Source organism: Corynebacterium sp. HMSC074A09, from assembly GCF_001811545.1.
Lineage (GTDB): Bacteria > Actinomycetota > Actinomycetes > Mycobacteriales > Mycobacteriaceae > Corynebacterium > Corynebacterium hiratae.
Window position 1 is genome coordinate 114,145 of sequence record NZ_KV805156.1, and the last position, 56,821, is coordinate 170,965.

Annotated in this window: 52 protein-coding genes, 1 pseudogene and 1 riboswitch (1 of these 54 cut by a window edge); of the genes and pseudogenes, 40 read left to right on the forward strand and 13 right to left on the reverse strand. The window is 62.5% G+C overall.

From position 1 onward, the window contains the following. The 17 genes and pseudogenes from HMPREF2807_RS10200 to ffh all read left to right on the forward strand — a co-directional run. On the forward strand, window positions 1-474 hold the 3' portion of the coding sequence (locus HMPREF2807_RS10200; protein WP_046648015.1) for a YceD family protein. The gene continues 66 nt to the left of window position 1, outside the view; 474 of the gene's 540 nt are visible here — the last part of the coding sequence; its start codon lies off the left edge, out of view; the stop codon is at window positions 472-474. Next, the gene (rnc, locus tag HMPREF2807_RS10205; protein ID WP_046648016.1) at window positions 471-1,241 is read left to right on the forward strand and encodes a ribonuclease III; all 771 of its coding nucleotides are present in this window, start codon (window positions 471-473) and stop codon (window positions 1,239-1,241) included. The genes HMPREF2807_RS10200 and rnc overlap by 4 nt, the downstream gene beginning before the upstream one ends. A 14-nt stretch (window positions 1,242-1,255) precedes the next feature. Next, entirely contained in the window at window positions 1,256-2,104 is an 849-nt protein-coding gene (mutM, locus tag HMPREF2807_RS10210) for a bifunctional DNA-formamidopyrimidine glycosylase/DNA-(apurinic or apyrimidinic site) lyase (protein ID WP_046648017.1), read from the forward strand. A 34-nt stretch (window positions 2,105-2,138) separates the two neighbouring features. Then, window positions 2,139-3,667: pseudogene (locus HMPREF2807_RS10215) on the forward strand (alanine/glycine:cation symporter family protein). Beyond that, a complete protein-coding gene (locus HMPREF2807_RS10220; protein ID WP_046648019.1) occupies window positions 3,668-3,973 on the forward strand; it encodes an acylphosphatase in 306 nt (101 codons plus the stop codon). 10 nt (window positions 3,974-3,983) lie between these two features. Next, entirely contained in the window at window positions 3,984-7,487 is a 3,504-nt protein-coding gene (gene smc / locus HMPREF2807_RS10225; protein WP_070512571.1) for a chromosome segregation protein SMC, read from the forward strand. 74 nt (window positions 7,488-7,561) lie between these two features. Continuing rightward, window positions 7,562-9,439 carry a signal recognition particle-docking protein FtsY gene (ftsY, locus tag HMPREF2807_RS10230; protein ID WP_070512574.1) on the forward strand — a complete coding sequence of 626 codons (1,878 nt, stop codon included), beginning with the start codon at window positions 7,562-7,564 and terminating at the stop codon, window positions 9,437-9,439. A gap of 188 nt (window positions 9,440-9,627) precedes the next feature. Next, complete coding sequence (locus tag HMPREF2807_RS10235) at window positions 9,628-12,609, forward strand: DUF4040 family protein (RefSeq protein WP_070512577.1); 2,982 nt, start codon at window positions 9,628-9,630, stop codon at window positions 12,607-12,609. Continuing rightward, window positions 12,606-13,043 carry a cation:proton antiporter subunit C gene (locus HMPREF2807_RS10240; RefSeq protein ID WP_010190439.1) on the forward strand — a complete coding sequence of 146 codons (438 nt, stop codon included), beginning with the start codon at window positions 12,606-12,608 and terminating at the stop codon, window positions 13,041-13,043. Before HMPREF2807_RS10235 ends, HMPREF2807_RS10240 begins: the two co-directional genes overlap by 4 nt. After that, complete coding sequence (locus tag HMPREF2807_RS10245; protein WP_070512580.1) at window positions 13,044-14,585, forward strand: monovalent cation/H+ antiporter subunit D family protein; 1,542 nt, start codon at window positions 13,044-13,046, stop codon at window positions 14,583-14,585. Further along, window positions 14,586-15,140, forward strand: a complete 555-nt coding sequence (locus tag HMPREF2807_RS10250) for a monovalent cation/H+ antiporter subunit E (RefSeq protein WP_070512583.1) — start codon at window positions 14,586-14,588, stop codon at window positions 15,138-15,140. Then, entirely contained in the window at window positions 15,137-15,427 is a 291-nt protein-coding gene (locus HMPREF2807_RS10255; RefSeq protein ID WP_046648024.1) for a cation:proton antiporter, read from the forward strand. The genes HMPREF2807_RS10250 and HMPREF2807_RS10255 overlap by 4 nt, the downstream gene beginning before the upstream one ends. Window positions 15,428-15,431: 4 nt before the next feature. After that, the gene (locus HMPREF2807_RS10260; RefSeq protein ID WP_070512585.1) at window positions 15,432-15,800 is read left to right on the forward strand and encodes a Na+/H+ antiporter subunit G; all 369 of its coding nucleotides are present in this window, start codon (window positions 15,432-15,434) and stop codon (window positions 15,798-15,800) included. Window positions 15,801-15,957: 157 nt separating this feature from the next. Further along, a complete protein-coding gene (locus tag HMPREF2807_RS10265; protein WP_070512588.1) occupies window positions 15,958-17,343 on the forward strand; it encodes an ammonium transporter in 1,386 nt (461 codons plus the stop codon). 3 nt (window positions 17,344-17,346) lie between these two features. After that, on the forward strand, window positions 17,347-17,685 hold the full coding sequence (locus HMPREF2807_RS10270) for a P-II family nitrogen regulator (protein WP_046648027.1): 339 nt from the start codon (window positions 17,347-17,349) through the stop codon (window positions 17,683-17,685). A 3-nt stretch (window positions 17,686-17,688) separates the two neighbouring features. After that, window positions 17,689-19,788 (forward strand): [protein-PII] uridylyltransferase, encoded by a 2,100-nt coding sequence (locus HMPREF2807_RS10275; RefSeq protein ID WP_070512591.1) that lies wholly within the window; start codon window positions 17,689-17,691, stop codon window positions 19,786-19,788. A gap of 49 nt (window positions 19,789-19,837) precedes the next feature. Next, window positions 19,838-21,433, forward strand: a complete 1,596-nt coding sequence (gene ffh / locus HMPREF2807_RS10280; RefSeq protein ID WP_049155367.1) for a signal recognition particle protein — start codon at window positions 19,838-19,840, stop codon at window positions 21,431-21,433. A gap of 67 nt (window positions 21,434-21,500) precedes the next feature. On the opposite strand, the gene HMPREF2807_RS10285 is transcribed toward ffh, so the two are convergent. After that, window positions 21,501-23,753 (reverse strand): acyltransferase family protein, encoded by a 2,253-nt coding sequence (locus HMPREF2807_RS10285; protein ID WP_070512595.1) that lies wholly within the window; start codon window positions 23,751-23,753, stop codon window positions 21,501-21,503. A gap of 294 nt (window positions 23,754-24,047) precedes the next feature. Here HMPREF2807_RS10285 and rpsP point away from each other — a divergent pair, with 294 nt between their 5' ends. Further along, window positions 24,048-24,572: a 30S ribosomal protein S16 gene (gene rpsP / locus HMPREF2807_RS10290; protein WP_046648030.1), complete on the forward strand. Its 525-nt coding sequence runs from the start codon at window positions 24,048-24,050 to the stop codon at window positions 24,570-24,572. 53 nt (window positions 24,573-24,625) lie between these two features. Here rpsP and HMPREF2807_RS10295 read toward each other — a convergent pair whose 3' ends face one another. Further along, window positions 24,626-25,294 (reverse strand): TetR/AcrR family transcriptional regulator, encoded by a 669-nt coding sequence (locus HMPREF2807_RS10295; RefSeq protein ID WP_070512598.1) that lies wholly within the window; start codon window positions 25,292-25,294, stop codon window positions 24,626-24,628. 23 nt (window positions 25,295-25,317) lie between these two features. Continuing rightward, on the reverse strand, window positions 25,318-25,716 hold the full coding sequence (locus HMPREF2807_RS10300) for a cupin domain-containing protein (protein ID WP_046648032.1): 399 nt from the start codon (window positions 25,714-25,716) through the stop codon (window positions 25,318-25,320). Between the two features lie 33 nt (window positions 25,717-25,749). On the opposite strand from HMPREF2807_RS10300, the gene rimM reads away from it, so the two are divergent. Genes rimM through HMPREF2807_RS10320 form a run of 4 tightly spaced genes read left to right on the forward strand, consistent with a single transcriptional unit; the run spans window position 25,750 to window position 29,803 of the window. After that, the gene (gene rimM, locus HMPREF2807_RS10305; RefSeq protein WP_070512602.1) at window positions 25,750-26,250 is read left to right on the forward strand and encodes a ribosome maturation factor RimM; all 501 of its coding nucleotides are present in this window, start codon (window positions 25,750-25,752) and stop codon (window positions 26,248-26,250) included. Next, the gene (gene trmD / locus HMPREF2807_RS10310; protein ID WP_046648034.1) at window positions 26,247-27,089 is read left to right on the forward strand and encodes a tRNA (guanosine(37)-N1)-methyltransferase TrmD; all 843 of its coding nucleotides are present in this window, start codon (window positions 26,247-26,249) and stop codon (window positions 27,087-27,089) included. The genes rimM and trmD overlap by 4 nt, the downstream gene beginning before the upstream one ends. A 31-nt stretch (window positions 27,090-27,120) precedes the next feature. Next, a complete protein-coding gene (locus tag HMPREF2807_RS10315; RefSeq protein WP_232751664.1) occupies window positions 27,121-27,459 on the forward strand; it encodes a hypothetical protein in 339 nt (112 codons plus the stop codon). Between the two features lie 40 nt (window positions 27,460-27,499). Continuing rightward, window positions 27,500-29,803, forward strand: coding sequence for a Tex family protein (locus HMPREF2807_RS10320; protein WP_046648036.1), 2,304 nt, complete (start codon window positions 27,500-27,502; stop codon window positions 29,801-29,803). Between the two features lie 218 nt (window positions 29,804-30,021). Here the strand turns inward: HMPREF2807_RS10320 and HMPREF2807_RS10325 are convergent, their stop codons facing one another. After that, window positions 30,022-31,131, reverse strand: a complete 1,110-nt coding sequence (locus tag HMPREF2807_RS10325) for an HNH endonuclease signature motif containing protein (protein WP_046648037.1) — start codon at window positions 31,129-31,131, stop codon at window positions 30,022-30,024. A gap of 320 nt (window positions 31,132-31,451) precedes the next feature. On the opposite strand from HMPREF2807_RS10325, the gene HMPREF2807_RS10330 reads away from it, so the two are divergent. Then, window positions 31,452-33,617, forward strand: a complete 2,166-nt coding sequence (locus tag HMPREF2807_RS10330; protein WP_070512609.1) for a YhgE/Pip domain-containing protein — start codon at window positions 31,452-31,454, stop codon at window positions 33,615-33,617. Here HMPREF2807_RS10330 and HMPREF2807_RS10335 read toward each other — a convergent pair. The 6 genes from HMPREF2807_RS10335 to thiC form a co-directional block, all read right to left on the reverse strand. Further along, complete coding sequence (locus HMPREF2807_RS10335; protein WP_046648039.1) at window positions 33,614-34,672, reverse strand: ThiF family adenylyltransferase; 1,059 nt, start codon at window positions 34,670-34,672, stop codon at window positions 33,614-33,616. The two genes, HMPREF2807_RS10330 and HMPREF2807_RS10335, sit on opposite strands and share 4 nt — an antisense overlap. A 25-nt stretch (window positions 34,673-34,697) precedes the next feature. Next, window positions 34,698-35,477: a thiazole synthase gene (locus HMPREF2807_RS10340; protein ID WP_046648040.1), complete on the reverse strand. Its 780-nt coding sequence runs from the start codon at window positions 35,475-35,477 to the stop codon at window positions 34,698-34,700. Between the two features lie 7 nt (window positions 35,478-35,484). Next, complete coding sequence (gene thiS, locus HMPREF2807_RS10345) at window positions 35,485-35,682, reverse strand: sulfur carrier protein ThiS (RefSeq protein WP_046648041.1); 198 nt, start codon at window positions 35,680-35,682, stop codon at window positions 35,485-35,487. Next, window positions 35,679-36,824 carry a glycine oxidase ThiO gene (gene thiO / locus HMPREF2807_RS10350; protein ID WP_070512612.1) on the reverse strand — a complete coding sequence of 382 codons (1,146 nt, stop codon included), beginning with the start codon at window positions 36,822-36,824 and terminating at the stop codon, window positions 35,679-35,681. The genes thiS and thiO overlap by 4 nt, the downstream gene beginning before the upstream one ends. After that, on the reverse strand, window positions 36,821-37,471 hold the full coding sequence (locus tag HMPREF2807_RS10355; RefSeq protein WP_070512615.1) for a thiamine phosphate synthase: 651 nt from the start codon (window positions 37,469-37,471) through the stop codon (window positions 36,821-36,823). Before HMPREF2807_RS10355 ends, thiO begins: the two co-directional genes overlap by 4 nt. Next, on the reverse strand, window positions 37,464-39,266 hold the full coding sequence (thiC, locus tag HMPREF2807_RS10360; protein WP_070512619.1) for a phosphomethylpyrimidine synthase ThiC: 1,803 nt from the start codon (window positions 39,264-39,266) through the stop codon (window positions 37,464-37,466). The genes HMPREF2807_RS10355 and thiC overlap by 8 nt, the downstream gene beginning before the upstream one ends. Then, window positions 39,262-39,376, reverse strand: a riboswitch (TPP riboswitch). Its footprint overlaps the gene before it by 5 nt. Before the next feature lie 173 nt (window positions 39,377-39,549). On the opposite strand from thiC, the gene rplS reads away from it, so the two are divergent. The 9 genes from rplS (at window position 39,550) to HMPREF2807_RS10405 (ending at window position 46,802) form a co-directional block, all read left to right on the forward strand. Then, on the forward strand, window positions 39,550-39,894 hold the full coding sequence (gene rplS / locus HMPREF2807_RS10365; RefSeq protein WP_046648044.1) for a 50S ribosomal protein L19: 345 nt from the start codon (window positions 39,550-39,552) through the stop codon (window positions 39,892-39,894). 236 nt (window positions 39,895-40,130) lie between these two features. After that, window positions 40,131-40,826, forward strand: a complete 696-nt coding sequence (lepB, locus tag HMPREF2807_RS10370) for a signal peptidase I (RefSeq protein WP_158396197.1) — start codon at window positions 40,131-40,133, stop codon at window positions 40,824-40,826. Then, the gene (gene lepB, locus HMPREF2807_RS10375; protein ID WP_046648046.1) at window positions 40,804-41,505 is read left to right on the forward strand and encodes a signal peptidase I; all 702 of its coding nucleotides are present in this window, start codon (window positions 40,804-40,806) and stop codon (window positions 41,503-41,505) included. Before lepB (HMPREF2807_RS10370) ends, lepB (HMPREF2807_RS10375) begins: the two co-directional genes overlap by 23 nt. A gap of 5 nt (window positions 41,506-41,510) precedes the next feature. Next, on the forward strand, window positions 41,511-42,152 hold the full coding sequence (locus tag HMPREF2807_RS10380; protein WP_046648047.1) for a ribonuclease HII: 642 nt from the start codon (window positions 41,511-41,513) through the stop codon (window positions 42,150-42,152). Window positions 42,153-42,239: 87 nt separating this feature from the next. Next, window positions 42,240-42,545 (forward strand): DUF2469 domain-containing protein, encoded by a 306-nt coding sequence (locus tag HMPREF2807_RS10385; RefSeq protein ID WP_005528899.1) that lies wholly within the window; start codon window positions 42,240-42,242, stop codon window positions 42,543-42,545. Window positions 42,546-42,752: 207 nt separating this feature from the next. Next, window positions 42,753-43,190, forward strand: coding sequence for a YraN family protein (locus HMPREF2807_RS10390; RefSeq protein WP_070512622.1), 438 nt, complete (start codon window positions 42,753-42,755; stop codon window positions 43,188-43,190). Continuing rightward, window positions 43,177-44,700 (forward strand): YifB family Mg chelatase-like AAA ATPase, encoded by a 1,524-nt coding sequence (locus HMPREF2807_RS10395; protein WP_070512625.1) that lies wholly within the window; start codon window positions 43,177-43,179, stop codon window positions 44,698-44,700. Before HMPREF2807_RS10390 ends, HMPREF2807_RS10395 begins: the two co-directional genes overlap by 14 nt. Next, the gene (dprA, locus tag HMPREF2807_RS10400; RefSeq protein WP_070512629.1) at window positions 44,697-45,875 is read left to right on the forward strand and encodes a DNA-processing protein DprA; all 1,179 of its coding nucleotides are present in this window, start codon (window positions 44,697-44,699) and stop codon (window positions 45,873-45,875) included. The genes HMPREF2807_RS10395 and dprA overlap by 4 nt, the downstream gene beginning before the upstream one ends. A gap of 15 nt (window positions 45,876-45,890) precedes the next feature. After that, complete coding sequence (locus HMPREF2807_RS10405) at window positions 45,891-46,802, forward strand: tyrosine recombinase XerC (RefSeq protein ID WP_070512632.1); 912 nt, start codon at window positions 45,891-45,893, stop codon at window positions 46,800-46,802. Here the strand turns inward: HMPREF2807_RS10405 and HMPREF2807_RS10410 are convergent. After that, on the reverse strand, window positions 46,765-47,271 hold the full coding sequence (locus HMPREF2807_RS10410) for a M23 family metallopeptidase (RefSeq protein WP_049155391.1): 507 nt from the start codon (window positions 47,269-47,271) through the stop codon (window positions 46,765-46,767). The genes HMPREF2807_RS10405 and HMPREF2807_RS10410 overlap by 38 nt on opposite strands. A gap of 394 nt (window positions 47,272-47,665) precedes the next feature. Here HMPREF2807_RS10410 and rpsB point away from each other — a divergent pair, with 394 nt between their 5' ends. From rpsB to HMPREF2807_RS10435, 5 genes are all read left to right on the forward strand, one after another. Continuing rightward, entirely contained in the window at window positions 47,666-48,493 is an 828-nt protein-coding gene (gene rpsB / locus HMPREF2807_RS10415) for a 30S ribosomal protein S2 (RefSeq protein ID WP_010190382.1), read from the forward strand. Between the two features lie 247 nt (window positions 48,494-48,740). After that, complete coding sequence (gene tsf / locus HMPREF2807_RS10420; RefSeq protein ID WP_046648053.1) at window positions 48,741-49,553, forward strand: translation elongation factor Ts; 813 nt, start codon at window positions 48,741-48,743, stop codon at window positions 49,551-49,553. A gap of 248 nt (window positions 49,554-49,801) precedes the next feature. Further along, window positions 49,802-50,539: a UMP kinase gene (gene pyrH, locus HMPREF2807_RS10425; protein WP_070512635.1), complete on the forward strand. Its 738-nt coding sequence runs from the start codon at window positions 49,802-49,804 to the stop codon at window positions 50,537-50,539. Window positions 50,540-50,609: 70 nt separating this feature from the next. Next, window positions 50,610-51,167 (forward strand): ribosome recycling factor, encoded by a 558-nt coding sequence (frr, locus tag HMPREF2807_RS10430; RefSeq protein ID WP_046648055.1) that lies wholly within the window; start codon window positions 50,610-50,612, stop codon window positions 51,165-51,167. 132 nt (window positions 51,168-51,299) lie between these two features. Then, window positions 51,300-52,154, forward strand: a complete 855-nt coding sequence (locus HMPREF2807_RS10435; RefSeq protein ID WP_175973262.1) for a phosphatidate cytidylyltransferase — start codon at window positions 51,300-51,302, stop codon at window positions 52,152-52,154. A gap of 3 nt (window positions 52,155-52,157) precedes the next feature. On the opposite strand, the gene HMPREF2807_RS10440 is transcribed toward HMPREF2807_RS10435, so the two are convergent. Beyond that, the gene (locus HMPREF2807_RS10440; protein WP_046648056.1) at window positions 52,158-52,562 is read right to left on the reverse strand and encodes a LapA family protein; all 405 of its coding nucleotides are present in this window, start codon (window positions 52,560-52,562) and stop codon (window positions 52,158-52,160) included. A gap of 93 nt (window positions 52,563-52,655) precedes the next feature. Between HMPREF2807_RS10440 and rlmN the strand changes: the two genes are divergently transcribed. The 3 genes from rlmN (at window position 52,656) to HMPREF2807_RS10455 (ending at window position 56,240) form a co-directional block, all read left to right on the forward strand. Beyond that, window positions 52,656-53,762, forward strand: a complete 1,107-nt coding sequence (gene rlmN / locus HMPREF2807_RS10445; RefSeq protein WP_070512717.1) for a dual-specificity RNA methyltransferase RlmN — start codon at window positions 52,656-52,658, stop codon at window positions 53,760-53,762. A 70-nt stretch (window positions 53,763-53,832) separates the two neighbouring features. Continuing rightward, window positions 53,833-54,654, forward strand: coding sequence for an ABC transporter ATP-binding protein (locus HMPREF2807_RS10450; protein WP_070512639.1), 822 nt, complete (start codon window positions 53,833-53,835; stop codon window positions 54,652-54,654). After that, a complete protein-coding gene (locus tag HMPREF2807_RS10455; RefSeq protein ID WP_070512643.1) occupies window positions 54,651-56,240 on the forward strand; it encodes an ABC transporter permease in 1,590 nt (529 codons plus the stop codon). Before HMPREF2807_RS10450 ends, HMPREF2807_RS10455 begins: the two co-directional genes overlap by 4 nt. Window positions 56,241-56,325: 85 nt before the next feature. On the opposite strand, the gene HMPREF2807_RS10460 is transcribed toward HMPREF2807_RS10455, so the two are convergent. Continuing rightward, window positions 56,326-56,775, reverse strand: coding sequence for a DUF2631 domain-containing protein (locus HMPREF2807_RS10460; RefSeq protein ID WP_046648059.1), 450 nt, complete (start codon window positions 56,773-56,775; stop codon window positions 56,326-56,328). Window positions 56,776-56,821: the final 46 nt, after the last annotated feature.

The following is a 56,821-nucleotide window of genomic DNA, read 5'->3' on the forward strand; positions in this document are numbered from 1 at the left end:
GAGCACCGCGTGCAGACCGGACCCGCGCCAGAGCGCATCGGCGTGGAAATGATCGGCGTCCCGGAAGGCGCTGAAGTCACGGTGGAAGCCACCTTGACCCCGTTGGGCTCCGGCGTGTTGGTGGACGCTGATGTCACCGGCACCCTCAGCGGCGAATGCGCACGCTGCTTGGCTGAGCTACACCCAGAGATGGATCTCCACGTGTCCCAGGTGTTTTCCGCAGACGAATCCTTCGTCGGCGGGGATGAGATCGAGGAAGAGGATCGCGGTTCGGGCGATGAGGTACCCGAGATTCAGGACGGGATTCTTGACCTCCTGCAGACCGTGATCGATGAGGCAGGGTTGTCCCTTCCGTTTGCCCCAACGTGCGAAGGCGGCTGCGAGGTGGACGTGCCCGAAGGTGTGACCACGGGGGTATCCGGGGAAGAAGAACGCGTTGATCCGCGGTGGTCCGGGCTGGAGAAATTCCTATGAGCAAGAAGAAGAAACTGACCGGTGAGCAGGCCCTTGCCGCAGCATTCGCGGAGGTAGACCACGCCCCGTTGCTGAAAGCACTCGGCGTGGAGCTCAGCGATGAGCTGCTGTGTTTGGCGCTGACACACCGCTCCTTTGCTAATGAGAACGGGCACCTTCCCAACAATGAGCGCTTGGAGTTCCTGGGGGACGCGGTCTTGGGCTTGTCCGTCGCGGCCAAGCTCTACGACAAGTACCCCTCGCGCCCCGAGTCGGATATTTCCAAGATGCGCGCGTCCATCGTGTCGCGCTACGGGTTGTCTGACGTGGCCCGTGAGATTGGCGTGGGCGACCACGTCTTGTTGGGCAAAGGCGAGCAAGCCACTGGAGGACGCGACAAGGATTCCATCTTGGCCGATACCACCGAGGCCATCCTGGGCGCTATTTACCGTCAACATGGCTTCGAGGTCGCCCGCGGGGTGGTGCTGAAGCTGTTCGCCGCCAAGATCGACAACGCCGTGGTGTCCGGTCGGCACATGGACTGGAAGACGACCTTGCAGGAGCTGTGCGCTGAGTTGAAGGCCGCGATGCCGGTCTATTCAGCCACGTCGACGGGTCCTGAGCACGATCAAACCTTCAACGCCGTGGCCACCGTGGCCGGTTTGACCGTCGGCCGGGGGACGGGCCACAACAAGAAGCTCGCTGAGCAGCAGGCGGCGGAGGAAGCGTGCCAAACCTTGCGTGAGACGCCGTTGCTGGTGCAGGGCACCGCCGGCAAAGAAAGCTAAAACACGAGGACTCGATGCCAGAACTTCCCGAAGTTGAGTCCGTCCGCCGCGGGCTCGAGCCTTATGTTGTGGGGCGCTCCTTCGCAGCAGTAGAGGTTCTCCACCCGCGCGCTAACCGGGGCCAGGAAGCGCCGCTGTCCGCGCTGCTGGTGGGCAGGAAGATTGCCGCGGTGGCGCGCCGCGGCAAGTTCATGTGGCTGGAGTTCGCCGACGAGGACCACACTGACCCGGCACGCGATGTGCTCTTCATCCACCTCGGTATGTCGGGGCAGGTGCGGATCGGTGAGGTAGATTCGCCGCATGTGCGTATCGCCGCCGTGCTTGACGACGCCACCCGCCTCAGCTTCGTGGACCAGCGCACCTTCGGCTATTGGCGTCTCGGGCCATGGCTGACCATGGCGCATATCGCTCCCGATCCTCTCGAAGCAGACTTTGACCTTACAGCGGCAGGGCGGCGCCTGCGCGCGAAGCGCACCGCGGTCAAGGTAGCTCTGCTCGACCAAACGGTGCTCAGCGGGGTGGGCAATATCTATGCCGATGAGGCGTTGTGGGCGGCCCAGATTTCTCCGCTCAAGAAGGCTAGCGCCCTGCGGCAGCGCGATGCCGTCGCGGTGATATCCGCGGCCGGTGATGTCATGCGCGCGGCGCTCGCCGTTGGCGGAACCAGCTTTGACGCGTTGTACGTCAACGTCAACGGTGAATCCGGATATTTTGACCGTTCCTTACATGCCTATGGCAGGGGTGGCCAGCCCTGCGATCGCTGCGGTGAGGAAATCGTGAAAACCGTGCTTGGCGGGCGTGGGACCCACTACTGCCCGTCCTGTCAGCGCCGCGGAGAGGGGAGGCTGCCCGCGGCCAACTAGGACGATTCTGGTGTGAGTTATTAATGTGTAACGCATGCAAGAAATCTTCAGCACCGTGATCGGTGTCATTAACGACAGTCTGTGGTCTTATGTCCTGCCATGGCTGCTCATTGCCGCGGGCCTCTTCTTCGGCATCCGCACCGTCTTGGTGCAGATCCGTGTATGGTGCCGGACATGTTCAAGGCGGTCGTCGAAAAGCCCAAGGGCGTCGGCGCCGATGAGGATGCCGACTATGGCGGAATCTCCGCCTTCAAGGCATTCACCATTTCGGCAGCCTCCCGCGTGGGCACCGGCAACGTCGCGGGCGTGGCCGTGGCCATCTCCGTGGGCGGACCCGGTGCGGTGTTCTGGATGTGGCTCATCGCCATCCTTGGTGGTGCGACTGCATTCGTCGAGTCCACTTTGGCGCAGCTATGGAAGGTGCGCGAAGGGGATACCTACCGTGGTGGCCCCGCCTACTACATGTCCCGCGGCTTGGGCTGGAAGCCTCTGGCGACCATCTTCTCCGTCGCCATCGCCATTACTTTTGGCTGGTTCTACAACGCTTTCCAGACCAACGCTATCTCCGATTCCTTGGCGGCCTCCTTCGGGCAGGATTCCAGTGCTTTCAAGGCAGGCGTGGGCATCGCCGTCGTCGCAGTGTCCGGTCTCATCATCATCGGTGGCGTGCAGCGCATCGCCTCGATGACTCAGTTCATCGTGCCTTTCATGGCCGGTGCTTACCTCATCATGGGCATCATCGTGGTGGTCCTGAACTTTGACAAGGTGCCGGACATGCTTGCCTCCATCATTGGCTCTGCGTTCGGCTTCCGCGAGGCCGCCGGTGCGACCGTGGGCATGGCGATGCTCAAGGGTATCCAGCGTGGTTTGTTCTCCAACGAAGCGGGTGAAGGTTCTGCTCCAAACGCAGCAGCTACCGCGACGGTGTCCCACCCAGTCAAGCAGGGCCTCGTGCAGACCCTCGGCGTGTACTTCGACACCCTGGTGGTGTGTACGATTACCGCCTTCATCATCCTGCTGGGTACTGATTTCGAGCGTTTCGGTTCCGATGCGATTGAGGGTGTAACCCTGACCCAGAATGCGCTCTCCGGTGTGGTGGGTGAGTGGGGCATCCACTTTGTCACCTTCATCCTCTTCTTCCTCGCCTTCTCCTCGATTCTGGGCAACTACTACCTTGCCGAGTCCAACGTGGAGTACCTCTCTGAGAAGAAGTCGGTGCTGTGGATCTTCCGTCTCATCGTGTTGGCCTTCGTCTTCTACGGTGCAGTGGCCCCGCTGGGCACCGTGTTCGACCTGGCCGATACCGGCGCTGCCATCATGGTTCTGCTCAACGTGTGCGCCATCGTGCCGCTGTCGGGCGTGGCCATCAAGCTGTTGAAGAACTACAACGAACAGCGCCGCAAGGGCCTGGATCCCGTCTTCCACCGTGATATGCTGCCGGAACTGCAGAACGTCGAGTGCTGGGATGGCACGGATCCGGTAACCCGCCGCAGCGCGGAGGACCGCCGCCGTCTCAAGCACGAGCATGACTTGGGTGACCGCACGAACTTGAGGGAGTACTAGATGACGCAGCAGGCAGCGGCCACAGGGAATGAGCGGCTCACGGCTTTCGTCCATGGCCACGTCCAAGGCGTGGGCTTTCGCTGGTGGACGCGTTCCCGGGCACTCGAACTAGGGCTGGCAGGACACGCGACGAACCTGCAGGATGGCCGCGTCCAGGTGGTTGCTGAAGGGCCGCGTGCTGATTGCGAGAAGCTGCTGGCCTTGCTGCGTGAAGAACCGTCGACCACCCACCGCCCAGGCGTAGTGAACGCCGTGGTGGAGCAGTGGGCCGCACCGCGCGGTGAGTCGGGCTTCATCGAGCGCTAAACTAAACCGAATGCACCTCAAATCGCTCACGCTCAAAGGATTCAAGTCCTTCGCGTCCGCGACGAACCTGAAATTCGAGCCCGGCATCTGCGCCGTGGTGGGCCCAAATGGCTCGGGTAAATCGAACGTCGTCGATGCGCTCGCGTGGGTCATGGGTGAAGGCAGCGCCAAGACGCTGCGCGGCGGCAAGATGCAGGACGTCATCTTTGCCGGCGCCGGGGACCGCAAGGCCCTCGGCCGCGCCGAGGTTACGCTGACGATTGACAATTCCGATGGCGCCTTGCCCATCGAGTATTCGGAGGTCTCCGTCACCCGCCGCATGTTCCGGGATGGCGCGAGCGAATATGAGATCAATGGGGCGAAGGCGCGCCTCATGGATATTCAAGAGCTGCTGTCTGATTCCGGCATTGGCCGCGAGATGCACATCATCGTGGGCCAGGGAAAGCTGGCGGAGATTCTGGAATCCCGCCCGGAGGATCGCCGCGCCTATATCGAAGAAGCCGCGGGCGTGCTGAAACACCGCCGCCGCAAGGAAAAAGCGCAGCGCAAGCTGACCGGCATGCAGGCCAACCTGGATCGCCTGCAGGACTTGACCGATGAGCTGGGCAAACAACTCAAGCCCTTGGCGCGCCAAGCGGAGGCCGCCCAGCGCGCAGCAACCGTGCAGGCGGATTTGCGGGATGCCCGCCTGCGTCTTGCCGGCGACCGCGTGGTGCGGTTGCGCGCGACATTCGACGACGCTGAAAAGCGCGCGGCGGTGCTCGCCGAGCAGGTCGAGGAAGTGACAGCCCAGCTGGAAGAGGCGACCGAAATCCAGCTCGAGGTAGAAGCCGAGTTGGGGGATGTCACTCCGCGCGCGGAGGCCGCGCAGAAGCTGTGGTTTGAGCTCTCGACGCTGTCGGAGCGTATCTCCGCTACGCAGCGCATCGCGGCCGAGCGCGCCAGCAACGTTGGCTCACAGGTCGCCTACGCGGGCCAGGATCCGGATGAGTTGGAGGCACGCGCCCAGCGGGCCGACGAGGAGCATGATGAGTTGCTGGCCGCGGCCGAGGAGGCGGCGGAGCGTCTGGAATCGATCCGGGAGGAAGTGGCTGAGCGCCGGGAAGCCTTCGAGGCCGCAGATAAGGAACACATGGCGCAGCTGCGCGCCATTGCGGATCGCCGCGAAGGCGTGGTTCGCCTCATCGCCGCTGAGGAGAACTTAGCTGGTCAAGTAAGTTCCGCGGAGTCCGAGTTGGCGCGGCAGGAAGAGACGCTGGCGAACACGAAGGCGCGCACTAGGGGAGCGCAATCGGAAGCCGATGAGGTGGCGGACAAGCTGGAGCACCTGGCTGCCGAGCGGGAGCCGCTGGAGGAAGCGCATGTGCGCGCGGCCAGCGAATCCGCAGCGGCCGATAAACGCTTGGAACAGCTGCGTGACGCACAGCGGCAACACGAGCGCAGCGTGTACAGTTTGCGCGCTCGGATCGATACCCTGGGCCAGACCGTTCCAGAAGCACTGGATCTCGGTGAGGGCTTTAAACCTCTCGCGGAGTTCATCTCCACGCGTTATGAGACGGCCGTTGCGGCAGCACTCGGCTCCTTTGCCGAAGCCCAAGCCGGCGCGGTGAGCGGGGACATCGTGCGCGATCTCGCTGCGGCGAGCCGCACGCCGCTGATCGACGTCGCCGCGGAGCCCACCGGTTCAGCCTGGCGCCTTGACGCGGACTTGCCTTCCGGTGCTCGCTGGCTGCTGGACCAGATGGTCTTGGTCCCAGAAGTCTCAGCGGCGGTGACGCGCTTGCTCTCCGACGTGGTCCTCGTCGACGACTATGCCGCAGCCCGTGAACTCATCGCGGAGGATCCGCGCCTGCGAGCTGTGACCCCTGAGGGCCTGCTCGTCGGCGAAGGTTGGGTAGAGGCCGGAACTGGAGCTGCCTCAACGGTGGAGGTGAGCGGCCAGATTGCGGAGGCCGAGCAACAGCTGGAGACCGCCACCCATGAGCTGGAAGAACTATCCGGCACGCTGGAAGGCGCGAAGCTGGCGGCGGACGATGCGCGCGTGGGTGCGGCGAGCGCTAAGGCCGCGCTACGGGAACACGATCACGAGTTAGAGGCGTGGAAGCGCGATCACCAGCGCTTGCTCAAGCAATACGAGGCGAACAAGGCTGAGCACGAAAAGGCCGCCGCCCGCGCCATGGATATCGAGGTGCAGTTGGCCCGCCTACGCGAAGAGTTGGCGGAGGCGCGTGACCGCTTGTCGCGCGTGGACGCTGAAGAGCAGGCTGATGAACCCTCCTCGGTGGAACGCGATGCTGCCTCGACGGCCCTGGAACAGGTCAAGGCCATGGAGGTAGAGGCCCAGCTGGCGGCCCGCAGCGCCGAAGAGAAGGTCGGCCAGGCAGCGGGTAGGGGAGAGGCCCTTCGGCGCCAAGCCCAGCACGAGCGCCAGGCCAAAGCCCGCCACGATCAGGCGATGGCCCGCCGGCAAGCGCAGGCGAGGTTGGCGGGGGCCGTCGACAAGCATGCCCAAGATTTGGCCGCCCGGACCGCGCAGGCACTCGAGCGGGCCGCCGAGGAACGCGATGAGCTGGTCACCCAGCGCGGCGTGCTGCAAGGCCGTGCACAATCGGCGAAGCAAGCGGTCTCCTCGACCCGCCAGCAGCTGGATCGCCTGACCGACTCCGCGCATAACTCCGAGATCGCCCGCAGCCAAGCGCAGGTGCGCGTGGATGAGGCCGAGGAAAAAATCGTGGAGCAGCTCGGCATTGCGATTCCCGACCTGCTCAAGGACTACACCCCGGGGGAGGATTTCGATCGTTCCGCCGAAACTAAGCGGTTGAAGCAAGCCGAGAAGGACCTCAATTCCTTGGGTAAGGTCAACCCGCTGGCCTTGGAGGAGTACAAGGCACTGGAGGAGCGCTATAGCTTCCTCTCCACGCAGCTGGATGATGTGATCCAGGCGCGCAAGGATCTGACTGGCGTTATCGAAGATGTGGACGCGCAGATCCTGCAGCTGTTCACGGATGCCTGGCACGACGTGGAAGCGGAGTTTCCCAAGGTCTTCCAGACGCTGTTCCCCGGAGGCGAGGGTCGCCTCATCCTCACGGAGCCGGATGACATGCTGGCCACCGGCATCGAGGTGGAGGCCCGCCCGCCGGGTAAGAAGGTGAAGCGCTTGTCGCTGTTGTCTGGTGGCGAGAAGTCCTTGACAGCCCTGGCTATGCTCGTGGCGATTTTCCGCGCGCGCCCCTCACCGTTCTACGTCATGGACGAGGTGGAAGCCGCGCTTGACGACGTCAACCTGCGCCGTCTCATCGCCCTTTTCGAGGAGCTGCGTAAGGATTCCCAGCTCATCGTCATCACCCACCAGAAGCCGACGATGGACGTGGCCAACGTGCTGTATGGCGTCACGATGCGCGGCGATGGCGTGACGCGCGTGATTTCGCAGCGCATGTCTCGCGCCGGTGAGGCGCCGGGCACAGCACAGGCGGCGGAGGATGCCACGCGTCTCGGCGTCGACGCCCCGCGCTAGGGCGGGGCTTGCGCCCAGCACTTTTCACCCTCCTTGTCGTGCCGTACGTGGACAACCCTGGCACTATGGAAGGCATGAATACTACTTTTATGTGGATTGCGATAGCAGTCATCGTCCTGATTCTGCTCGTGGTCTTGTTCGTTGTCCTAGGCAAGAAGCGCGGCGAATCAAAGAAGGTCTCCTTTGAGAAGCCCGTGGAGGAGCCGAAGGAGCTGACCCAGCAGCAGAAGTCCGGCAACTACCAAGCCAAGTCTGGTTTTAATTTTGCCCCGGCTGGCGGCGGTGCAGTTAAGGAGCCTGTCACCGCCTCGAAGCCCGAGCAGCCGGCGCCACAGCCGCCAGTTGCCGAGCAGCCCGCGCAGGCCCCGGCTGAGCCCAAGCCCAAGCCTGAGCCGCAGGCGGAGCAGCGTGATGCCACTGATCTGGCGAATGCTCAGCTCAAGGGTGAAGAGGAGACCCCGAAGGCAGCGAAACCTGCGGCGGAACCGAAGCCTCAGGCAGAGCCTAAGCCGGAACCCGTCGGAGACGCGAAGCCGGTGAGCGAGCCGGAACCGGCTGCGCAGAACGAACCGGCAAAGGAAGAAGAGGATAAGGATTCTTCCGCTGGTGTAGCCGCTGCAGGAGCTGCGGGCGCTGCCGCCGCTGGTGCTGCCGTATCCGGCGCCGCTGCTGTTGACAAGGATGACGAGGACACGGAAGAGGATGTCCCGGCCACCGAACAAGAGATTGCTGAACCGGAGCCGGTAGTTGAGACTCCGAAGGTAGAGGAGGAACCGGAGGTACCTGAGGCTCCGGCCGAGGAGGAGCCTTCCGCCCAGTCTGAGGCCGAAGAAGAGGTAGAAGCACTGCCTGAGCCAGAAGCACCGGCCGAGTCTGAGGAAGCCGAAGCAGAGGAGGCCGCCGCGGCAGCGGGGGCGCAGGCGGCGTCGGCAAGCGCGGCACTCGAGGCTGAGCCGGAGGAGCTCGAAGTATCCGACGACGCCGAGGTTGTCGAGGCCCCGGCAGCCCAGCCGCAGGAGGACATTGCGCCGGCTGCCGGCCGCTTGGGCAAGCTGCGCGGGCGTCTGTCGCGCTCGCAGAACGCCATTGGCCAAGGCCTCATGGGCATTCTTTCTGCTGGTGACCTTGATGATGATGCCTGGGAGGAAATCGAAGACACCCTCATCATGGCGGATCTGGGTACGAAGTCCACCATGCAAGTTACCGACTCCCTGCGTGACAAGATTGCAGAGCGCGGAGTCAGTTCTGAGGCCGAAGCGCGTGCGATGCTGCGCGAGGCCCTCATCGAGGTGGGCCACCCGGAGATGGACCGTTCTATCAAGGCCATGCCGAATGAAGGCAAGCCGGCCGTCATTATGGTCGTCGGCGTCAACGGCACCGGCAAGACCACCACGACCGGCAAGCTGGCCCGCGTGCTCGTGTCCATGGGGCACAACGTCTTGCTCGGCGCGGCGGATACTTTCCGTGCAGCGGCTGCGGACCAGCTGGAGACCTGGGGCCGCCGCGTGGGCGCTACCACCGTGCGTGGCAAGGAAGGCGCGGACCCGGCCTCCGTGGCCTTTGATGCCGTGACCGCTGGCGTTGACCAGGGCGTGGACGTTGTTCTCGTTGACACCGCTGGCCGTTTGCACACCTCCGTGGACCTCATGGACCAGCTGGGCAAGGTCAAGCGCGTGGTGGAGAAGAAGACCGAGGTTGATGAGGTCCTGCTTGTATTGGATGCGACGGTGGGGCAGAACGGCCTGACCCAGGCCCGTATCTTCCGTGATGTTGTTGATATCACCGGCGTTGTCCTCACGAAGCTGGATGGCACCGCCAAGGGCGGCATCGTCTTCCAGGTGCAGGAGGAACTGGGCGTGCCGGTCAAGCTCGTGGGCCTCGGCGAGGGTGCAGATGACCTCGCGCCGTTTGAGGTTGAAGGATTTGTTGATGCCTTGCTGGGGGAGAAGTAAGTCCTTATAGATCCCTGGGCTAGACCTAAGTTCTTTCGAGACGCAGCGCCTCCTTTGTGGGGCGCTTTCGTCGTCTTCATCCCATTAAAGATGTGCTTTGGGGGAGGTCACAATGATACTCTGGGAAAGTCCTGTCTATGTGAGGCTGATTAACCAGCCCTAACAACGGTTCGTGAGGCTACTCTTCCGTGACACTCCTGTATGTCGTCCTCCTCGCAGCTGTCGCAGTGGCGCTTGCACCAGTAGCCGTCAAGGTTGCTGATCGCGCAGCCGGCTACCCGCTAGCCGGCATTTTTATTGTCGCCGCGGCACTGTTGGCTAAAGAATTTCCGGCGCTTGCCCGTGGCGAAGAACTGACCTATTCCGTGACGTGGGTGCGCGATGTGATCGCGCCCGGTGTTGATGTCAACCTCGCCTTCCGCGGCGATGCACTCGGCATCTTCTTCGCCATGCTGGCTCTCGTCATCGGTGCGGTGGTGTTTACTTATTCTGCGGCTTACTTGCCTAAAGGAAAAGGAAACGTCAGTTTTTATGTCCTGATGACCGCGTTTACGCTGTCGATCCTCCTGCTCGTGCTCGCTAACGACGTCGTGGTGCTCTTCCTTGCCTGGGAGCTGGTATCGCTGGCGTCGTTCATGCTCATTGCGCGCAGCGGTAAGTCAGGTGAGGCGGGTTCGCAGCGCACGTTGATCCTTACCTTCGTTGGCGGCCTCACTCTGCTATCGGGCGTGGCGATTGCTGCAACCGCAGCGGGGACGACGAACCTTGAGGGCATCTTGGCCTCCGACGTGTGGGCGGAGCGCCCAGGCCTGACCGCCGGGGTTGCCGTGCTCATTGCGGTATCGGCATTTACCAAGTCTGCACAGTTCCCCTTCCACTTCTGGCTGCCGGAAGCCATGGCGGCCGCGACGCCGGTCTCGGCCTTCCTGCACGCGGCAGCAGTGGTCAAGGCCGGTGTCTACCTCTTGATTCGCTTCTCCACCATCTTCCACGACGTTGCCGTGTGGAACTGGCTGCTCATCGTCGCCGGTATGGGTACCGCCGTGATGTCGGCGGTCTTCGCGGTGCAGAAGACGGACCTGAAGAAGCTCACGGCTTATTCCACCGTGTCCCACCTGGGTTGGATCGTGGCCACGATTGGTGTTGGCACGCCTTTCGCCATCGCGGCGGCCCTCGTGCACACGCTGGCGCACGCGCTGTTTAAGTCCTCCATCTTCATGCTCATTGGTGTCATCGACCACGAGGCCGGTTCCCGCGATATCCGCCGCCTCGGCGTGCTGTGGAACAAGATGCCGTGGACCTTCGGCTCCATGCTTATCGGTGCTGCCTCGATGGCGGCGGTCCCGCCGCTGTTCGGATTCGTGTCGAAGGAAGGAATGCTCACCGCCTTCGAGGAGGCACCAATTGGTTCTACCGGCCAGGCGCTGCTGCTCATCGTCGCCGGCGTGGGTGCGTTCTTCACGTTTACTTACTCCGCCAAGATCATCTTCGGCGCCTTTTTCGATGGCCCGCGCAACATGTCGCATGTCCATGAGGCACCGGTGCGGTTGTGGCTGCCCGCGGCTCTGCCGGGTGTGATGTCGGTGCCGATCATTTTCGTCATGGGAGCGCTCGATAAGCCGCTCGATAACATCGTGGCGGCCATCGGTATGGAGGGCCATTCCCACCTCGCGCTGTGGCACGGGCTGAACGTCCCGCTGCTTATTTCTGTGGTGGTGCTGATCGCTGGCATCATCGCGTTGTTCTTCCGCGGGCCGCTGTGGACCGCGATGGAGGAGCGCCAGCTCCTGCCGCGCACCGGTAACCAGATTCTGAAGTGGATCCAGGATGTGTGCGCAGCCTTCGGCCGTTTCGTTGGCCGCATGTCCGATACCCACAACCCGTCGAAGCTGATCCTGCCGATCATCCTCCTAGTCATCATCCTTGCGGGCTCCACTCTGGTGTCCACGGGTGTCGACGGTGTGGCTCTCAACCCGCGCGTGGATGGCCTTGATAATCCGTGGGACCTGTTGCCGCTGGGCATCGTGGCGCTGTCCATGTTTGGTCTGGTGCGTACACGCAACCGCCTCACCGGTGCGGTCATGATTGGTACCGCGGGAACCGGCGTGACCTTGCAGATGTTCTTGCTCGGCGCACCCGACGTGGCCCTGACGCAGTTCACGGTGGAGGCGCTGTCCGTCATCGTCATGATGATGGTCCTGCGCTATCTGCCGGAGAAATTCCACCCAGTACAAAACAACAACCGCAAGGTGGGTTCCATCGTGGTGGCCGTGCTCGCTGGGCTCACCGCATTCCTGGGCGTGTGGGCGCTGATGGGGCGTCACGAGCGCTCGGACCTGGCCATGTGGTACCTCAACAACGCTCCGGATATTACTGGTGGCGACAACGTGGTGGCCACCATCATCGTGGAGTTCCGTGCACTCGATACCCTGGGTGAGCTGTCGGTGCTGGGCATGGCTGCCGTGGTTATCGCTGCGGTCACCTCGACGCTGCCGCGCTTCCCGTTCACCTCCGGTACGCGTCCGGCGCCGTTCGGCCAGTCGCAGCTCAACTCGGTGCCGCTGCGCAAGGGCATTGCCGTGGCCATCCCAATCCTGGTGGTCATGTCCTTCATTGTCTTCTACCGTGGCCACCAGGCTTCCGGCGGCGGCTTCCCGGCGGCGCTCATCATGGGTGCGGCCATCGGCCTGACCTACCTGTCCCGCGGTACCGATGAGATTGTCTTCGGGCGCATGACTCCGATTCACCTCACCGGCGTGGGCATCATCGTGGCACTGGTGGCAGGCTTCATCGGCTACATCCCGACGTCGCATAGCTCCGGTGGTTTCCTCACCGCCATCCATGGCCACGCCCTGGGGCAGCACTGGACGACGTCGCTCATCTTCGACCTCGGCATTTACCTCGCGGTGTTGGGCATGCTCACCATGGCCATCAACGCCTTGGGTGGCTACCTGCGCCCGGGCACCGAGCGGGACTACTTGCCGTGGGTTCATGACGATGATTCCGCGCTGCCGAATACCCCGCGCGTGGTCATGGAGGATGTCGACGACCCGTATCCCGAGTCCATCAACCCGTCTTCGGACCCAACGGCGTTGCTCAATGACTCCGAGGCACGCCACCGTGCGTCCTCGTCCCACCGAATCTCGGCTCAAGAGGAGAAGAACTCATGATCCTCGCACTGACCATTGCTTTGCTCATCGGTAGCGCCGTCTACCTCATCCAGCAGCGCGGCCTCGTGCACATCGTGCTGGGCATGATGGCCTTCGGCCATGGTGCCAACCTCATGCTCCTGGCCACCGGCGTGTACTCCTACCGTGGAGAGTCCTTTCCCTCGCAGGTGGGCATGGACCAGATGGCAGACCCGCTGCCGCAGGCCTTCGTCCTGACCGCCGTGGTGATTTCCATGGCTACCTCGACCATCCTGCTGACCATGGCGGCGATGGGCGCGAACGACGACACGGATGTTGTTGAGCCGGTGGATGACAACACCATTGACCACGCTTTCTCCACGCTGGGACGAGACACCCAGAACCGGGAGATTCTGGAGCGCTCGGCTAACAAGATGGATCGTTTGAAAGAACTCGAACAAGAGGAGGACAATTAGATGTATGACACCGTAAGCGCCCTCCTCCCGCTCTTCCCAGCGGTTCCCCTCGTATCGGCGGCGCTGGCGCTCCTCGCGCCATGGAGCCGCGTGCGCGATGCCATCATGCTCATCGTTCCGGGCGTGGGTATTTTCGCCTCCTTTGCGCTGTTGCTCTACACCATGAGCAACGGAGTGGTGGCGCACAGCGTGGGTAACTACCTGGGCAACGCGGGTATTGCCTTCGCCGCCGATACCTTCTCGGCACTCATGCTCATCACGACGATGATCGTGGCCTTCGGTGCCAACTGGTTTGCCATCGTGGGCGGTGAGACCAAGTCGCGCTACTACCCGTCGCTGACACTAATCCTTATCACTGGTGTGTGCGGCGCCCTGCTGACCGCTGACCTCTTTAACTTCTTCGTGTTCATCGAGGTCATGCTGCTGCCGTCCTATGGCCTCATCACGATGTCCGGTACCTGGTCGCGCTTGGCTGCCGGCCGCGCCTTCGTTTTGGTGAACTTGTTCGCCTCCACGCTTTTGGTGGTTGGCGTGGGCTATATCTACTCGGTGACCGGCGTGGTCAACCTGGCGGCGCTCACGGGCGCTGCCGCCGGCAACGGCCCGGTGACGGTGGCCTCCGGCATCATCGTTATCGCCATCGCCGCGAAGGCCGGTGTGTTCCCCGTGCAGTCGTGGCTGCCGCGCACCTACCCGGGTACGTCGGCTGCCGTCATGGGCTTGTTCTCCGGCCTGCACACCAAGGTGGCGGTGTACATGCTCTACCGCCTGTGGGTGCAGCTCTTTGATATGGACCAGCGGTGGGGGACACTCATCATCGTCATCATGATCATCTCCATGCTGGTTGGTGCTTTCGGCGGCTTGGCTGAAAACTCCATCCGCCGCGTGCTGGGATACCAGATGCTCAACGGTATGCCCTTCATCCTCGTGATGATGGCCTTCACTACCCACGATGCGCAGCGCGCGTTGGCTGCCGGCATTCTCTACACGATTCACCACATGCTCACGGTGGGCTCCCTCATCCTGGCCTCCGGTGCCATCGAGGAGACGTACGGTACGGGCAGGCTCAACAAGCTTTCTGGCTTGGCGCGCCGTGATCCGATTATCGCGTGGATCTTCGCCGCAGGCGCCTTCTCCGTCGTGGGCTTCCCTCCCTTCTCCGGTATGTGGGGCAAGGTCCTCATCGTCGCGGAAATTGCCCGTACCGGCGGGGGATGGGCCTGGACCGTGATCACGGTGATCATCATCGCCTCCTTCGCGGCGTTCCTTGCCATGTTGCGCGTGTGGCGTCGCGTCTTCTGGGGCAAGGACCTTCCCAAGGAGAAGGTGCCCGATGAGCTGGTGATCCGCAAGAAGCTGATGGCACCCTCGGCGGCGCTCATCTTGGGCTCGCTGACCATGTTCATTCTCTCCGGTCCGGTCATCAGCGTCACGATGGAAGCCTCAGCGGACTTGCTGGATACGGAGGCTTATGCAGACGCAGTGCTTGGCGACGACCCCGTAGCCCTACCCGACATCGACTCCCTTCAGGAGGGCCGTTAAATGAAGACTGCAGTGCATGCCGTTGTCTACGCGCTATGGCTGATCAAGGAAATCTTCGTTGCGGGTTTCTCGCTCGCCGGGGAATCCTTCAAGCCGCAGAATAACTACCGCCCGGTAGTGGTGCGGTACCCCCTGCGCGTGACCAGCGCGTGGGAGATCTTCTGGTTCACCTCGTCCATTACGGCAACCCCGGGGACTCTGTCCTTGGGTTTGCGCGAGCCGGTGGCAGAAGGCCTGCCGCGCATCGTGCTGGTTCAGGCGGTCATGGGGGATGACCCAGCCAGCATCATGGAGGATCTCGCGGACATGGAGGAACGCCTCGCCCCGCGAGTGAAGGGCATTGACTATGGCGTTCCTGGTCAGGGCCCCACCAAGGAGCTCGCCTCCACGTTCTACGAGTACCCGCTGGATACGCTGGGCCGCCATATGCGTGCACCCGACATTGCAAAGACCGACGATACCCCGCTGGCCGCGCACGATGTGGAGAAGTACTCCGTGTGGCCCTTGCGCCAGGTTGCACAGAACAAGGATGCCCGAAAGGATGATAAGAAATGATTGATTTTTCCTCGATGAGCGCCTTTCAATGGGTAGTTTTTGTCAGTATTTTCCTCATCGGCGCATCGGTGTGCGCGGCGTTGGTATTGGCGTTGCGCTCCCGTGATGAGCTCACCCGAACCGTGATGAGTGACATGGTCTTTTACGGCATGCTGTGCATGTATATTTCGTGGTCCATGACTAATCACGCGTCCATCGTCTATGACATCGCCATGCTCGCGGCTATTGCGGCCGGCGTGCTGCCGACGTTGTCGATGGCCCGCATCATCTCGAAGGGTAGGAGGTAAGACCATGACTATCGCGGAGACTATCGCCTCGATTCTGTTGGTCGTAGCCACGGTCTTGGTCATTGGGACCGCCATCGCCTTGTGGCGTGCGCCCGATGCCCTGACCCGCGTCAACCTGCTGGGGCCGACGGTCGGTTTGGCCGTTCCGCTGCTGCTTGTGGCGAAGTTGGTCGTGGATTTTGCTGAGAACGGGTTTTCCCTGTGGTCGCTGATCAAGGTCATGATCGCGTGTTTCGGCGTGTGGATCATCGCGTCGGTGGGCTCCTTCTACATGGGCCGTTCCATCTACGGCGTGACCGTCACCGACGTGAAGTATGCCAAGCGTATGCGCGAGCGTGAGCAAACGGTGAAGGCTTCCGAGGACGAGCTCTAGGGCGCGTGCTGGGACAAGCGGCGAGGAGAGTGCTTCCCTCGCCGCTTTTTCGATCTTAAGTGTGATCTGCAGCTCACTTTCCTTCCTAATTCTATAGTGCGATAGGTATATTAAGTCCCGTTACCTATCAAGCTATAGAAACGAGGTTAGTTGACGTATGACTCCTGAAGCATTTTCTTCCGGCGACGCAGCATGGATGCTCATCAGCGCATCCTTGGTGCTGCTCATGACCCCCGGATTGGCGTTGTTCTACGGCGGAATGGCGGGCAACCGTCACGTCCTCAACATGATGATGATGTCCTTCGGCGCACTAGCGCTCGTCCCCGTGCTCTACGTTCTGTGGGGGTGGTCCATGTCCTATGCGGAAAGCTCGCTGGCCGGTATCGTGGGCAACCCGTTTGAAGCCTGGGGGCTACGCGGCCAAATCACCGGGCCCTCCGCCGAGTACCTTGCCGGCAGTGCTGGTTACCCCAACATCATCGACATCGGTTTTCAAACAACCTTCGCCATTATTTCGACAGCCATCATCTCCGGAGCCCTCGCCGGCCGCGTGAAGTTCTCCGCGTGGCTCACCTTTGCGGGCGTGTGGATCACCTTCGCCTACTTTCCGCTCGCTCACATGGTGTGGGGCGGGGGAGTGCTCTCCCATGCCCCGCGTTCCCTCGCAGCGTGGCTCTTCGGTGTATCAAACGGTGAGGCTCTCATTGCTCCCATCGACTTCGCGGGCGGCACCGTCGTGCACATTTCCGCCGGCGCGGCTGCCCTGGTTCTGGCTATCGTCGTGGGCCCGCGCGCGGGCTTCCCGAAGCACATCGATAGGCCCCACAACCTTCCGATGGTGATGCTGGGCGCTGCGCTTCTGTGGTTCGGCTGGTTCGGCTTTAACGGCGGTTCCGCTTTCGCTGCGGACGGTCTTGCTGGCCTGGCATGGCTCAACACCACTGTTGCAGCGGCCGCAGCGATGCTCGGCTGGATGCTCGTGGAAAGAATCCGGGACCACGCCGCGACTTCTCTCGGCGCTGCATCCGGCGCGATTGCAGGTCTTGTCGCCATCACCCCGGCCGCAGGAGCACTCAGCCCGCTCGGTTCCATCGCCCTCGGGTTCCTCGGCGGCATTATCGCCTGCCTGTGTATCAGTCTGAAGTACCGCTGGGGCTTCGATGACTCCCTGGATGTCGTTGGCGTCCACTTGTGCGCTGGTCTGTGGGGAACCATCGGGTTGGCCTTCTTCGCCACGGATAACGGCATCCTTACCGGTCACCTCTCGGAAGGCTTCAAGCTGCTCGTCGTCCAGGCGGTCATCGCGCTCGTCGCCATGCTGTTCTCTGCTGCCGTTACGCTGGTTGTGGCGCTCCTCATCCGCGCCACCCTGGGGTGGAGGGCCGATGATGAAGACCACGATATCGACCTGAGCGAGCACCGCGAGTCCGCCTATGACTTCCGTGAGTCCGTGGCGTCTCACCGTCGCCACACCCACGACGCTAGGATTAACCCTGCACCAACCGTCCAGCCGCGGGTCGACACCGCCGGAGCTAAGGAGTAACAGATGAAGCTCATCACTGCCATCGTCAAACCGTTCACGCTGCCGGACATCCGTGAAGCCCTCGAACAGCACGACGTGCACGGCCTGACCGTGACCGAGACCCAGGGGTTTGGTCAGCAGCGCGGCCACAGCGAGGTCTACCGCGGCGCCGAGTACGCCACCGATTTCGTACCCAAGGTCAAGCTTGAGGTGGTGACGGCCGACGAGCAGGTGGAGGACATCCTCTCCGCCATCGTCGACGCCGCCTACACCGGCAAGATCGGTGACGGCAAGATTTGGATCACGCACGTCGAGGACGTCATCCGCGTACGCACCGGTGAACGCGGCGAGGCCGCTCTCTAAAAGGTGTCTACGGCCGCCCAACTGCGTGAGGACGCCTACGCTTCGGCGCTGCGCCTCACGCAGTCCTTGCAGCTTCCGCCCGGTTGTGCGCTTGCCGCCACGGGTTCTTTTGCCCGGCGGGCGATGACGCCTTTTTCGGATCTCGACTTGATTCTCCTCCACCCGGATGACACCGAGCTTCCCGAGGACGTCGTCTCCGAAATCTGGTACCCCATCTGGGACGCCAAATACCGGCTTGACTACGCCGTGCGCACCCCGCGCGAGTTCGGCGCCATCGCCGGATCTGATCCCGCCGCCGGCTTCGCGCAGCTGGATCTGGCTTTCGTCGCCGGCGACAAGCAGCTCGTGGACTCCACCCGCGCCCAGGTCTATGCCTCCTGGCGCCGCCTACTGCAGAGCAATTTCGATGCTTTCGTCGACCTAGCAATCACCCGCTGGCGCCGCTCCGGCACCCTGGCCACGATGACCCACCCAGATATCAAGAATGGGCGGGGAGGCCTGCGCGACATCCAATTTTTGCGAGCCCTCGCCCTGGGCAACCTCGCCGACGTCCCAGCGCTCGAGGAAGAGCAGGCCCTGCTTCTCGACGTCCGCACGCTCCTCCACGTCACCGCCCGCCGACACCGCGACGTCCTCGATCCCGAATTCGCTGAGGAGATAGCTCACGAGTTGGGCTTTGCTGACCGCTATGGCCTCTCCGCAGCCGTCGTGACTGCCGCCGCGGCAGTAGACAAGGCCGTGGAGCGGGCATTGGCAACGGCGCGGGGCGTGGTGGCCAGGCGCAGCCACAACCGCACACGTAAGCCCCTCGATATCGGGGTGGTTGATGTCGGGGGCGAGATCCGCCTCGCTCGCACCGCCGATCTCGACGAGCCGTGGCTGCTCCTGCGCGTGGCCGCCGCTGCGGCGCGCTCGGGCAGAACAGTGCCCTCCCACGTCTGGGAGCAATTGCGCGAGTTGCCGGAACTGCCCGAACGCTGGCCCGCCGCCGCGACGGATGCCTTCTTCAGCCTGTTGTCCTCGCCGCTCAACACTCCGCGCCTCATCCAGGAGATGGACGCTCACGGATTGTGGGAGCGGCTCGTCCCAGAGTGGGAGCACATCCGGGGGCTGTTGCCGCGCGAGCGCACGCACGCTCACACCGTGGACTACCACTCCATCCTTACCGCCGCGCGCTGTGCGGAAGCGCGCACCTCCGTGGCCCGGCCGGACCTGCTGCTCCTGGTGGGGCTCTATCACGACATCGGCAAAGGCTATGGGCGCCCGCACGAGATGGTGGGGGCGGAGATGGTGGCGCGAGCCGCAGCCAAGCTTGGTCTCGACCTGGCGGATCGCTCCCGCGTACAAACCGTGGTCGCTGAGCACACCACGCTGGCGCGCATCGTCTCCCGCACGGACCCTTCATCCGATGAAGCCCGTGACGAGCTCCTCGAAGCCGTGCGCTATGACTACCTCACCTTGGCTCTCCTCGTCGTGCTCGCCCGCGCCGATGCCGAATCCACCGGGCCCGGTGTGTGGAACCGCAGGCTAAATCAGGGCATTGAAGCGGTCAGCGGGCGTGCTTTTGCGCAGTTGGAGGCACTGCGCCCAGTTCGTCCTCTGGTTGCCGCCGACCGCGACATCGGTCTGCGCCACAACCCGGAGGATGACAGCTTTACCGTCCTGTGGCGTGGCAACTACCAAAGGGAGGCCGTGCGCCCCCTGGCCCTGATTGCCGCGTTGGGCTGGAACATTCTTTCCTCGCGCCTCGTGCGCACCGAGGAGGGCTATGCCGGCGAGTTCGACATCCGCGCTCTCCACGGTGCTATCGATCTCGCCACGGTGGAGGAGCGCCTCGTTCAGTCCTATAAATCCGGCACCTATACCGTGCTGCCCGATTTTGTGCCGGGGCCCGCGACCGCGATGTGGAGCAGTGGAGTCTTCGAGGTTCGGATCGATGACTACCCGGGTACCCTCGGCCACGTGCTGGCGCTGCTTCCCGAGTGCGAGTGGGTATCCACCGCCGCGCCGGGCGCCACGATGGTGCTCCACGCCGTGCCGCTTGGCGACGTCCCCCGCGCCGCCCTCGTCCGGAATGTGACCCAAGCACTGGTCAACGGCTAAGCTGGGGAAGTTATAAATTTATCCACGATAGTTGAGGGAGCACTGCACCGTGTTTGAGTCTTTGTCTGACCGCTTGCAATCAGCCCTGTCCGGTCTGCGCGGCAAGGGCAAGCTGACCGAGGCGGACATCAACGCCACAGCGCGCGAAATCCGCCTTGCGTTGTTGGAGGCGGACGTCTCTCTCAACGTCGTGCGCGGCTTTATCAAGCGCATCAAGGAGCGTGCGGCCGGTGCCGAGGTCTCCGAGGCCCTCAACCCGGCGCAGCAGGTAGTCAAAATCGTCAACGAGGAGCTCATCGAGATTCTCGGCGGCGAGACCCGCCGCCTCAACCTAGCCAAGAATCCGCCGACGGTCATCATGCTCGCCGGCCTCCAAGGTGCTGGTAAGACCACTTTGGCGGGCAAGCTTTCCAAGCACCTTGCCTCCAAGGGACATACCCCGATGCTGGTGGCCTGTGACCTCCAGCGCCCGGGCGCGGTGCAGCAGCTCCAAATCGTTGGCGAGCGCGCCGGGGTCGACGTCTACGCGCCGGATCCTGGCACCTCCCTGGACTCCCACGAGCATGAGATGGGTACCTCGCATGGGGATCCGGTGGACGTCGCCAAGCGCGGCATCGAAGAGGCTAAGCGTACGCAGCACGACATCGTCATCATCGATACCGCTGGTCGCCTCGGCATCGATGAGACCCTGATGACGCAGGCGCGCAACATCCGCGATGCCGTCAACCCGGACGAAGTGCTCTTCGTCATTGACTCCATGATCGGCCAAGACGCCGTGCAGACCGCTGAAGCTTTCCGCGATGGCGTGGACTTTACCGGTGTCGTCCTGACCAAGCTGGATGGTGATGCCCGCGGTGGTGCAGCCCTGTCCATCCGTGAGGTCACGGGTAAGCCCATCATGTTCGCCTCCACAGGTGAGAAGCTCGAGGACTTCGACGTCTTCCACCCGGAGCGCATGTCCTCGCGCATCTTGGGTATGGGTGACCTGCTGACACTTATCGAGCAGGCGGAGTCCAAGCTGGATCAGTCCAAGGCGGAGGAAGCCGCCAAGAAGATGGGCTCCGGCGAGATGACGCTCAACGACTTCTTGGACATGATGCTCATGGTGCGCAACCTGGGCCCGATGGGCAACCTGCTCAAGATGATGCCGGGCGGCAACAAGATGAACCAGATCGCCGACATGGTCGATGAGAAACAGCTCGACCGCATCCAGGCCATCATCCGCGGTATGACCCCGGAGGAGCGCGAGAACCCGAAGATTCTCAACGCTTCGCGCCGCAAGCGTATTGCCCTTGGTTCCGGTGTGAGCGTTTCTGACGTCAACCAGCTCATCGAGCGCTTCACCGAAGCCAAGAAGATGATGTCGCAGATGGCCGGTCGTTTTGGTATGCCGGGCATGGGCGGTGGGCGTTCCGCTACCAAGAAGAAGCCGAAGGGCCGCAAGGGCAAGAACGGCAAGCGCAAGCCGCCGAAGCGTCGTGGTGGCGGCGGTATGCCGGGTGGCATGCCGTCGATGCAGGAGCTGCAAAAGATGCAGGAGCAAATGGGCGGCGGCATGCCCGGACTAGGCGATATCAAGATGCCTAAGGGCATGGAAAATATCGACCTCAGCAACCTGGACTTTGGGCAGGGCAAGAAGAAATAACCGAAGAAGAACATAGCCTTCTTCGGTGAGACAAGGGCCGGCGCTGTGGCGCCGGCCCTTCTGCGTACTAGATGGCTTCTCCTGCGGGGTAGGCCGGATAGGGGATGGGCTCCGCGGGTGTGGCCGGAGGCGTCTCAGCGGACTGGGGGATCACGGGGCTATCGGCGGGAATCTGCGGGGGCTGCTGTTTGACCTGCTCGCCGTTGAGGATAGGCGCGATTGCTTCACGGATGAGCGGGATGGCGGAGTCGGCGAAGGCCTTGGTGAAGTGGTGCATATCGCGATAGACCATGATATTGCCGATGATGACCGGGCAATCGCCGTCGGCGTTGCAGAACCACTTCGAGGTGTCCACGGCGAGCATGTTGTCGTACTGCGAGAGGACTTCAGCGCCGGGATCATAGGGCGCGTAGACCTCCTCGAAACGCATGCCACACCCGAGGGAATCCTTGGTGGCCACGTAGCACTCATCAAACTGGCGGCCATTGCCGTGTTCATCGAAGCCCCACGGGTTGTCGCGGAAGCCTACGAAGGGTATATCGTGCTTGGCCAGCTCGTCCCAGAAGGCTATGTAGCCTGGTGGGACGGCGTCGGGGCCGTGGCCAAACGGCTGTCCTGGCCGCGTGGAATTGGACACGACCAACGCTGGGTCCGCGTCGATGATGCGCTTGACCACTTCCTTGCTCCATTCGGCGCAAGAGGGCTTCACACTCAGTTCATCGCCCAGCTCGATGGGGCATCCCACGCGGGTGAGCGGGACGAGCTTAAAGCCCATCTCGCGGCCCAAGTAATCCAGCGCCGAGGAGAACTGCTCCGCATGCGAACCACCCACCAAGTAGACCTCGACGTCGGAATCAACGTCACCAAAGATGCACGGCGTCACGCCGTCTTTCTGCGTCTCGATGAAGTAGTCCGTTGGTTCCTGCTCCGGAATGAAGCACCAATTATCAGCGACCGGTGGCTGGATGCCGCGCGCGAGAATCGGGTCAGGCTTGATCTCCACGTTCTCAGGCGGCGTGATGTTCTCGACGAAGGTCGTTGCTCCTGGGTAGAGCCTCGGATCTAGGATTTCGCGGTTGGCCTCCTGCAGGCTGCGCAGCCACAGCGGCTGAACGGCCACGAGCGCAATGGTGCAGGCGGCAACGACGACGCCACCGACCCCGCGGAGAGCGCCGGTGCGGGTGCGGAGGTCGGCAAGGCCGCGGTGGACGGGGAGGTCGTCGGCAAGCGGGCGTTTGCGATGCTGGCGCAGGGGCTTCTCGACGAAACGATGCGTCACATCCGCCAAGCCCAGCGACACCACGATGATGATGGCGCCGAGCCACCACGGAGGGGTTTCCAGGCCGAGGGCGGCGATGGAAATGATGAGCAGAGGCCAGTGCCACAGGTAGAGCGGATAGGCGATATCGCCGAGCCACCGTGACGGCCGGCTCGTCAGAACACGAGAGAAGGACCCGCCGGAACCGATAATGATGAGCACCGCGCCGCCGATCGGCAACAGGGACAGCGGCCCAGGGAATGCCAAGGTATCGGAGATAACCAGACCGGTGCAGGCGAGCGCGGCCAGACCGACGGCGGTGGCGAGGTTGGACAAGTGCTGCGGCATGCGCAGGTGCGAACCATAGATGACGAGCACCGCGCCCAAAGTCAGCTCCCACGCGCGCGACCACGTCGAGTAGTAGTTCTCGGGGGTGCCCAAGAGTCCATCGCGGGAGGCATACGCGAAAGAGGCGACGGTAACTACGAGGAGAATCGGTCCAGCGATGGAATTAATGGAAGAGAAGCGCTGTTCTCGCAGGCCCGTGTTCTTGGGGCGCAGGCGCATGAAAGCGGCCAGGCCGAGAGCGAAGAAGATGCCCAGCAGGTAGAACTGGCCCTGGACCGCCATGGACCACATGTGTTGCAGTGGTGATGTGCTTGCGGAGGCAGCGGCGTAGTCAGCGTTCTGCCGCGCTAATTCCCAGTTCTGGTAGTAGAAGACCGTCGCAGTGATCTGCTTGGTGAGCTCCGTGTTCATGAGCTTCGGAGCGAAAAGCCGGACGAGTAGATAGCTCACGCCGATGACGAGCACGAGGGAAGGAACAAGCCGGCGGAGCGTGCGCCAGATGGGCCACCACGGGTTCAGGGAGGCGTTGGGCCGCGCGGCATAGCGCAGCTGCGAGCCCAAGAAGAAGTACCCGGAAAGCAGGAGGAAGACATCGACGCCACCTGAGACACGACCAACGAAGACGTGGTACAGAACAACCAAGGCGATCGCGATGCCGCGGAGGCCGTCAAGGTCGTAACGGTAGCGGAATGTGGAGGGTGCTTGTTTATTCATAAAAGGAGGATTGTGTGGCGGCGAAATAACCGCATTACAGACTACCCCTTTCACGGGGTAAGGCCTAACTATGCAAGAGCTAAAGGGAATTTCCTATCTCGTGTGGGTTCCGCTAAAGTTGTTGAGGTTGTTCACGCACCGCGTGGAGGACACGTAAAACTTCATCTCTGCGTAACGCCGGTACCGCCTACGGACGGCCGGCACGTCACGCGCAGGATAAATCCAAGGGTTGAACCGGCGCGCCAGAAAGCGGCGCGTGTCTGAACTGCCCGGTGACTAGAAAAGGAGCCAATCATGGCCGTTAAGATCAAGCTGCAGCGTATGGGTAAGATCCGCAACGCTGAGTACCGCGTCATCGTCGCTGATGCACGCACCCGCCGCTCCGGCAAGGCTATCGAGAACATCGGTATCTACCAGCCGAAGCAGGAGCCGTCCCTGATCCAGATCGATTCCGAGCGCGCTCAGTACTGGCTGGGTGTCGGCGCACAGCCGACCGAGCCGGTTCTCGCACTGCTCAAGGTGACCGGTGACTGGCAGAAGTTCAAGGGTCTGCCGGGCGCAGAGGGCACCTTGAAGGTTGCTGAGCCGAAGCCGTCCAAGCTGGACCTCTTCAACGCTGCTCTGGCTGAGGCCAACAACGGCCCGACCATCGAGGCCATCACCGAGAAGAAGCGCAAGGCCAAGGAAGAGGCTGAGGCTAAGGCTGCCGCCGAGAAGGCTGCTGAGGAAGCCGCTGCCGCTGAGGCTGCTAAGGCTGAGGAAGAGGCCGCTAAGGCTGAAGAGGCCGACTCCGCTGAGGCTGAGGAGTCCGCAGAGTAATTTCTGCACTCCAAACGTAATATCCCCGCTGACCAGTAGGTCGCGGGGATTATCTAGTTTTTCGGCCGTGGGAGGCGGACCTCCAGAGGGTTTTCGAAGTCCAAGCCGCGGACAGCGGAGGCAATAACTGACTGCGCCATAGCTTCCACCTTTTCCTCCGGTAGCGACCCCAAATGACCGCTGAGGCACAAGACCGTGAAGCCGTGCACCGTTGACCAGCCGGCCAGGCAATTTTGCATCATGTGCTGCCTCTTGGGTTGCTGGCCGATGGATCGCGCGTACTGCTCCATGTAGCCGTAGAAATTGAACATGGCTTGCACACGTGGATCTTCGCCGGGCCCCTCAGCCGCGGCTACGAGCCCGGCCGGAAAATCAAAGCTGCTCGCGGCCATCATGCACATAAAGAAGTGCGGCTCTTCCAAGGCGTGGTGGAAGTAGGTGAAACCGGCCGCCATCATCTTGTCAATGATGGTGCCCTCAGTCGTTTCGAAGGTATCGCTGAGCTTGTTGATGAGTTCGTAGGTGGCGACGGCCCCGACGGCGTCGAGAAGCGCGGCTTGGTCCTTGAAGTGACGGTAGGCGGCGGTGGGGGAGACGCCCACCGCGCGCGTTGCGGCGCGAATCGTCACAGCCTCCGGTCCGCCCTCCCGGCCGAGCTTAATGGCCTCTCGGAGGATCTCTTCATGCAAATTTCCGTGATGATACGGCTTCGAACTACTCACGATATAAGAATAGTACTAAAAGTCTAGACATTCGCGCCAGTGTTCGGTGTCAACATGGTGAGCAGCATGAGTGCAGGTTCCTCGTTACATGTCACCGCATGCGGCACGTACGCCGGAAGGTGCACTATGCGTCCGGGAGCGAGCACCTCATCTTGTTCCCCGCAACTAAAAATCACCGATCCCTGGAGCACCTGGACGGTGATGGGGTGCGCGGCCTTGTGATCAGGTAGGTCTTGTCCAGGCAGGAAGGAGAAGAGGATGAGGTTCGCGCCGTCGGCACTGAGGACCCTCTTAACGGCTGGTCTGGGGCGTGCGGGGTGTGGCTCGGGGGCCTCATCGCGTAGATCCAGCGTTGTGAGGGCGGCACTGTTGTGGGAGGCGTCGCCAAAGGTGGTTGCATCATTGATGGGAAGCTCAGTCATGCCGCCCCAGCGTAGCCCGTTAAGCTAGCAGGCATGGAACTACTCATTGGTCGCGTGGTGAAATCCCACGGCATTAAAGGCGAGGTCTCCGTCGAGGTGACCACCGATTCCCCTGAGACCCGATTCGCCGTCGGCGAGGTTCTCCACGGCACACAAGGCAAGAAGGAACACGAACTCACCATCGCGGCGGTGCGCGCCCACAAGGGGCGCCTGCTCATCACCTTTAAGGAAATCCCGGACCGCACGGCCGCGGACTCGCTGCGTGGCACCCAGTTCTTCGCCGAGCCTCTCGAAGACCCAGAGGATGACGGCTTCTATGACCACGAGTTGGAAGGCTTGCGCGTCCTCCTCGATGGCATAGAGGTGGGCGAGGTGACCGGCGTGACGCACGGCCCCACGCAGTCCCTCCTGGAAGTCACGCTCACCGATGGCAAAGAAGCGCTCGTCCCCTTTGTGGAGGAGATCGTGCCGGAGGTCGATCTGGAGGAAGGAACCTGCACGATTACTCCACCGGAAGGGCTGCTCGACCTATGAGAATCGACGTTGTCACCATCTTTCCGGAGTATCTCGACCCGCTGCGCCACGCATTGCTGGGCAAGGCCATCGAGCAGGGGAAGCTCGCGGTGGGCGTGCATGACCTGCGCCAGTGGGCCACCGACGTGCATAAATCCGTCGATGATTCCCCCTATGGCGGTGGTCCCGGCATGGTGATGAAGCCTGAGGTGTGGGGGCCCGCGCTTGACGACGTCTCCTCCGGCACCGCCTCCACCCAGGACCTCCAGAGCGCTCTGCCGCACCTAAGCAAGCCGCGCCACGACGATATCCATGGCGTTGAGGCGCGCGCCTATGGCGAGAGCGAGAATTCGGATAAGCCGTTGCTTATCGTGCCGACTCCTGTGGGAGAGCCTTTTACGCAAGCCGATGCGCAAGCGTGGTCTGCGGAGGAGCACATTGTCTTTGCGTGCGGGCGCTACGAGGGCATCGACCAGCGCGTCGTCGACGATGCGCAGCACCGTTACCGCGTACGCGAGGTCTCCATCGGCGACTACGTGCTCATCGGCGGCGAGGTAGCTGTGCTCGTCATCGCCGAGGCCGTCGTGCGCCTTATCCCCGGCGTGTTGGGGAACCGACGCTCGCACGAAGAAGATTCCTTCTCCGATGGCCTGCTGGAGGGGCCCAGCTACACCAAGCCGCGCGAGTGGCGCGGCCTCAAGGTTCCGGACGTGCTGACCTCCGGTGACCACGCCCGTGTGGACCGGTGGCGCCGCGAGCAGTCGCTGGCGCGAACATGGCAGCGCCGCCCAGAGCTGCTCGATGCAGCGGAGTTAAGTGAGGCCGATCGCGCCTACCTGGAAACCTTAAAGGAGGATTGAGATGGACGTCAGCGCTGACTTGTCAATACTTATGACTGAGGCTGAATGGAACAAGGTCCTCAAGGCCATGCCGCAGCGCCTGCGCGAAGGAGGCGTCGAACCGCTCGACATCAACGCAGAGATCATCTCCTTTACCTGCGAGCCCGACAATATCTTGGTCAATGAGTACATGGATAAACACGGCCAGCCGCCGGTGAGTGAGCACGTGTGGAGGGTCATCGTCAACGGCACCTCTGACCTGCCGCTGACCAAGGTCACCGCCGCCGTCGCGGAGTGCTTGCCGCCGCACACGCTCTGGTACGGAACCTCAGAGATTGGTCACACCGAGTTTGGCCTGGGCACTTCCTGCGCGTGGCAGGGCGGGGTATAGGGTGAGAAGGTCTTAAGTCCCCGACCCATAAAGAGGTTTTGTGAATATCGCAGCCACCATCGCTGGAGAGCTGGGCGTCAAAGAGCAGTTTGTTGAAGCCGCCCTCAAGCTCATGGCGGAGGGTAACACCGTTCCGTTCATCGCCCGATACCGCAAGGAAGCCACCGGTGGGCTGGATGACTCGCAGCTGCGTATCATCGAGGAACGCTCGACCTACCTTCGGGAACTGGAGGAGCGCAAGGAAACGGTGCTCGCCGCGATTGAGGAGCAGGGCAAGCTGACCGATGAGCTGCGCGCGCTCATCCAGGGCTGCGAGACCAAGGCGCGCTTAGAGGATCTGTACCTGCCGTATAAGAAGCGTCGCAAAACCAAGGCGGATATCGCGCGTGAGGCAGGCTTGGAGCCGCTGACCGATAAGCTTATCGAGAACCCTTCGGCGGACCCGGCCGAGCTGGCCGGGGAGTACCTCACCGAAGGTTTCGAGGAAACGAAGAAGGCCCTCGACGGTGCTCGAGCCATCTTGGTGGACCGTTTTGCGCTGGATGCGGACCTCGTCGGTGAGGTGCGCGAGCGTATGTACACCAGCGGTTCCATGAACGCCGGTGTGGTGGAAGGCAAGGAAGCCGAAGGCGCAAAGTTCAAAGATTACTTCGAGTTCTCCGAGCCTTTCGACAAGCTTCCCTCGCACCGCATCTTGGCGCTGCTGCGCGGTGAGAACGAGGGCGTGCTGCAGCTCAACCTCGATGCCGGCGATGACGCCATCTACGAGGGCATGATCGCAGATCGCTTCGACCTAGACGTTGACACCTCCCGCTGGCTTGCCGACGCCGTCCACTGGGGCTGGCGCACCAAACTCTCCATCTCCTCGGGCCTCGACGTGCGCATGCGCCTGAAAGAGAAGGCGGAGGAAGGCGCGCTCAAGGTTTTCGCGACCAACCTGCGCGATGTTCTGCTGGCGGCCCCGGCGGGCCAGCGCGCGACGCTGGGCTTGGACCCGGGCTACCGCAACGGCGTCAAGTGTGCGGTCGTCGACCCGACGGGCAAGGTCCTTGCCACCACCATCGTCTACCCGCACCAGCCGCAGCAGAAGTGGGCTGAGGCGGTGAGAGAGTTGGCGTCGTTAAGCGCGGCTCATTCGGTGGACCTCATGGCAATTGGTAATGGCACCGCGTCGCGGGAGACGGAGAAGCTTGCCGGTGAAGTCGCGGACCTCATCGCGCAGGCGGGTGGGAAGCGGCCGAGCCCGGTCGTGGTGTCGGAGGCGGGCGCGTCGGTGTATTCGGCTTCGCAGCTGGCGGCCGATGAGTTCCCCGACATGGATGTCTCACTGCGCGGCGCGGTGTCCATCGCGCGCCGCCTGCAGGACCCGCTGGCGGAGCTGGTGAAGATTGACCCGAAGGCCATTGGCGTGGGGCAGTACCAACATGACGTCAACCAGGTCGCACTCGCGCGCACGCTCGATGGCGTGGTGGAAGACGCGGTGAATGGCGTCGGCGTGGACCTGAACACGGCGTCGGCCCCGCTGCTGGAGCGCGTGGCTGGTGTGAACTCCACGATTGCGGCCAACATCGTGGCCTACCGCGATGAGAATGGCACGTTTGCCTCGCGCAAGGAGCTGAAGAAGGTGCCGCGCTTGGGGCCGAAGGCTTTCGAGCAGGCGGCGGGCTTCCTGCGCATCAATGGCGGTAAGGATCCGCTCGATGCCTCGGCCGTGCACCCGGAGGCCTACCCGGTGGTGGCGCGCATCGCGGAGAAGACTGGTCTGGGGGTCTCGGAGCTCATCGGCAATTCGCGGGTGTTGACGAAGCTGTCGCCGGCGGACTTCGCCGACGACACCTTCGGTGTGCCGACGGTGACGGATATCATCGCGGAGCTGGACAAGCCGGGCCGCGACCCGCGCCCGGAGTTTAAGACCGCGACGTTCAAGGAGGGCGTGGATAAGGTCTCGGACTTGAAACCGGGCATGATTCTGGAGGGCACCGTGACCAACGTTGCGGCCTTCGGTGCGTTCATCGACGTTGGCGTGCACCAAGACGGGCTTGTGCATGTGTCCGCGATGAGCCACAAGTTCGTCTCCGACCCGCACGATGTGGTCCGCTCGGGCCAGGTAGTGAAGGTGAAGGTCATGGAGGTAGACGTGGAGCGCCAGCGCATTGGTTTGTCGCTGCGGCTTGACGACGAACCCGGCCAGCCCGCGCCTAAGCGCCGCAACGACGGTGGGCGTTCCGAGGGGCGCGGCGGCCGCTCCGACCGGCGCAACTCCCGCCGCGACGGTGGGCGTGGCCGCGTGGACCGCGGCGGCGGTGGCTCAATGGCCGACGCTCTCAAGAAGGCCGGCTTCTAACCGTTCAAACGGTCGGAGCTTTGTGTGTTCTCGCCCCAGCGGCGGCTTTAGAGTCCGTCTCCTGAGAATCCGAGATCGTTCAGTGCAGACGGCGGGATGAGACTTAGCTGAGGGATCGCCGAAGGCGCGGAAAGCCTCGCGGTTTTGCGGGGCCTCCGCGTGGAGTAGGCACCATGCTGGGGATGAGCTGCTTTGGCGGCACGGTGCTGGGGTGCGAGCTATCCGGGCGGTGGGCTACCGTTTGGTGGATCCGGCGGTCGGGCGTGGGTTTTGTCGGCGGCGAGCCGTTTGACCGCTTCTTGGTAGGCGGGCTGCCCGGTAATCGGCGTTCCCCAGGGCGGGATGTAGTCAACGGGCCCTTTTAGACGAAAGACATAGCCTCTGCCGGTCGGGCTGGTGGGGTCATCGTCGTTGATGCCGTTGTGGTAGGCGCACAGCATGGTCAGGTTGGGCGGGTTGGTCTCCCCGCCTGCCTGCCAGGGAATGATGTGGTGGACTTGGCAGTAGTCCGCCGGTTTATTGCAGTCCTCGATAGCGCAGGTGGGGTGTTCGGCGCTGGCCATGATGCGCTGCTCGAGGCTGGCAAAGCGCGAAAGTCGGTGCAACCACACCGGCCCGATGGTGGGGTGGACCAATGTGGCGTAGCCAGTTTCGGCGAACTTGTAGGTGAGAAACTCTGCGCCACTCATGCGCCCGCCGTTGGTGAGCTCGAGTTCGATGTCGTCGCCGTCATGGCGGACGACTTTGTCGAGCTCGTCGAGCGTTATCACGACGTTGGTTCCCACCGCCGGCCGCGAGCCCACGCCTTCTTTGAAGAAAACCTGGTGGGTGGCGTCCAGGAGGTCGGCGGGGTTGATGGACTCGAGTGTGCTGCGAATGGTGGATATGTTCAGAGCGGTATCGGTAACCGTGAGCGAGTGCGGGCCATTCTTGCGGTAGGTCAGCCGCACCCCTGGTGAAGGCACGCGTTTGGGCCTGAGCTCCTTCAAGCGCTCCACCGCCACTGAAGCAACCCGTTCTGAAGGCGTGGATGCCAGCGCGACGCGCAAATTCCAGACATCGAGCTGTTTCTTCAACTTGGCGGTGTAGGACTCAATCAGGTTCAACGTGGCCAGGTCGTGGCCCTGGCGTTGGGCCGCCTGACGCGCTGCGCGCTGCTTTCCGGTGAAGCGGGTATCGCCGAAATAAATGGCATGAAGCGACGCCAGCTCCGCGGCATCACCGGCCGAGGCGCCGAGCGCACGTAAGCCTTCGGGTGTGCTGGTTGCTGCTTCCACCAACGCAATCCCCGAATTGCGAAGGCGGATGTAGGTTTCGATATCCCCCATGGGCACAGAGACTAAAACAGGCCTTAATGCCTCGCAACCGGAGGAGAAAACGCCCTGTTCATGTGCCTCATAACTTGGATCTCACGCGGGAATGGCCAGCACCCACACGGCCAAACGCAGCCCCGAGCTCGTAATCCACGCGAAAAAACTGGACGGGGCGCAATGGCACGAATGATAATAAGTTTATGTCGTCAACTCCTCCAGTGGTATGTTTGGTGAAACAAACGATCTAGCGGTCTCGCTCATGCTCGCTCTTTCGTCGAATATGCCTGGACAGAGGGTTAGAAGCGGACCTGAGCTATCACTATAAGGAGGCGGGAATGAGCCGTGAGGCTGAAGAAGACCGGAAGAATGGTTCTTCGCCTGGTCGGGCGAATGAGGGGAGTGCTGCGACCCGTGACAGCGAAGCCATGGGTTGGCACCGCGTCCTCGATTGGCGCCCCACGAGTACTGTGTCGCGCGTGCTCATCGTTTTTCTTCTCGTTGCACCGCTGATCGTCGCCGGCACCATGATGTGGGCGATGTGGGACCCGTCAAAGTACATGCGCAACATTGACCTGGCGGTGGTGAATGAGGATGCGGGCGTCGAGAAGCAGGGCAAATACACCAACTACGGTGATCAGGTCGTCGAAGGCCTGTTGGAGACGGGGTACCTGAACTTCGCCGAGGTCAGCAAAGACGATGGGGACGAGGGGTTGCTCAAGGGCAAGTACCTCATGGTGGTGACCATCCCGGAGAACTTTTCCGAGCAGGCCGTCACCATCATCAGCGATAAACCAGTCAAACCGGAGATTCATTTCGCCACCAATGATTATTACGGCACGAATGGCTCGGTGATTTCCTCCAGCCTCATCCCGCAGGTCCAGACCAGCGTGGAAAATGCGATTTCCAAGAAATACGCCGACCAGGTCATCGAAGGTCTCAACAAACTCAGCGACGGCCTAGGCACCGCGGCGGAGGGCGCCGGCCGTCTCGATGAGGGTGCGGGCAAATTGCAGGAAGGCGGCGGGCGCGCGGTCGAGGGAATCGCCAAGCTGGACGCCGGCGCGGGCGATCTCAACAACGGTACGGGCCAGCTGCTGGACGGCACGAACCGCCTGAATGACGGAGTAGGACGCCTCAGCGATGGCGCCGCGCAGCTCGATGATGGCGCCGCCCAGCTTGCCGACGGCTCCGACAAACTCCTTGCCGGCACCGGCCGCCTAGCGGATGGCGCGGGTCAGATCGACGGCGGTGTTAACCAGCTCACGGGCATGCTCATCCCGGTGCTCAAGCAGGCGCAGGCTGTGGCCCCGGCACTCCTGCAGCTTGTCGACGTCCTCCGCGGCCTCGGCATGCACCAACAAGCTGAGCAGCTTTATTCACTGGTCTCCAAGCTGGACCCGGCCGCCAGCGGCAACATGGTGGCGCAGTTGGAGAAGCTTTCTGCCGGCACCGGCCAGCTCTACTACAACCTGGCTGATCCCAATTCGGAGTACCTGGGCGGCATGATGGCTCTTAATGACGGTGCGCACCGCTTGTCCGATGGTTCCCAGCAGCTGCGTGCGGGTGTTGGCGAACTGAGCGACGGTGCCGCCCAGCTGAAGGACGGTGCTTCCCGCTTGCACGAGGGCACCGGCACGTTGAAGGATGGCACGAGCCAGCTCGCCGCCGGTGGCACGGAGTTGAAGGATGGCATGGACCAGCTCAAGGCGGGCTCGAACGAATTGGCCACCAAGCTTGCCGACGGCGCCGCCAAGGCCCCCTCCATTACCCAGCCGGATACGTCTGCGCAGAACATGGCCGTGCCCATCAACTTCACCTCCTCCAACCTTCACCCAGTGCAGACGGTGGTCGACCCGGTCGATCCGACCCAGAAGAACATCACTGGTGGCGTATCGATGCTCTTCGTGCTCGTCTTCGGATTCCTCGTCATGCTGCTGGTAGCAATGACGCTGCCTTATTACCTGGGGCGCCGGGGCGAGTCGGCCACGAGCCCGGTGCGCGGTATCCTCGCAGCCTTTGGAGTCGTGGCGGGATTGAATTTCCTCGTCCTAGCCTTCATGGCCTTCATGTCCTCCATGATGGGATGGTCACCGGCGAGCTGGCCGATGATGCTGCTAGTTATCGCCGCCATCGCCGCCGTGGGGGCGGCGACCTACCAGTTCTTCCTGGTCACCTTTGGACGCAAGATCGGCGCCATCTTCGCCGTAGGTGCGTTCGCTCTGGGCATCATGGTCTTCGGCGGTGTATGGCCGGTGGCGGCGATTCCGCGCCCGTTGAGCATGCTGCATCCTTTCCATCCGATGTCCTATGCGAAGAATGCCTTTACCCGCGCCACCGACGGCATCCACGACGGAACTTTCTGGGCCGGTATTGCAGTGTTGTTTATTGTGACTGCCCTCGCACTGGTGGCTTCCTGCGTGGTCTTCCGGGCTCGCCACCATGGCACCGCCCGAATTGTGGACGAGCACCTCTTCCGCGCTCCGGCGGTGGTCGACGCCTAGTAATCGCGAGACGCGAGCCCACCCGGAAGGTTACGCAGCTCGATGCCCATATCCGCTGCCAGATCGGCGTAGCGTAGGACGAAGCCAGCGCTGCGCCCACCGGAGGGGCAGGCAACGTAGACCAGTTCGGAAGAGCACGAAGCGAGCGCACGGCGCACGGCATCATCATCGGTGACGGTATGCCAGGGCAGTGACACCGTGGCATCAGGAAAGCCGGTGTTCTCGGAGATATCGAGGAGGGCGGCGTGGCCGTCGCGAAGCTCAGGCGGAAAGCTGCGCTCTCCGGGCAAGGTGCTGACCAGCGGGCGCGCAGGATCCGGGCCGACTGTGAGCGTGCGGAAACTACCGGGCAGCGCCTCATAGGACGTAACACGGCCACGCAGCTCCTCATGGTGCGGAAGCTTCCCCAACCAGCCCAGCGTCGCGGTGGCCATGAGCCCCGCGATGACGGACGTCGTAGCACCCAGGACCCCAGCCGTGGAGCACTCGAGCGCCTCGCCCTCCGGCGGGGCGGGGAAGAGATCACGCAAGCCCACCCCGCGCCCGTCAGCGCAGTCCTTACCGGAATGCCACAGCGCGGCCTGCCCGCCGTAGCGCAGCACGGTTCCCCAAGCCAGCGGGGTAGAGGTGAGCTCGCAGGCGTCTGCGACGAGGTACTTCGTGTCGAAGGTATCTGAGCCATCGAGGACGAGGTCGGCCTCGGCGCAGAGGTCAAGAACAGTAGAGGAAGTCAGCCGCGCGTTGAGCGCGGTGATTTGCAGCTCGGGGGCAAGCTCGCGGGCGCGCGCGGCGGCTACCTCGGCCTTGGGCTTGCCGACGTCCCCCGCACCAAACAGCACCTGCCTGTGCAGGTTGCTGATATCGACGGTATCGGAATCGATGAGCGTGATGCGCCCGATGCCTGCCGCCGCGAGCTGCTGGAGAGCCGGGCAGCCCAGCCCGCCGGCGCCCACGACGAGCAGGTGCGCCGCGTGGAGCCGCTCCTGCGCCGCGTCACCGAAGCCTGGTAGAAGGCGCTGGCGCGAGGTGCGGGCGAGTTCATCTTTGCTGAGCATGGATCCAGTCAACTGCGTCACGGGCCTAGAGAACTTGGTCGGCCCAGGAGGCTAGGCCCTCGAAGGTGGAGGATGCCTGGGCATGTTCGCGCTGCGGGATACGACCGGCGCTGCGCGCGAGTCGTCCCGCTTCGACGGCGTGGCGCATGGCGGTGGCCATGGCTTCCGGATCTTGGCAGCGGTTGACTGCGCTGGCGAGCAGCACGCCGGAGCAGCCGAGCTCCATGGCGAGGGTGGCATCGGAGGCGGTGCCGATGCCGGCGTCGACAAGCACGGGCACCGAGGCACGTGAGCAGATGAGCTCGAGGTTGTGCGGGTTGAGGATGCCCAGCCCGGTGCCGATGGGGGCGCCCAGCGGCATGACGGCCGCAGCGCCCGCATCCTCGAGGCGCTGGGCGGCCACGGGATCGTCGCTGGTGTAGGCCAGCACGGTGAAACCTTCGGCGCTGAGCAGTTCGGTGGCGTCGAGGGTCTCCACGACATCGGGCAGGAGCGTGTGCTCGTCGGCGATGACTTCTACCTTGACCCAGGATGTCCCCAGCGCCTCGCGGGCCATGCGGGCGGTGAGCACGGCCTCGCGCGCGGTGCGGCAGCCGGCGGTGTTGGGCAACGGAGCGATGCCCAGCCGGCGCAACAGGTCGAAGATGCTCTCACCGTCACGGGTACCAGCGTGGCGGCGCATGGCCACGGTGGTCAGCTCGGTTCCGGAGGCGACGAGCGCGCGCTCCAAGGCCTCATGGCTCGTGGCCCCACCGGTGCCCATGATGAGGTGGGAAGAAAAGGTGGTATCGGCGATGGTGAGCATGTAGTTTCTAGCCTCCCTGAACAGCGGTGAGGACTTCCACGGTCGCGCCTTCGGTGAGTGGGGTGGACTCCCACTGCGAGCGTGGAACGACCTGCTCGGACAGTGCCACGGCGGTGCCGTCGGCGTCGATGCCTTTTTCTTCCAGCAGTTGGGCGACGGTGTCTGCTGCCGTGTCATAGGGCTGACCGTTAAAGATCAGAATCATTGTTGCTCCTTGAGGTGTCGTAGGGGATCACATGCGGTGAGATCGATGCTGGGTTCGGTGCCTTCGATGAGCTCGCGGGTACAGCGCGCGGCCAGAGCCGTCAGCAGAATGCCGTGGCGGAAATAGCCGGTGGAGATGACGAGCTTGTCGCTGACGCGGCCGAGATACGGCAAGTCATCCGGAGTGCCAGGGCGGGCACCCGCGCTGGCCTCGAGGAATTCGCATTCTTCGATGGCGGGGAGAATGCGGATGGCGTCGCGAAGCAGCGCGTAGACACCGCCGGCCTGGGCCGTGGCAAGCGTGTCCTCGCGGGTTGTAGCGCCGACCGCGAGGGTGCCATCTCCGCGGGGGATGAGGTAGATGGGGCGGTCCTCCACGAAGCCGCGGACGACTCGGGTGAGCAGCGGCTGGAGCTCGTCCGGTACGCGCAGGCGCAGGATATCTCCGTACACCGGGCGCAGGTGCAGCGGGGAATCTGTGAGCCCAGCCGCGGCTGCCCACTCGATATCGCGTGCCCCCAGGCCTGCAGCGAGCACCACATCGTCGGCGTGGAATTGGCCTGCGGGAGTGCTCACGACGCCAGTGGCGGCGTCAATAGACTGCGCTGCCGTGCGGAAGAAGCGCACCCCAAGACCCTGGGCAGCGCTGATGAGGGCAGCCGCCCACTGGCGGGGAAAGACCTGCGTGTCGCCCGGGATACTCACTGCAGCGGCCAAACGTGGCGAGAGTAAAGGTTCGGCACGCCGGGCCTCGCGCACGGTGATGCGCTCGACCTCCATGCCGTGGAGGGACTGATAGTCAGCCAGCTCGGTGAGATGCTGAGCATCCGCGCGGTCGGCGGCGACGACGAGTGTTCCCTCGGCGCGGTAGCCAGTGGGGACCTCCGTGTGGGCGGCAACCAGATCGATAAGCTCTGGGTACCACGCGCCGGAGGCACGCATCAGCGGGAAGAGAGGATCCTGCTGGTAGACCACCTCCGCGGCGGGGGCGAGCATGCCTCCGGCGTAGTGCGAAGCCCCAGAGGCCGGTGCCGGGTCCAGCACCGTGACCTCATAGCCTTGGGCAGCCAACTCCACTGCTGTGGCCAGACCAATGACGCCAGCTCCGACAACGATGACTGAAGAATCAGAGCTAGTACTCATCGCGCACCTTCGTCGAAACCGGACAGCAGTTCACGGCAATAAGCTTCCGGGTCCTCGGCGTGCATGATGCCGCGCACGACGGCTAGGCCGGCCACGCCGGTTGCCGCCAGATCGGCTGCATCGTTGGCGGTGACATCCCCGATGGCCACGAGCGGTACGCGGGAGAGCTTCACCAAATCCGGGTAGGCATCAAGCCCTAATGGCGTGCGGCCGGATTCCTTCGTCGGTGTCGCGCGGAACGGGCCGCAGCCGATGTAGTCAATGACATCTGCGACGTCATTGGCGGACTCAACCAACTCGCGGGTGCCGGTGGTCAGACCGATAATCGCGTCCGGCCCCAACAACGCGCGGGCGGCGGCCACGGGCAGATCGTCCTGGCCAACATGCACGCCGTGCACCGGCTCGCCGGCGTGGCGTAGGGCGGCGGCGACGTCGACGCGGTCGTCGATAAGCACACGCGTTTCTGGGTTGGCCTGTGCCACCGCGCGGGCTACCTCTCGACCCAGATGGTAGAGGTCGCGGGCGGAAATCGGCTTGGAGCGTACCTGTACCACCCCGGCACCGCCCCGGGCCGCTGCGGCAGCGATGCGCACGATCTCCGCAGGCGTGCCCTTGCCCGTGACGAAGTAGCAGCGAAGATCAGGCATGCGTGGTTTCTTCCTCCTGATAGAGCTGGGATCCCTGAGCCTTAAACTCTTCCGACATCTGCTTCTCACCGGCACGGGCAGCGGCCACAACCTCGGGATCGATGGCGTCCTTCCCCGGGAAACTTGGCATGCCAAGGGAGTCGGAGAAGGTATCTCGGATGTCCTGGCTGATGCGCATAGAGCAGAACTTCGGGCCGCACATGGAGCAGAAGTGCGCGGTCTTCGCCGGCTCCGCGGGCAGGGTCTCATCGTGGTAGGCCTGCGCGGTGTCCGGATCGAGGGAAAGCGCGAACTGGTCGTGCCAGCGGAACTCAAAGCGAGCCTTGCTCATCGCGTCATCCCAGGCGCGCGCACCTGGGTGGCCCTTGGCCACGTCGGCCGCATGGGCCGCAAGCTTGTAGGTAATCACGCCGGTCTTCACATCATCGCGGTTGGGCAGCCCCAAGTGCTCCTTCGGGGTGACGTAGCACAGCATGGCCGTACCACCCATGGCGATGTGCGCCGCGCCAATGGCGGAGGTGATGTGGTCATAGCCCGGGGCGATATCCGTAACCAGCGGGCCCAGCGTGTAGAAGGGAGCGTCCGAAGCCCAGTCCTGCTCGAGCTCGTTATTTTCCTGAATCATGTTGAGCGGCACGTGCCCCGGGCCTTCCACCATGACCTGGACGTCGTACTCCCAGGCGCGCCGGGTGAGCTCACCGATGGTCTTGAGCTCGGCGAACTGGGCGGTGTCGTTGGCATCCGCTAGGGAGCCGGGGCGCAGGCCATCGCCGAGGGAGAAAGCGACGTCGTAGCGCGCAAAAATCTCACAGAGTTCGTCGAAGTTTTCATAGAGGAAGGACTCCTTATGGTGCGCCAGGCACCAGCCCGCCATGATGGAGCCGCCGCGGGACACAATGCCGGTAACACGGTTCGTGGTCAACGGCACATAGGGCAGCAGCACGCCGGCGTGCACGGTCATGTAATCCACGCCCTGCTCGCACTGTTCGATGACGGTATCGCGGAAAATCTCCCACGTCAGGTCCTCTGCGACGCCATTAACCTTCTCCAGCGCCTGGTAGATGGGCACGGTGCCGATGGGGACCGGTGAGTTGCGCAGGATCCACTCGCGCGTGGTGTGGATGTCATCACCGGTGGAGAGGTCCATCACGGTATCCGCGCCCCAGCGGGTGGCCCAGCGCAGCTTGGAGACTTCCTCAGCGATGGAGGAGGTCACCGCGGAGTTGCCGATGTTGGCGTTGATTTTGGTGAGGAACTTCCGTCCGATGATCATCGGCTCTGATTCCGGGTGGTTCACGTTATTGGGCAGGATGGCGCGGCCACGGGCGATTTCGGAACGCACGAACTCTGGGTCGCAGTGCTCGCGCAGGGCCACGAACTCCATCTCCTTGGTGATGATCCCCTGGCGTGCGTAGTGCATCTGGGTAACGCGCTTGCCTTCCTTCGCACGCAGCGGCTGGCGACGCTCCCCCTTCCACTCCAAGGAAGCAGCACCGCGGCGCTCGGCCGAGCGGCCATCGTCAGCAAGGTTGCGTGCGCGGCCCTCATACTCTTCAACGTCTCCGCGCTCCGCAATCCATTCGGCGCGCAGGGCCGGCAGACCTACTTCGGGCTCACACTCCGGGCCACGCGTGCGGTAGATGCGGAAGGGTTCGTTGGGCCCTGTGGGGGAATCATCCAGCTGGATTTCCGTCTCAGGCACCTCGAGGCCCTTCTCCCGGATGGGGGAGTAGGAGTGCTTGGGGTGGATCTCTCCGGAGTCGGAGGACTGGATGGGGTTATGGGTAGCCGTCATGGCTGCTCCTCTCTTCCTTCGCTGGTGCTAACCAGACAGGTTCGAACGGTGCAGGCGCGGTATCAGCGCCACTCTCAGCCCACTTCCCGTGGGCACCCGTGGGGTATCAGTGCGCCACCCACCTTAGAGCCCACAGCAATGAGATGTCAGGCGTTTGGCACAATTTGTTCTGCGGGGGTGGGGTGTGGAAAGATAGCGATGTTCTGTGTAATAGGCACGAACCGGTCAGCCACCGTGAGGTGGCGCTAGGGTCCTCTGTCTTAAACTGAAAAGGAAAACACCAATGGCAAACCTCATTGACAAGGTTGATGCAGCTTCGCTGCGCGACGATATCCCGTCCTTCCGCCCGGGCGATACCCTTGACGTCAACGTCAAGGTCATCGAGGGCAGCACCGAGCGTACCCAGCTCTTCAAGGGTGTCTGCATCCGCCGTCAGGGCGACGGCATCCGCGAGACCTTCACCGTGCGTAAGGTTTCCTTCGGCATCGGCGTTGAGCGTACCTTCCCGGTTCACTCCCCGAACATTGCCTCCATCGAGGTAGTTCGTCGCGGCCGTGTCCGCCGCGCCAAGCTGTACTACCTGCGCGACCTGCGTGGCAAGAAGGCCCGCATCAAGGAGCGCCGCTAATTTACAGCGCGTCACAGCCCTTCGCCTTATCCTCATCGCGAGGAAAGGTGAAGGGCTTTCTTTTTTGGCTTCATCCTTCTAGCGCGCGCCGCGCGGGGCCCACAAGGCCCGTGAGGATAAGACACATTGCTAGGATTTAGTCCGTGGAAAAAGAAAACGACTTTACTGAAGGTTCCCAGGGCGCTGGGGGAGAGGCGTCGGAAAGCGCGGCATCCCCAACTGAGGACAAGAAGCAGATGCCTTGGTTGCTGGAGACTGTCATCGTGGTGGTCTGTGTGCTCGCGGTCGTTGGAGTTTTCCAGAACTTCGTGGGCCGGCAGTATGTCATCCCGTCCGGCTCCATGGAGCCGACACTGCACGGCTGCGAAGGGTGTAACAACGACCGTATCTTCACCGAGAAGGTTTCCTATTACGGCGACAAGAGCCCGGAGCCTGGTGATGTCGTGGTCTTTAAGGGGACCCCGGACTGGGACAGCAATTGGGTGTCGCCACGCTCCGATAACCCGGTGATCCACCGTATCCAGGATGCCCTGAGCTACGTGTCGCTCACCCCGCCCGACGAGAACACCTTGGTAAAGCGCGTCATTGCCACCGGTGGCCAGACGGTGTCCTGCCAGGAGGGGGATCCGGCAGTCATGGTGGATGGCAAGCCTATTGAGCAGGATTATGTGCAGGATCCGCCAACCTATCGCGTTGATGAGACCACCGGTTCCTACGCCTGCGGCGGCGCGTATTTTGGCCCCGTGACCGTGCCTGAGGGCAATATCTGGGTAATGGGAGATAACCGCACGGCCTCCGCGGACTCGCGTTATCACATGCAGGATGAGTACCAAGGAACTATCCCGCTGGAAAACGTTCGCGGCAAGGTGATGTTCATCTTCTTCCCCTTCAACCGCATCGGTGGAGTCGATGACCCGGACATCCAGTCCTAGAGTTCGCGATGTCCTGTGGGCGCTGGCAGTTACCTTCGTGGTGCTGGCGCTGATTCAGGCCTTCGTGGGCAGGATGTACCTCATCCCGTCCTCCTCCATGGAACCCACACTGCATGGCTGCCCGGGATGTACGAATGACCGCATCGCCGTGCAGAAGGTGAGCTATTACTTCAACGACCCGCGTCCTGGGGAGGTCGTGGTCTTTTCCGGGCCAGACTCGTGGAACACGTCTTTTGAGGTGAAGCGTTCCCGCAACGTGCTCCTGCGCGGCATACAAAACCTTGGTGCCGCCGTGGGGCTCGTTCCCAACGGCGACAACATCTTGGTCAAGCGAGTCATCGCCACCGGCGGGCAGACCGTGTCATGCCAGGAGGGGGATCCAGCCGTGATGGTGGATGGCAAGCCCACCAACCAGGACTTCGTTCTGAATCCGCCGGAGATACCTGTTGATGAACGCGTGGGCTCGCAGGCCTGCGGTGGCGCCTACTTTGGTCCCGTCACGGTCCCGGAGGGTCACCTGTGGGTCATGGGAGACAATCGTACAAACTCGCTGGATTCGCGCGCTCACCTCGGAGACAAACTGCAGGGCACCGTACCCGTGGAGAACGTGCGCGGGAAGGTTTCCGCCGTGGTGATGCCGTTCAGCCGCGCCCAGACTATCGATGCTCAACCGGTGTAAACGCTATGCGCCGTCTCAAACAGAAGAGAACCTATGAGGTTGCGCTCTCCAAGGCGGGGCTGGGGCCTGTCGCGGGGGTGGATGAAGCCGGGCGTGGGGCCTGCTGCGGGCCGGTGACGATTGCCGCGTGCATTTTGCCCGATCGCATCATTCCCGGTTTGGAGCGGCTCGATGACTCGAAGAAGCTCACGCCGGCGGCCAGGGAGAAGCTGGAGCCGCTGATCAAACGTCGCGCGCTGGCGTGGTCGGTGGTGCACGTGGGAGCAAAGGACATCGATGCCTTTGGCATCCAGCACGCCAACCTGTCGGGGATGCGCCGCGCGGTGGCACAGCTTAAGGTCCGACCGGGCTATGTGCTGAGCGACGCCCTCTTTGTCCCCGGCCTGCCTACCCCGCAACTGCCGATCATCGGCGGCGATACTGCCGCACGCTGCATCGCTGCGGCAAGCGTTGTGGCCAAGGTGTCTCGTGATCGCTTGATGGATGAGCTCGCGCAGCGCTACCCGGGCTATGCCTTGGAATCGCATAAGGGGTATGGCACCGCCGCACACCAAGAGGCCATCGTGCAGTTGGGAGCGACGCCGGAGCACCGCATGAGTTATCGCAACGTTGCTGGGGCTCATGCGCAATTCCTCGCGCGCGCCTGAAGCCTGAGGCGGGGTGCGGGAACTAAGCTGGTGCTCAATCTGTGACACCGTGATCCCGGTTGATTGTGAGCGAAGGAGAAGCACACCGTGAGCGCTGAGGAACTCGATAACTACGAGGCTGAAGTCGAGCTGTCGCTGTACCGCGAATACCGCGATGTAGTCAGCCAATTCTCCTATGTGGTGGAAACCGAACGCAGGTTTTACCTGGCCAATGCGGTCGAGCTCATTCCGCATACGTCTGGACCGGACGTCTATTACGAGGTCCGCATGTCCGATGCATGGGTATGGGATATGTACCGCTCGGCGCGCTTTGTGCGCTACGTCCGTGTGATCACTTACAAGGACGTCAACATTGAAGAGCTGGACAAGCCGGACTTTGTCCTCCCAGAGTAAAGCTCATGTGCGGGGTGCGGGTGCCAATAAAGTGGTGAGCCCGGACTAGTTATCCACAGATTTGGTGTGGGGAGGCTCAAAGCTCTCGCCAGGGGGATGCCGAGTGAGGTGTTCTGGAAGTGCCGTAAGGGGGTGTGCGGCACAGGAATTGTCTTGTGTCGTGCTTGCGGCGTGTTGTCTACACGTTCAATTCCAAGGAGCACCATAATGACAAAAAATCTAGCGACTTCCGTGCATTCACCGAGCGTGGGGCAGACCATCCGCCCTGCGGATGCACTGGGGAAAGCGGGGGAGAAGTTCGCCGCTGACTTTTACCGAGCGCGCGGGGCTCAGGTGATAGCCGCGAACGTCCACTACCGCGTGGGCGAACTCGACCTCGTTGTGCGCGAGCCTGATGGAACCATCGTCTTCTGTGAAGTTAAAACCCGGGCAACCCGCAACTTTGGCGTGGCTGAAGCGGTAACACCGCGCAAGCTAAAGCGCCTTCGCAAGGCTGCCGCGCAGTGGCTGAGCGCAAGTCGGAGTACTACCCAGCCCTTAAGCAAGGTTCGCTTTGATGTACTCGGGCTCGTGTCCACAGGGGCTGAGAAGGGGGAAACCTTCGACGTGGAGTATTTCCAGGGAGTTGACCATGGCTCTCGGTAGGTGCGACACGATTGCGCTAGATGGCGTGCTGGCCAGGGTGGTCACCGTGGAAGCCAACGTGGGTCCCGGGCTTCCCGGTGTCTATGTGGTGGGACTGGGTGATGCCGCGATTTCGGAGTCGCGGGATCGCATCCGGACCGCGGTGAGCAACTCGCACCTACCGTGGCCGAAAACAAAGGTCGTGGTGTCCATGTCACCAGCATCGTTGCCCAAGGCCGGCGCACATTTCGATCTCCCCATGGCGCTGGCTATCTTAGCGGCAGGTCAGAGCGAGAAAAGTCGGCTCAGCGGGGCGCTCGTGCTCGGCGAGTTGGGACTGGACGGGCAGGTTCGCCCGGTCTCCGGCATCATCCCGGCGATTCTGGCGGCGCGCTCGCAAGGCTATGACACGCTGATCATTCCGGTTGGTAATGCGGCGGAAGCAGCATTGGTTCCCGGCATGCGAGTGCTGGTTGCCGAAACCCTCTGGGATGCTTTCGCTTGGGTATGCGGGAGTGATTGCCTGCCGGACGCACAGCTGATCACGCACGCTGCGGCGCCTGCGCGCGAACAGATTGCAGATTTCAGCGAGGTAGCCGGACAGCGGGAAGCCAAGTGGGCAGCAGAGGTTGCCGCGGCTGGCGGCCATCACGTGATGATGGTGGGGCCACCTGGTTCCGGCAAATCAATGATTGCTTCGCGTTTGCCGGGCATCCTTCCGCGCTTGACCACGGAAGAAGCGGTGGAGGCTACCGCGATCCACTCGGTGGCGGGAGCCGTTGGCACGGCGATTTCCCGGGCGCCTTTCATCGCGCCGCACGCTTCGGTCACGAGGGCCGCGCTGATCGGCGGTGGATCGGGGCGCCCGCGGCCAGGTGCGGTGAGTCTGGCGCACCATGGAGTGCTCTTTCTCGACGAGGTCAGCGAGGTTCCGGCGCAAGTACTGGATAGCTTGCGCGCACCGCTGGAAGAAGGACAGGTGCGCCTGACTCGGGCTAGCCGCGAGGTAATCTTTCCCGCCCGCTTTCAACTGGTGTTGGCTGCGAACCCGTGCCGCTGTGGCGCTGAGGAACCGTCACGCTGCGAATGCCGGGCAGCAGACAGGATGAACTACCTATCCAACCTTTCGGGCCCATTGCGCGACCGCCTCGACATCATTGTGTCTTTGTCGGGGCAATCCGCGGTACTGCACCCAGAAGGGGAGGAAACCTCCGCAGACATTGCTCAACGCGTGGCCGCCGCCAGGGAACGAATGAAGGCGCGCTGGGAGGCCGATGGGCTGGGAAGCGTAGTCAATGGCGCCGTGTCTGCTTCCTATTTGCGGCGTCATCGCCCAGCAGCGGAGTCGGCGATGATTATGCTTGCTGCCTACTTGGCTGAAGGGGAGCTCAGCCAGCGTGGGGTGGATCGTGTGCTGCGCTTGGCGTGGACGTTGGCAGACCTCGATGGAACCGCCCGTCCCGAGCTCGACCACGTCAGCCGCGCACTCGATCTCCGTGGCGCTGACACGATCGAAAGGCTGGCCGCATGAGCGAACTCAACGTGTCGACCAGCCGTCACACCTGGGCCTACCTCAACCGCGTGGTGGAAGGACCCTCACCAACCCTCCACGGTCTGCTGACCCAATACCCGGCTGAGGAGATAGCGCGAGGAATCTATAAGGGAGAGGACTGGATCGGGCCCCTGCAGCAGGCCACGGCATCGCGGCGGGACTGGCTACGACAAGACGAAGACCTCGCTGCCGCAGAGGCGGTCGGAGCCCGGCTCATCACACCCGATGACGCGGAGTGGCCCGGGGAGGAATTTGCCCGTGCCTTTGGGTTCTACCAGCAGGGGCTCGTCGATGCCCCGGCGACGTTTGATGACCAAGCAGTCCCGCCCCACAGCCTCTGGGTTCGCGGCGGGAACCTGCGCGAAGCGGTAGCCCAATCCGTTGCCCTGGTGGGCACGCGCGCCGTGAGCCGGTACGGCTGGGAGGCGGGCTCACTTCTGGCTGGTGGCCTCGCAGCGCACCAATGGACCGTGGTGTCCGGTGGGGCAGTGGGGGTTGATACAGCGGTGCACGAGGCAGCTCTCGACGCAGGTGGGCAGACCGTCGCGGTGGCGGCCTGCGGTATTGACATTTCCTACCCGGCGCGCAATGCACGTCTCTTTGACAGGATTGCCGGGAATGGGTGCATCGTGTCCGAGTTCGCGCCGGGCACACGGCCACAGCGCTTCCGCTTCTTGTCCCGCAACCGCCTCGTGGCGGCGATGACCAGCGGCACCGTGGTGGTGGAAGCCGGGTTTCGTTCTGGCGCGTTGAACACGCTGAACTGGGCGGAGGCTCTGGGCCGGGTTGCCATGGCGGTGCCGGGCCCAGTCACGACGTCTGGGTCCTTGGGGTGCCACCAACGCATCCAGGATGGGCGAGCGCAACTGGTGGCCTCAGTCGACGAAATACGTGGACTCGTGGGCAAAGTCGGGGAAGTGGACGCTGCGGGTCAGTATGAACTTGAGTTCCAGCCAACCCCGGTACAACGCTTGTCCCGCAACGAGCTCAAAGTGTATGACTCCACTCCGCCGGAAAGTGCGGAGGAGGGAGCGAGTGCGGAGGATATCGCGGCTGCTGCGGGAATGCGGGTGGCGCTGACCATCCACCTGCTCGTGGCGATGCAAAAGATGGGGGTGATAACGCGCTCGGGCGCGATGTGGCAGCGCACCTGAGTACACTCATGTGACATGAGTGGAGCATGTGGTAACAGTGAGCGGCGCGTGGGTGGCCAGCTGGAGGAAGCGATCGAGGACTTTGCGGATTACCAGCGCATCGTTCGCGGCCGCTCCGAGGCGACTGTCCGTGGCTACTGTTCAGACCTGCGCCTGCTGGCTGCCGACGTCCCGAGTTTCTCGTCATTTACTCTCAACGCCCTCCGTGCATGGCTGGCGGGTGCCGTCGATGAGGGAAAGTCTCGCTCCACGCTGGCGCGGCGTACCGCAGCGGTGCGCGCCTTTTCCACGTGGGCCGCGCGTGAGGGGCACCTCGAGACTGATGTCGCCCAGCGCCTGGCTACGCCCAAGGTGGGCAAGCATCTGCCCACTGTGATGTCGCCCGCCGCCGCCGGGGAACTGATGGGCAATGCGGTCTCCGCCGATGAGATCCATTTCCTGCGTGATAGCGCCATGCTCGAGTTTCTCTATGCCACCGGTGCGCGTGTAGCCGAATTGGTGAGCCTGGACATCGGGGATGTGGATCTTTCCCGCAGCACCGCGCGCGTGACCGGTAAAGGCAATAAGCAGCGCGTCGTTCCCTTCGGGGACGCGGCCCACGACGCGCTGCGCGCCTGGCTGAAGACGGGGCGCCCCGAGCTCGCCGGTGAAACGGAAGCGGTCTTCGTGGGCACGCGCGGACGCCGAATCGATGCGCGCCAGGTCCGCCGCGTCGTCGAACGCGCCGCACAAGTCACGGGCGCGCCGGGGCTCACCCCGCACGGCCTACGCCACTCCGCGGCTACGCATCTGCTCGAGGGCGGGGCCGATTTACGCATCGTGCAAGAGTTGCTCGGCCATTCTTCTCTGCAGACCACGCAGGTCTATACGCACGTTTCTGCCCAGCGCCTTAAGGACGTCTACGCTCGCTCCCACCCGCGGGCTTGAGTCGAATGACGGGCTCGCCGAGGAGATCCAGCGGGTTGATGTAGTCCTCGCGACCTTTAATTGCACCCCAATGGAGTCCCGGATAGCCATCCACGGACGGCGCGAGCGTGCCGATCACGTCTCCTTCCTGCACTCGGTCACCTTTCTTAACCCGCGCGAACACTGGTTGATAAGTGGTGCGTAGGCCGTTGCCATGAGCAATCGAAAGGGCTGGCTTACCCGCTATGGAGCCTGCGAAGTACACAACGCCGTCGCCAGCGGCACGCACCTTACCGCCGACAGGTAGATCCAGATCGACACCGCGGTGCCCGGCCATCCACCGCTTCTCAGGAGGTTCGAAGCCGCGCAAGACACGCGAAACAACCGGCTCCCCAGTGGTGGGGTCGACGAAGGCGGCGGCGAGGGGGACGTCGGCAAGCGCGGCCCAAACGCATAGCAGGGCAGATAAACAAAGTAGACGGTGACGCATGACCTCAAGCCTGCGCGTGAGCGCGGCTCGAGGGAAGAGCGTGCGGTCGACCTGTGGATAACTCGTTACAGAAGTAACCCATGGTGCGCTAGGGAAAAGTTCGTTAAGCCTGTCAACAATCCAGCGGAGGTGATTCGGTCGCGTCGTTTGGAATCACCGTGTGTGCAGTACTAAGCTAGCCCACAGCAGTCTGTGCTCGGCACCGAATGGTTACCACATGGACTGACTACGCGCGGCGAAGTAGTCGCTTCCTGGGTTAAGGAAGAGACAGTCTGTGGTTGACGCGGTCCCCACAATGATGGGGTGTTGACCAAGGCCTTCGTTGCTAGGGTGCGGAATAAAACACCGCACAATTTTTGCAAAACCGAAACAACGTATAGAAAGCGAGCGAATCATGGCAGTTGTAACCATGCGCGAGCTCCTCGACGCTGGTGTCCACTTCGGTCACCAGACCCGTCGCTGGAACCCGAAGATGAAGCGTTTCATCTTCACCGACCGTAACGGCATCTACATCATCGACCTGCAGCAGACGCTGACCTACATCGATGAGGCCTTCGAGTTCGTGAAGGAAACCGTCGCACACGGCGGCACCATCCTCTTCGTTGGTACCAAGAAGCAGGCTCAGGAAGCTGTTGCTGAAGAGGCTTCCCGCGTTGGTATGCCGTACGTGAACCACCGCTGGCTCGGCGGCATGCTCACCAACTTCCAGACCGTCTCCAAGCGCCTGAAGCGCATGAAGGAGCTGCAGGCTATGGATGCAGCTGAGGACGGCTACAAGGGCCGCACCAAGAAGGAAGTTCTGATGCTGACCCGCGAGCGCACCAAGCTGGAGCGCGTCCTGGGTGGTATCTCCGATATGACCAAGGCTCCGTCCGCACTGTGGATCGTTGACACCAACAAGGAGCACATCGCGGTCAAGGAAGCCCAGAAGCTTAACATCCCGGTTGTTGCCATCCTGGACACCAACTGCGACCCGGATGAGGTCGATTTCCCGATTCCGGGCAACGACGACGCTATCCGCGCCACCAAGCTGCTCTCCGGCATCATCGCCACCGCTGTGGATGAGGGCAAGAAGGCTCGCGAGGAGCGCCAGCTTGCACAGGCCAAGGAGGCTGCCGGCGACACCGCTGAGAAGGACGCCCGCGATGCCGCTGAGGCTGCCGCTGCGTCTGACCCGGCTTCCGCTGAGAAGTCCGAGGACGCCGAGAAGTCCGCAGAGTAATCTGCATACCTGAAGCCCCCGTACCGCGCGGCGCCTACTGTCCGCGGCGATGGGGGCTTTTTCTCACGTGTTTTCCGAAGCTTGCGAAGGCGCGTGACACACCACAGGGGTGAAACACCACGCAGAGGGTTTCCTCCGTTGGGGGAGTGGGAGAAAGCTAACACCCCCTCAACGCGACGTGGTGGTAGCGATTCAGCTACGCTGTTTCAACGAATACCGTTTAAATCCAAGGAGGATCGCTCCAACTATGGCGAACTACACTGCTGCAGACGTAAAGGCATTGCGTGAGGCCACCGGCGCCGGCATGCTCGATTGCAAGAAGGCTCTCGACGAGTCCCAGGGTGACTACGACAAGGCCGTCGAGTACCTGCGCATCAAGGGCGCAAAGAACGTGTCCAAGCGCGCTGAGCGTGAGGCAACTGAGGGCCTGATTGCTGTCTCCGGCAACACGATGGTGGAGATCAACTGCGAGACCGACTTCGTGGCCAAGAACGAGGCTTTCAAGTCCTTCGCTGCCAAGATCGCTGAGGCTGCTGGTGAGGCCAAGGTCAACTCCGGTGAGGAACTCAACAACCTGGAGATTGACGGCAAGAAGGTTTCCGAGGTCGTCGACGAAGAGTCCGCAAAGACCGGCGAGAAGCTGCAGGCCCGCCGTGCCGTCACCATTGAGGGTGACAACGTAGCTGTGTACCTGCACCAGCGTTCCGCTGACCTGCCGCCGGCAGTGGGTGTCCTGGTGTCCTACGAGGGCAACGCAGAAGGCGCTCACGCAGTCGCTCTCCAGATCGCAGCTATGAACGCTGAGTACCTCACCCGCGAGGACGTTCCGGCTGAGATCGTTGAGAAGGAGCGCGAGATCGCTGAGGCCACCACCCGTGAGGAGGGCAAGCCGGAGGCTGCCCTGCCGAAGATTGTGGAAGGCCGCCTGAACGGCTTCTACAAGTCTGTGGTCCTGCTGGAGCAGGCAGCACTGTCTGACTCCAAGAAGACCGTTAAGCAGGTCGCAGACGAGGCTGGCACCACCATTACCGGTTTCGTCCGTTACGAGGTCGGCGTCTAAGCGCTTCTGAAGCTTTCGCAGTCATGGCCGCATGTCGTGCGGCGGCTGCCTTCCGTTCCCTCCTCCACTCCTTTTCCCTACGCCGTGTGGCCAAAGGAAAGAAGTGGGGGAGGGAGTTCGCTGTTTTAGCCTGCCCCTGAGGGTGGGGCTCGCACGCAGCTGAGTATTAGCAAGCGGCTTCCTATGGTTAAGATGGAACAGAATTATTCAAGCGCTTAACTGAAGCGTCGCCATGCGTGAAGGAGACGATGAAGACCGTGACCAACCCTGAACCGAAGCGAACCGGATACAAGCGAGTCATGCTCAAGCTGGGCGGTGAGATGTTCGGCGGTGGCAAGGTCGGCATCGACCCTGATGTGGTAGAAAACGTCGCCCGCCAAATTGCCGAGGTGGCGCAGCAGGGGACCGAAATCGCCGTCGTTATCGGCGGCGGTAACTTCTTCCGCGGCGCCGAACTTTCCCAGCGCGGCATGGACCGCGCGCGCTCCGACTACATGGGCATGCTCGGCACCGTCATGAACTCCCTGGCGCTGCAGGACTTTCTCAAACAGCAGGGCATCGACTGCCGCGTGCAGACCTCCATCAACATGGCACAGATCGCTGAGCCCTACCTCCCGCTGCGTGCCGACCGCCACTTGGAAAAGGGCCGCGTCGTCATCTTCGGCGCCGGAATGGGCATGCCGTACTTCTCCACCGATACCACTGCGGCGCAGCGAGCCCTAGAGATCGGCGCGGAAGTCCTCTTCTTGGCCAAGGCAGTCGATGGCGTCTATTCGGCCGACCCCCGCACCAACCCGGATGCCGAACTGTATTCCGAAATCACCCCGCGTGAGGTTATTGAGAAGGGTCTGAAGGTGGCCGATGCCACCGCATTCAGCCTCTGTATGGACAACAATATGCCGATTTTGGTCTTCAACCTTCTCACGGAAGGCAATATCAAGCGCGCTGTCAACGGCGAGCAGATCGGCACGCTGGTCCAGTCCTAGTACAAATGGGCTGCGACCTGCTAAATTCTTTCCCAGAACTTTTGACTATTTCAAGGGAGTTGTAACCCTCATGATCGACGAGATCCAGCTCGAAGCTGAAGAGCACATGACCGCTTCGGTAGAGCACACCCGTGAGCAGCTGCTCACCATCCGCACCGGCCGCGCCAACCCGTCCATGTTTAACGGCTTGGTCGCTGAGTACTACGGGGTTCCGACCCCGATTACCCAGATGGCCACCATCTCGGTCCCTGAGCCGCGCATGCTGCTCATCAAGCCTTATGAGCAGTCCGTGATGAATGAGATTGAGAACGCAATTCGCAACTCGGATCTCGGTGTGAACCCGACCAATGATGGTCAGGTACTGCGAGTGACCATCCCGCAGCTGACCGAGGAGCGCCGCCGCGACATGGTCAAGATGGCCAAGAGCAAGGGCGAGGACGGCAAGATTGCTATCCGCAACATCCGCCGCCGTGCCATGGAGCAGCTGAAGAAGCTGCAGAAGGATGGCGACGCGGGTGAGGACGAAGTTATCGCCGCCGAGAAGGAGATGGAAAAGATTACGTCCGGCTACATCGAGCAGGTGGACCAGCTCGTAGCCAACAAGGAAGAAGAGCTCATGGAGGTCTAGCCTCCGCGCTCACAGAGTTTTGACTTGCCGCCGCGCCAGGCACCGACCAGCACGGCGGTCTTTTCTGTGTAGAACTTGACTTACCCCACGATTGAATGAGGAGCACGCGTGAGCACTGAGCACTCGAGCCGAATGCCCAAACCCAAAAACTCCGCGGGTCGAGACATGCCCGCGGCGATTGCCGTTGGCGTTGGTTTGGGCGCGCTCGTTGTCTTTGCGGTGTGGGCCGGGCCCCTTGTGTGGTACCTCGTCGTAGCCACAGCGCTGGGCCTAGCCATGTGGGAGGTTCTTACTCGGCTGCGGGAGCACTCCTACTACGTTCCGCGGACGTTGCTCATCGTCCTGGGCCAAGCCATGGTGTGGGTCTCGTGGTTCCTCAATGCCTCCGGCCTCGTCGCGGTTTATGTGGTTGCGGTCTTGGCGCTCATGTTCGGCCGCCTCTTTCACAACGGCAGACATCGCCCCCCGATCAACTATTTGCGCGATATGTCCGTGGGTATTTTCGTTCTCACCTGGATCCCACTTTTTGGCACCTTTGCCGCGATGCTTTCGCGGGTGGAGACGCCCTTCGCCTCGGGGGCGGCGTCGATTGTCGTGTTTATGCTCTGCGTCGTCGCCTCCGACACCGGTGGTTTCATCGCCGGCGTGATGTTTGGATCGCACCCCATGGCCCCCGCGGTGAGCCCCAAGAAGTCGTGGGAGGGCTTTGCCGGCTCGGTAGTTTTCGGCACCCTGACCGGTGCATTGAGTTTCGCGTTCCTGCTGCACCACACTCCATGGGTGGGCGCGCTCATGGGCCTCGGGCTCGTTTTCTGCGCCACCCTCGGTGACTTGGTGGAGTCTCAGTTTAAGCGGGAATTGGGCATCAAGGATATGTCTGCCTTGCTGCCCGGTCACGGCGGCATCATGGACCGCCTGGATGGCATGCTGCCATCCGCGATGGTCACGTGGGTGGCAATGAGCTTCCTGACCACCCTGGCGCCGTAGGTCTTAGCGGCGCGCTTGCTTGCGTACCTGGCGGCGCAACTCGAACATGCGCCAGCCGCCCACCAGGGCCATAATGAGCGCGCCGGCAATGGCGCAGATGAGGTAAGTGACACCGGCGGGGAACTGCACTGACCAGTTAAGGAAGTTCAGCGGTACTTGGTGCTGGTTCTGCAGGATGAAGATGATAAGGACGATGAGCAGCAGGAAGCCCACGATGAGGGCAATCCACGTGCTGGCGGCGAAGGAGCCCTTGACCTTTCCGTCATTTTTATTGTCATAGTCGGTTGCGCGCGGAGCCGGCTCCACCGCACCGCCACCGGAAGTGGTTTCCGCAGACAGGTCGGTCAGCGGCTCGTCGGCCGGAGCGGTGGTGCGGAATTCCTCAGGGGAGTTTTCTGGATTCGTCATGCATCTATTAAATAGGTTGAGATGTCACTTTCGCCACTCCAGCAGAGCCTAGATTGGATAATGTGGCTGAAAACGTGGAAAATGGGCTCTACCATGGCTGAACCACTGAAACTGAATTTCTCCGCTCCGCGCCGCGGGCTACCCCCGAAGCACTTCGCGGACCTGACCGAGGCCGAGCGCATTGAGGCGCTCGCGGAACTTGGCCTGCCTAAGTTCCGGGCAAAGCAGCTGGCCAAGCACTACTACGTCCACCACACCGCCGATGTTTCCGAGATGACGGATATCCCGGCTGCCTCCCGCGAGGCAGTCCAGGAGCGTTTGTTCCCCACGCTCATGCAACCCATTCGGCAGACTTCCACCGACGACGGCGAGACCACCAAGTCCCTGTGGCGTTTGCACGACGGCACGCTGCTGGAGTCCGTGCTCATGCGCTACCCAGGGCGCGCCACCCTGTGTATCTCCTCCCAGGCCGGGTGCGGCATGGCCTGTCCGTTCTGCGCCACCGGCCAGGGCGGGCTGGACCGCAACCTGTCCACCGCGGAAATTGTGGAGCAGTTTAGGCACGCTGCTCGCCTTTTGGAAGAGGAAGGCGGGCGCTTAAGCAACGTTGTCTTCATGGGCATGGGCGAGCCGCTGGCCAACTACAAGCGCGTGGTTCATGCGGTGCGCCAGATTACCGGACCTGATCTCAGCGGCTTCGGATTGTCCCAGCGCAACGTCACTGTATCGACGGTGGGGCTGGCCCCGGCCATCCGCAAGCTCGCGGATGAGGATTTGTCCTGCACCCTCGCAGTGTCCCTGCACACCCCGGACGATGAGCTGCGCGATACTCTCGTGCCGGTCAACAACCGCTGGCCGGTCGAGGAGGTGCTCGATGCCGCCAAGTACTATGCCGATAAGTCTGGCCGCCGCGTCTCCATCGAGTATGCGCTGATCCGCGATAAGAACGATCAGGATTTCCGCGCCGACATGCTGGGCCGGAAGCTCCATGCGGCGCTGGGCTCCAAGGTTCACGTCAACGTCATTCCGCTTAACCCCACGCCGGGTTCCGAGTGGGACGCCGCTCCGAAGGCGCGTCAGGACGAGTTCGTCCGCCGCGTCATCGCGCAGGGCGTGCCGTGTACCGTGCGCGATACCAAGGGCGATGAAATCGCTGCGGCCTGTGGTCAGCTTGCCGCTGACGAGCGCGAGACGGCTTAAGCACCCTGCTTACAGTTTCCTAACAATAGTTTTTCGGAGAACGAAGCATTAATGGTTCTTGATACTGTTAATGCTTATGACTCATCCTTATCGTGCGGACTTAGCCGCCGATCCGCGCACCCAAGCTCTTGCGGTGCGCGACCTGCGCAAGTCCTTTGGTTCTCAGATCGCTGTCAATAGCCTCGACTTGGATGTTCCACGCGGATCCATCTACGGGATAGTGGGGCCCAATGGTGCGGGCAAGACCACGATGCTGACCATGGCCTGTGGTCTCCAGCGTCCCGATTCGGGCTCCAGCTTCATCGCTGGTCACAATGTGTGGGAGGAGCCCATTCCCGCCAAGCGGGCCATGGGTCTGCTCATGGATGGTGCGCCGGTCTTTGACCGCCTCACGGGCGCTGAGTATCTCCACTACCTCGGTGCTTTGCACAAGCTGGAACGCGCCGAGTCGCTGCGCCGTGCGCAGGAGCTTCTCGACGCCCTCTCCCTCTCCGATGCCGCCGACAAACGCATCGCGGATTATTCCGCCGGCATGACCAAAAAGATCCTCTTGGCCGGCGCCGTCCTGCACAACCCGGAGGTGCTCATCCTCGATGAGCCGCTGGAAGCCGTGGATCCGGTCTCCGGGCGCCTCATCCAGCAGATGCTGCGCGCCTATGCTGCGCGTGGCGGCACGGTTATTTTGTCTTCGCACGTCATGGAGCTTGTTGAGGGGCTTTGTGACCACGTTGCCATCATCAACGGCGGCCAAGTCATCACCGCAGGCCACGTTGAGGATGTCCGCCAGGGCCAAAGCCTGAGCGATCTGTTCATCGCGGCCGTTGGGGGACGGGATCTGGACGTCTCGAAGTTTGGGTGGCTGCGCTCCCCGTCGGCAGGTGAGCGCGAATGACGTCCACTCTGTTCAGGCTTCACCGCACCCTGTGGTGGCGCAGTGTCGCCTCCAACCCGTCGACGCTCATCATGGGGCTGATGATGCTTCTCTACGGGGCTATCGGTCTCGTTTCGCTCGCCTTCATGGTGTATTCCGATATCACCACCCCGGGTCACGGTTACCAAGCGCTGACCGTCGGGGTGGCAGGCGGCATGCTCATCTACGTTCTCCTCGCTCTTTTCATGCCGGCGGGGGAGAACCAGTTGAGCCCGACAACCCTGGGAGCTCTTCCTCTGACTCCCCGCGAGGTTCTTCCGGGCCTCTTCCTTTCCAGCTTGTTGACTACCCGCGCCATCATGTCGGTTGTCTTTTCCCTGGTATATGCGATCATCGGCAGCATCTTCCTTATACTGACGGGGCCTGGGTGGGCCGCAGTGCCCTTCGTCGTCGGCATGGTTCTCTCGTGTGCGACGACCATCATCTTCGGCGAATGCCTTGGCCAAGTGGCTTCCGCCATCGCGGATTCCCAGAAATCCCGCACCCAAATCGCGGCGATGGTGGTTATGGGCCTGCTCGTCTTTGGCATGCTGCAGGCGCAGAGCGTCCTGGAGTCTTTGCCGCCTCTTCACGCGGTGGGTGCCGTTAGCGCCTGGACCCCGTTTGGTGCAGGGGTGGGGTGGGCGCTCGCGCTTGCCGACGGCCACTTCCTCACCGCCCTAGCCCAACTGCTCATCGCGGTGGCCAGCCTTGGCCTGTTGGCATGGGGGTGGTCCCGTCAGATAACCGGCCTCATGCGCAATCCGGGAGCGGGTGGTGACGCAGCCAGCGAGGTGACGGGCAAGGGAGTATCCAAGTTGGAGTTGGGCGCGTGGTCTTATTCCAGTCCGGCGGCGATGGAATATACCCGCGCGTTGCGTTATCTCACCCGTGACAAGCGGCAAACAGGCATGCTGTACATGATGCCTCTGTTTGGCGTGGTGACGCTCTATCAGCTGTGGAAGGGCGATGATTTCACCGCCTATTTTATGCTGTGCTTCAGCGCAATCGTGCTCTCTTCGCTCTTGGCTAATGATTATGGCTTCGACGGGCCATCGAATTGGGTTCACATGGTGGCGCCGGTTGCCCCGCGCACCATCCTTCATGCGCGCCACCTCGCACACGTGACTATTCCTTTGATTGGGTTTGTTCTGCTTGCTGTAGTGGTTCTTGTCTTTAGTGATGACGTCACCTTGGGCATGGTGAGCACAGCTGTGGCCCTAGGAGTGTTTATCTCCACGGCGGCGGTGGGCTTGGGGTTGACGGTGCTCAATCCTTATCCTTTGTCCGCCCCTGGGCAGAACCGGTGGAATGATAAATCTGGCTATTCCGCTGGTGCTTTTCTCACTGCGTTCGTCGGCATGCTGTTGGTATGGGTGCCCGCGCTGCCCGGCATCGTGGTTTCTGCCCTCGTTTACGAGCGAGGAGGCTGGCTGCTTTACGTTGCGGTGATGGTTTCGCTACTGGTCCCGGCGCTGGTTTACGCCGTTGTCTGGCGCTTTGCCGGAAACAGAGCGCAGGAGCGAACCCCGGAAATCTACGCGGTGGTCAACCGTTACGTGACCTAGGGGGCGAAAAAGATAAAACAAAGCTCCCTTTTAGCAGGCCATTCGTGAACTGCAGAAAGGGAGCTTTGCGTAAAGCGAAGAAGCGTTAGTTAGCCACCGGCTTGGCAGCGTGGCGGCCTTCGGTCACACCACGAAGGTGGGCAACGCGAGAAGGCTCGATGTTGAGGGCACGTAGCTCATCATCGGTCAGGGAAGCGTAGACGTTGTGAACGGTCTTCTGCTCGTATGCCCAGTCCGGCTCCTCGTGGCCTACCGGCTTGTTGCGGGCGGTCAGGGTGCGCACCTGGGAGAGCTTCGGCTGCAGGGCGTAAATCACCAAACCGAGGGCGATAAGGACTGCCAGGGTGATGAGCCAGATCGTCTCCACGTGGCCCTTGTGGTTACCAAAGTTATAAGCAAGCAGGAACACGACGGACGTCCAACCGGCGATCTGTACGCCCGAGCGGCTGATGCGGGACCAACCGAAACCTGCGGACGGGACGTCATCGGTGGATACGCCGTCGAAAACCTGCGATGCCGGCTTGTGGGAAGACACTTGCTCTCCTTTGCGTGTACATGCAGCTCACCCTGGTTAGAACTTG

Coding starts and splice junctions, on each gene's coding strand:
- HMPREF2807_RS10330 (WP_070512609.1), top strand. CDS start 31,452: ATGAGCCGTGAGGCTGAAGAAGACCGGAAGAATGGTTCTTCGCCTGGT.
- tsf (WP_046648053.1), top strand. CDS start 48,741: ATGGCGAACTACACTGCTGCAGACGTAAAGGCATTGCGTGAGGCCACC.
- HMPREF2807_RS10435 (WP_175973262.1), top strand. CDS start 51,300: ATGCCCAAACCCAAAAACTCCGCGGGTCGAGACATGCCCGCGGCGATT.
- lepB (WP_158396197.1), top strand. CDS start 40,131: ATGCCTTGGTTGCTGGAGACTGTCATCGTGGTGGTCTGTGTGCTCGCG.
- HMPREF2807_RS10395 (WP_070512625.1), top strand. CDS start 43,177: ATGGCTCTCGGTAGGTGCGACACGATTGCGCTAGATGGCGTGCTGGCC.
- HMPREF2807_RS10255 (WP_046648024.1), top strand. CDS start 15,137: ATGATTGATTTTTCCTCGATGAGCGCCTTTCAATGGGTAGTTTTTGTC.
- HMPREF2807_RS10220 (WP_046648019.1), top strand. CDS start 3,668: ATGACGCAGCAGGCAGCGGCCACAGGGAATGAGCGGCTCACGGCTTTC.
- HMPREF2807_RS10240 (WP_010190439.1), top strand. CDS start 12,606: ATGATCCTCGCACTGACCATTGCTTTGCTCATCGGTAGCGCCGTCTAC.
- lepB (WP_046648046.1), top strand. CDS start 40,804: ATGACCCGGACATCCAGTCCTAGAGTTCGCGATGTCCTGTGGGCGCTG.
- rnc (WP_046648016.1), top strand. CDS start 471: ATGAGCAAGAAGAAGAAACTGACCGGTGAGCAGGCCCTTGCCGCAGCA.
- HMPREF2807_RS10340 (WP_046648040.1), bottom strand. CDS start 35,477: ATGCTCACCATCGCCGATACCACCTTTTCTTCCCACCTCATCATGGGC.
- rlmN (WP_070512717.1), top strand. CDS start 52,656: ATGGCTGAACCACTGAAACTGAATTTCTCCGCTCCGCGCCGCGGGCTA.
- HMPREF2807_RS10440 (WP_046648056.1), bottom strand. CDS start 52,562: ATGACGAATCCAGAAAACTCCCCTGAGGAATTCCGCACCACCGCTCCG.
- HMPREF2807_RS10405 (WP_070512632.1), top strand. CDS start 45,891: ATGAGTGGAGCATGTGGTAACAGTGAGCGGCGCGTGGGTGGCCAGCTG.
- HMPREF2807_RS10410 (WP_049155391.1), bottom strand. CDS start 47,271: ATGCGTCACCGTCTACTTTGTTTATCTGCCCTGCTATGCGTTTGGGCC.
- HMPREF2807_RS10285 (WP_070512595.1), bottom strand. CDS start 23,753: ATGAATAAACAAGCACCCTCCACATTCCGCTACCGTTACGACCTTGAC.
- HMPREF2807_RS10335 (WP_046648039.1), bottom strand. CDS start 34,672: ATGCTCAGCAAAGATGAACTCGCCCGCACCTCGCGCCAGCGCCTTCTA.
- trmD (WP_046648034.1), top strand. CDS start 26,247: ATGAGAATCGACGTTGTCACCATCTTTCCGGAGTATCTCGACCCGCTG.
- HMPREF2807_RS10300 (WP_046648032.1), bottom strand. CDS start 25,716: ATGACTGAGCTTCCCATCAATGATGCAACCACCTTTGGCGACGCCTCC.
- HMPREF2807_RS10355 (WP_070512615.1), bottom strand. CDS start 37,471: ATGCCTGATCTTCGCTGCTACTTCGTCACGGGCAAGGGCACGCCTGCG.
- HMPREF2807_RS10245 (WP_070512580.1), top strand. CDS start 13,044: ATGTATGACACCGTAAGCGCCCTCCTCCCGCTCTTCCCAGCGGTTCCC.
- mutM (WP_046648017.1), top strand. CDS start 1,256: ATGCCAGAACTTCCCGAAGTTGAGTCCGTCCGCCGCGGGCTCGAGCCT.
- HMPREF2807_RS10390 (WP_070512622.1), top strand. CDS start 42,753: ATGACAAAAAATCTAGCGACTTCCGTGCATTCACCGAGCGTGGGGCAG.
- rpsP (WP_046648030.1), top strand. CDS start 24,048: ATGGCCGTTAAGATCAAGCTGCAGCGTATGGGTAAGATCCGCAACGCT.
- HMPREF2807_RS10260 (WP_070512585.1), top strand. CDS start 15,432: ATGACTATCGCGGAGACTATCGCCTCGATTCTGTTGGTCGTAGCCACG.
- pyrH (WP_070512635.1), top strand. CDS start 49,802: ATGAAGACCGTGACCAACCCTGAACCGAAGCGAACCGGATACAAGCGA.
- HMPREF2807_RS10325 (WP_046648037.1), bottom strand. CDS start 31,131: ATGGGGGATATCGAAACCTACATCCGCCTTCGCAATTCGGGGATTGCG.
- rplS (WP_046648044.1), top strand. CDS start 39,550: ATGGCAAACCTCATTGACAAGGTTGATGCAGCTTCGCTGCGCGACGAT.
- HMPREF2807_RS10315 (WP_232751664.1), top strand. CDS start 27,121: ATGACTGAGGCTGAATGGAACAAGGTCCTCAAGGCCATGCCGCAGCGC.
- thiO (WP_070512612.1), bottom strand. CDS start 36,824: ATGAGTACTAGCTCTGATTCTTCAGTCATCGTTGTCGGAGCTGGCGTC.
- dprA (WP_070512629.1), top strand. CDS start 44,697: ATGAGCGAACTCAACGTGTCGACCAGCCGTCACACCTGGGCCTACCTC.
- HMPREF2807_RS10265 (WP_070512588.1), top strand. CDS start 15,958: ATGACTCCTGAAGCATTTTCTTCCGGCGACGCAGCATGGATGCTCATC.
- HMPREF2807_RS10450 (WP_070512639.1), top strand. CDS start 53,833: ATGCTTATGACTCATCCTTATCGTGCGGACTTAGCCGCCGATCCGCGC.
- HMPREF2807_RS10455 (WP_070512643.1), top strand. CDS start 54,651: ATGACGTCCACTCTGTTCAGGCTTCACCGCACCCTGTGGTGGCGCAGT.
- thiS (WP_046648041.1), bottom strand. CDS start 35,682: ATGATTCTGATCTTTAACGGTCAGCCCTATGACACGGCAGCAGACACC.
- ftsY (WP_070512574.1), top strand. CDS start 7,562: ATGAATACTACTTTTATGTGGATTGCGATAGCAGTCATCGTCCTGATT.
- rpsB (WP_010190382.1), top strand. CDS start 47,666: ATGGCAGTTGTAACCATGCGCGAGCTCCTCGACGCTGGTGTCCACTTC.
- HMPREF2807_RS10270 (WP_046648027.1), top strand. CDS start 17,347: ATGAAGCTCATCACTGCCATCGTCAAACCGTTCACGCTGCCGGACATC.
- HMPREF2807_RS10250 (WP_070512583.1), top strand. CDS start 14,586: ATGAAGACTGCAGTGCATGCCGTTGTCTACGCGCTATGGCTGATCAAG.
- HMPREF2807_RS10380 (WP_046648047.1), top strand. CDS start 41,511: ATGCGCCGTCTCAAACAGAAGAGAACCTATGAGGTTGCGCTCTCCAAG.
- rimM (WP_070512602.1), top strand. CDS start 25,750: ATGGAACTACTCATTGGTCGCGTGGTGAAATCCCACGGCATTAAAGGC.
- smc (WP_070512571.1), top strand. CDS start 3,984: ATGCACCTCAAATCGCTCACGCTCAAAGGATTCAAGTCCTTCGCGTCC.
- frr (WP_046648055.1), top strand. CDS start 50,610: ATGATCGACGAGATCCAGCTCGAAGCTGAAGAGCACATGACCGCTTCG.
- thiC (WP_070512619.1), bottom strand. CDS start 39,266: ATGACGGCTACCCATAACCCCATCCAGTCCTCCGACTCCGGAGAGATC.